The 56878-nt window shown below is 70.4% G+C and carries 52 protein-coding genes (2 of these 52 only partly in view); 25 read left to right on the forward strand and 27 right to left on the reverse strand.

Annotated elements, in window-relative coordinates:
* Both ABEA39_RS05280 and ABEA39_RS05285 read left to right on the forward strand, forming a co-directional pair.
* Positions 1-504, forward strand: partial view of a M50 family metallopeptidase gene (locus tag ABEA39_RS05280; protein WP_345374083.1) — the 3' portion only. 222 nt of this gene lie to the left of the window's left edge; only the last 504 of its 726 coding nucleotides appear in the window; the start codon falls outside the window, past its left edge; the stop codon is at positions 502-504.
* A 183-nt stretch (positions 505-687) separates the two neighbouring features.
* On the forward strand, positions 688-1716 hold the full coding sequence (locus ABEA39_RS05285; protein ID WP_345374085.1) for a glycoside hydrolase family 6 protein: 1029 nt from the start codon (positions 688-690) through the stop codon (positions 1714-1716).
* Positions 1717-1747: 31 nt separating this feature from the next.
* Here ABEA39_RS05285 and ABEA39_RS05290 read toward each other — a convergent pair whose 3' ends face one another.
* The 4 genes from ABEA39_RS05290 to ABEA39_RS05305 form a co-directional block, all read right to left on the reverse strand.
* Positions 1748-2074, reverse strand: a complete 327-nt coding sequence (locus ABEA39_RS05290) for a YybH family protein (protein WP_345374087.1) — start codon at positions 2072-2074, stop codon at positions 1748-1750.
* Positions 2075-2119: 45 nt separating this feature from the next.
* Positions 2120-4429 carry a UvrD-helicase domain-containing protein gene (locus ABEA39_RS05295; RefSeq protein ID WP_345374089.1) on the reverse strand — a complete coding sequence of 770 codons (2310 nt, stop codon included), beginning with the start codon at positions 4427-4429 and terminating at the stop codon, positions 2120-2122.
* Between the two features lie 152 nt (positions 4430-4581).
* Entirely contained in the window at positions 4582-5415 is an 834-nt protein-coding gene (locus ABEA39_RS05300) for an aldo/keto reductase (RefSeq protein WP_425556939.1), read from the reverse strand.
* Positions 5416-5426: 11 nt separating this feature from the next.
* Positions 5427-5801, reverse strand: coding sequence for an FKBP-type peptidyl-prolyl cis-trans isomerase (locus ABEA39_RS05305; RefSeq protein ID WP_345374093.1), 375 nt, complete (start codon positions 5799-5801; stop codon positions 5427-5429).
* A gap of 294 nt (positions 5802-6095) precedes the next feature.
* Here ABEA39_RS05305 and ABEA39_RS05310 point away from each other — a divergent pair, with 294 nt between their 5' ends.
* Entirely contained in the window at positions 6096-7445 is a 1350-nt protein-coding gene (locus tag ABEA39_RS05310; protein ID WP_425556920.1) for an MFS transporter, read from the forward strand.
* A 57-nt stretch (positions 7446-7502) separates the two neighbouring features.
* Here the strand turns inward: ABEA39_RS05310 and ABEA39_RS05315 are convergent, their stop codons facing one another.
* Entirely contained in the window at positions 7503-8612 is a 1110-nt protein-coding gene (locus ABEA39_RS05315) for a PrsW family intramembrane metalloprotease (protein WP_345374097.1), read from the reverse strand.
* A gap of 127 nt (positions 8613-8739) precedes the next feature.
* On the opposite strand from ABEA39_RS05315, the gene ABEA39_RS05320 reads away from it, so the two are divergent.
* The gene (locus ABEA39_RS05320; RefSeq protein ID WP_345374099.1) at positions 8740-10110 is read left to right on the forward strand and encodes a YihY/virulence factor BrkB family protein; all 1371 of its coding nucleotides are present in this window, start codon (positions 8740-8742) and stop codon (positions 10108-10110) included.
* Positions 10111-10448: 338 nt separating this feature from the next.
* On the opposite strand, the gene ABEA39_RS05325 is transcribed toward ABEA39_RS05320, so the two are convergent.
* A complete protein-coding gene (locus ABEA39_RS05325) occupies positions 10449-11945 on the reverse strand; it encodes an aspartate ammonia-lyase (RefSeq protein ID WP_345374101.1) in 1497 nt (498 codons plus the stop codon).
* Positions 11946-12067: 122 nt separating this feature from the next.
* Between ABEA39_RS05325 and ABEA39_RS05330 the strand changes: the two genes are divergently transcribed.
* On the forward strand, positions 12068-13450 hold the full coding sequence (locus tag ABEA39_RS05330; RefSeq protein ID WP_345374103.1) for a family 16 glycoside hydrolase: 1383 nt from the start codon (positions 12068-12070) through the stop codon (positions 13448-13450).
* Positions 13451-13459: 9 nt separating this feature from the next.
* Here the strand turns inward: ABEA39_RS05330 and ABEA39_RS05335 are convergent, their stop codons facing one another.
* Together ABEA39_RS05335 and ABEA39_RS05340 are read right to left on the reverse strand one after the other, a co-directional pair.
* Positions 13460-14485 (reverse strand): alcohol dehydrogenase catalytic domain-containing protein, encoded by a 1026-nt coding sequence (locus ABEA39_RS05335; RefSeq protein ID WP_345374105.1) that lies wholly within the window; start codon positions 14483-14485, stop codon positions 13460-13462.
* Complete coding sequence (locus ABEA39_RS05340) at positions 14482-14952, reverse strand: MarR family winged helix-turn-helix transcriptional regulator (protein ID WP_345374107.1); 471 nt, start codon at positions 14950-14952, stop codon at positions 14482-14484. Before ABEA39_RS05340 ends, ABEA39_RS05335 begins: the two co-directional genes overlap by 4 nt.
* A gap of 75 nt (positions 14953-15027) precedes the next feature.
* On the opposite strand from ABEA39_RS05340, the gene ABEA39_RS05345 reads away from it, so the two are divergent.
* Positions 15028-15864: a phosphotransferase gene (locus tag ABEA39_RS05345; RefSeq protein ID WP_345374110.1), complete on the forward strand. Its 837-nt coding sequence runs from the start codon at positions 15028-15030 to the stop codon at positions 15862-15864.
* A gap of 38 nt (positions 15865-15902) precedes the next feature.
* Here the strand turns inward: ABEA39_RS05345 and ABEA39_RS05350 are convergent, their stop codons facing one another.
* Both ABEA39_RS05350 and ABEA39_RS05355 read right to left on the reverse strand, forming a co-directional pair.
* The gene (locus ABEA39_RS05350; RefSeq protein ID WP_345374112.1) at positions 15903-16424 is read right to left on the reverse strand and encodes a hypothetical protein; all 522 of its coding nucleotides are present in this window, start codon (positions 16422-16424) and stop codon (positions 15903-15905) included.
* Positions 16425-17365: 941 nt separating this feature from the next.
* A complete protein-coding gene (locus ABEA39_RS05355; protein ID WP_345374114.1) occupies positions 17366-19174 on the reverse strand; it encodes a WXG100-like domain-containing protein in 1809 nt (602 codons plus the stop codon).
* Between the two features lie 147 nt (positions 19175-19321).
* On the opposite strand from ABEA39_RS05355, the gene ABEA39_RS05360 reads away from it, so the two are divergent.
* Entirely contained in the window at positions 19322-20284 is a 963-nt protein-coding gene (locus tag ABEA39_RS05360; RefSeq protein ID WP_345374116.1) for an alpha/beta hydrolase, read from the forward strand.
* Positions 20285-20650: 366 nt separating this feature from the next.
* Complete coding sequence (locus ABEA39_RS05365; RefSeq protein WP_345374119.1) at positions 20651-21634, forward strand: aggregation-promoting factor C-terminal-like domain-containing protein; 984 nt, start codon at positions 20651-20653, stop codon at positions 21632-21634.
* On the opposite strand, the gene ABEA39_RS05370 is transcribed toward ABEA39_RS05365, so the two are convergent.
* Genes ABEA39_RS05370 through ABEA39_RS05380 form a run of 3 tightly spaced genes read right to left on the reverse strand, consistent with a single transcriptional unit; the run spans position 21621 to position 24098 of the window.
* Positions 21621-22553, reverse strand: a complete 933-nt coding sequence (locus ABEA39_RS05370; protein ID WP_345374122.1) for a diacylglycerol/lipid kinase family protein — start codon at positions 22551-22553, stop codon at positions 21621-21623. The genes ABEA39_RS05365 and ABEA39_RS05370 overlap by 14 nt on opposite strands.
* Before the next feature lie 40 nt (positions 22554-22593).
* Entirely contained in the window at positions 22594-22809 is a 216-nt protein-coding gene (locus tag ABEA39_RS05375; protein WP_345374125.1) for a hypothetical protein, read from the reverse strand.
* Positions 22806-24098, reverse strand: a complete 1293-nt coding sequence (locus ABEA39_RS05380; protein WP_345374127.1) for an inorganic phosphate transporter — start codon at positions 24096-24098, stop codon at positions 22806-22808. Before ABEA39_RS05380 ends, ABEA39_RS05375 begins: the two co-directional genes overlap by 4 nt.
* Positions 24099-24270: 172 nt before the next feature.
* On the opposite strand from ABEA39_RS05380, the gene ABEA39_RS05385 reads away from it, so the two are divergent.
* Together ABEA39_RS05385 and ABEA39_RS05390 are read left to right on the forward strand one after the other, a co-directional pair.
* Positions 24271-26064 carry a cation:proton antiporter gene (locus ABEA39_RS05385; protein ID WP_345374129.1) on the forward strand — a complete coding sequence of 598 codons (1794 nt, stop codon included), beginning with the start codon at positions 24271-24273 and terminating at the stop codon, positions 26062-26064.
* A gap of 83 nt (positions 26065-26147) precedes the next feature.
* Complete coding sequence (locus ABEA39_RS05390; RefSeq protein WP_345374132.1) at positions 26148-26399, forward strand: hypothetical protein; 252 nt, start codon at positions 26148-26150, stop codon at positions 26397-26399.
* A gap of 30 nt (positions 26400-26429) precedes the next feature.
* Here ABEA39_RS05390 and ABEA39_RS05395 read toward each other — a convergent pair whose 3' ends face one another.
* Both ABEA39_RS05395 and ABEA39_RS05400 read right to left on the reverse strand, forming a co-directional pair.
* A complete protein-coding gene (locus ABEA39_RS05395; protein ID WP_345374134.1) occupies positions 26430-26714 on the reverse strand; it encodes a hypothetical protein in 285 nt (94 codons plus the stop codon).
* 151 nt (positions 26715-26865) lie between these two features.
* On the reverse strand, positions 26866-27354 hold the full coding sequence (locus ABEA39_RS05400; RefSeq protein ID WP_345374136.1) for an 8-oxo-dGTP diphosphatase: 489 nt from the start codon (positions 27352-27354) through the stop codon (positions 26866-26868).
* A gap of 40 nt (positions 27355-27394) precedes the next feature.
* Here ABEA39_RS05400 and ABEA39_RS05405 point away from each other — a divergent pair, with 40 nt between their 5' ends.
* The 5 genes from ABEA39_RS05405 (at position 27395) to ABEA39_RS05425 (ending at position 31407) form a co-directional block, all read left to right on the forward strand.
* A complete protein-coding gene (locus tag ABEA39_RS05405; RefSeq protein WP_345374138.1) occupies positions 27395-27718 on the forward strand; it encodes a hypothetical protein in 324 nt (107 codons plus the stop codon).
* A gap of 32 nt (positions 27719-27750) precedes the next feature.
* A complete protein-coding gene (locus ABEA39_RS05410) occupies positions 27751-28287 on the forward strand; it encodes a hypothetical protein (protein WP_345374140.1) in 537 nt (178 codons plus the stop codon).
* Positions 28288-28308: 21 nt separating this feature from the next.
* Entirely contained in the window at positions 28309-28530 is a 222-nt protein-coding gene (locus tag ABEA39_RS05415; RefSeq protein WP_345374142.1) for a hypothetical protein, read from the forward strand.
* Between the two features lie 41 nt (positions 28531-28571).
* Positions 28572-30710 carry a S9 family peptidase gene (locus ABEA39_RS05420; RefSeq protein ID WP_345374144.1) on the forward strand — a complete coding sequence of 713 codons (2139 nt, stop codon included), beginning with the start codon at positions 28572-28574 and terminating at the stop codon, positions 30708-30710.
* 64 nt (positions 30711-30774) lie between these two features.
* Positions 30775-31407 (forward strand): DUF1697 domain-containing protein, encoded by a 633-nt coding sequence (locus ABEA39_RS05425; protein ID WP_345374146.1) that lies wholly within the window; start codon positions 30775-30777, stop codon positions 31405-31407.
* Between the two features lie 914 nt (positions 31408-32321).
* On the opposite strand, the gene ABEA39_RS05430 is transcribed toward ABEA39_RS05425, so the two are convergent.
* Positions 32322-34022: a CYTH and CHAD domain-containing protein gene (locus tag ABEA39_RS05430; protein ID WP_345374147.1), complete on the reverse strand. Its 1701-nt coding sequence runs from the start codon at positions 34020-34022 to the stop codon at positions 32322-32324.
* A 207-nt stretch (positions 34023-34229) separates the two neighbouring features.
* On the opposite strand from ABEA39_RS05430, the gene ABEA39_RS05435 reads away from it, so the two are divergent.
* Positions 34230-35582, forward strand: a complete 1353-nt coding sequence (locus ABEA39_RS05435; RefSeq protein ID WP_345374149.1) for a maltokinase N-terminal cap-like domain-containing protein — start codon at positions 34230-34232, stop codon at positions 35580-35582.
* A gap of 46 nt (positions 35583-35628) precedes the next feature.
* Complete coding sequence (locus tag ABEA39_RS05440) at positions 35629-35907, forward strand: mycoredoxin (protein ID WP_345374151.1); 279 nt, start codon at positions 35629-35631, stop codon at positions 35905-35907.
* Between the two features lie 38 nt (positions 35908-35945).
* Here ABEA39_RS05440 and ABEA39_RS05445 read toward each other — a convergent pair whose 3' ends face one another.
* Positions 35946-36809 (reverse strand): hypothetical protein, encoded by an 864-nt coding sequence (locus ABEA39_RS05445; protein ID WP_345374153.1) that lies wholly within the window; start codon positions 36807-36809, stop codon positions 35946-35948.
* Between the two features lie 54 nt (positions 36810-36863).
* Positions 36864-37256: a VOC family protein gene (locus ABEA39_RS05450; protein ID WP_345374155.1), complete on the reverse strand. Its 393-nt coding sequence runs from the start codon at positions 37254-37256 to the stop codon at positions 36864-36866.
* Between the two features lie 115 nt (positions 37257-37371).
* Between ABEA39_RS05450 and ABEA39_RS05455 the strand changes: the two genes are divergently transcribed.
* Complete coding sequence (locus tag ABEA39_RS05455; protein WP_345374157.1) at positions 37372-38277, forward strand: hypothetical protein; 906 nt, start codon at positions 37372-37374, stop codon at positions 38275-38277.
* 135 nt (positions 38278-38412) lie between these two features.
* On the opposite strand, the gene ABEA39_RS05460 is transcribed toward ABEA39_RS05455, so the two are convergent.
* The 3 genes from ABEA39_RS05460 to ABEA39_RS05470 all read right to left on the reverse strand — a co-directional run bounded on the left by ABEA39_RS05460 (position 38413) and on the right by ABEA39_RS05470 (position 43694).
* Complete coding sequence (locus ABEA39_RS05460) at positions 38413-40587, reverse strand: DEAD/DEAH box helicase (RefSeq protein WP_425556921.1); 2175 nt, start codon at positions 40585-40587, stop codon at positions 38413-38415.
* A 258-nt stretch (positions 40588-40845) separates the two neighbouring features.
* Positions 40846-42327 (reverse strand): FAD-dependent oxidoreductase, encoded by a 1482-nt coding sequence (locus ABEA39_RS05465; protein WP_345374159.1) that lies wholly within the window; start codon positions 42325-42327, stop codon positions 40846-40848.
* A 59-nt stretch (positions 42328-42386) separates the two neighbouring features.
* A complete protein-coding gene (locus ABEA39_RS05470) occupies positions 42387-43694 on the reverse strand; it encodes a phosphotransferase family protein (RefSeq protein ID WP_345374161.1) in 1308 nt (435 codons plus the stop codon).
* A gap of 66 nt (positions 43695-43760) precedes the next feature.
* On the opposite strand from ABEA39_RS05470, the gene ABEA39_RS05475 reads away from it, so the two are divergent.
* A complete protein-coding gene (locus tag ABEA39_RS05475; RefSeq protein ID WP_345374163.1) occupies positions 43761-44870 on the forward strand; it encodes an FUSC family protein in 1110 nt (369 codons plus the stop codon).
* Positions 44871-45063: 193 nt separating this feature from the next.
* On the opposite strand, the gene ABEA39_RS05480 is transcribed toward ABEA39_RS05475, so the two are convergent.
* Together ABEA39_RS05480 and ABEA39_RS05485 are read right to left on the reverse strand one after the other, a co-directional pair.
* Positions 45064-45744 carry an esterase/lipase family protein gene (locus ABEA39_RS05480; RefSeq protein WP_345374165.1) on the reverse strand — a complete coding sequence of 227 codons (681 nt, stop codon included), beginning with the start codon at positions 45742-45744 and terminating at the stop codon, positions 45064-45066.
* A 37-nt stretch (positions 45745-45781) separates the two neighbouring features.
* Positions 45782-46207: a hypothetical protein gene (locus ABEA39_RS05485; RefSeq protein ID WP_345374167.1), complete on the reverse strand. Its 426-nt coding sequence runs from the start codon at positions 46205-46207 to the stop codon at positions 45782-45784.
* A gap of 185 nt (positions 46208-46392) precedes the next feature.
* Here ABEA39_RS05485 and ABEA39_RS05490 point away from each other — a divergent pair, with 185 nt between their 5' ends.
* Together ABEA39_RS05490 and ABEA39_RS05495 are read left to right on the forward strand one after the other, a co-directional pair.
* Positions 46393-46935, forward strand: coding sequence for a Dps family protein (locus tag ABEA39_RS05490; RefSeq protein WP_345374168.1), 543 nt, complete (start codon positions 46393-46395; stop codon positions 46933-46935).
* Between the two features lie 12 nt (positions 46936-46947).
* Positions 46948-48129, forward strand: a complete 1182-nt coding sequence (locus ABEA39_RS05495) for an NAD(P)/FAD-dependent oxidoreductase (RefSeq protein ID WP_345374171.1) — start codon at positions 46948-46950, stop codon at positions 48127-48129.
* Here the strand turns inward: ABEA39_RS05495 and ABEA39_RS18820 are convergent.
* A complete protein-coding gene (locus ABEA39_RS18820) occupies positions 48126-48374 on the reverse strand; it encodes a Cys-every-fifth RiPP peptide CefA (protein WP_425556922.1) in 249 nt (82 codons plus the stop codon). The two genes, ABEA39_RS05495 and ABEA39_RS18820, sit on opposite strands and share 4 nt — an antisense overlap.
* Positions 48316-49170: an SMP-30/gluconolactonase/LRE family protein gene (locus tag ABEA39_RS05500; RefSeq protein ID WP_345374173.1), complete on the reverse strand. Its 855-nt coding sequence runs from the start codon at positions 49168-49170 to the stop codon at positions 48316-48318. Before ABEA39_RS05500 ends, ABEA39_RS18820 begins: the two co-directional genes overlap by 59 nt.
* A 123-nt stretch (positions 49171-49293) precedes the next feature.
* Here ABEA39_RS05500 and ABEA39_RS05505 point away from each other — a divergent pair, with 123 nt between their 5' ends.
* Positions 49294-51240 carry a glycoside hydrolase family 15 protein gene (locus ABEA39_RS05505; RefSeq protein WP_345375268.1) on the forward strand — a complete coding sequence of 649 codons (1947 nt, stop codon included), beginning with the start codon at positions 49294-49296 and terminating at the stop codon, positions 51238-51240.
* 10 nt (positions 51241-51250) lie between these two features.
* Positions 51251-51541, forward strand: coding sequence for a DUF7218 family protein (locus ABEA39_RS05510; RefSeq protein WP_345374175.1), 291 nt, complete (start codon positions 51251-51253; stop codon positions 51539-51541).
* A gap of 6 nt (positions 51542-51547) precedes the next feature.
* On the opposite strand, the gene ku is transcribed toward ABEA39_RS05510, so the two are convergent.
* Complete coding sequence (ku, locus tag ABEA39_RS05515; protein ID WP_345374177.1) at positions 51548-52477, reverse strand: non-homologous end joining protein Ku; 930 nt, start codon at positions 52475-52477, stop codon at positions 51548-51550.
* Positions 52478-52653: 176 nt separating this feature from the next.
* On the opposite strand from ku, the gene ABEA39_RS05520 reads away from it, so the two are divergent.
* Together ABEA39_RS05520 and ABEA39_RS05525 are read left to right on the forward strand one after the other, a co-directional pair.
* Complete coding sequence (locus ABEA39_RS05520; protein WP_425556923.1) at positions 52654-55233, forward strand: ATP-dependent DNA ligase; 2580 nt, start codon at positions 52654-52656, stop codon at positions 55231-55233.
* A gap of 52 nt (positions 55234-55285) precedes the next feature.
* Positions 55286-56743: an MFS transporter gene (locus tag ABEA39_RS05525; protein ID WP_345374181.1), complete on the forward strand. Its 1458-nt coding sequence runs from the start codon at positions 55286-55288 to the stop codon at positions 56741-56743.
* A gap of 81 nt (positions 56744-56824) precedes the next feature.
* Here the strand turns inward: ABEA39_RS05525 and ABEA39_RS05530 are convergent, their stop codons facing one another.
* Positions 56825-56878: the 3' portion of a hypothetical protein gene (locus ABEA39_RS05530; RefSeq protein ID WP_345374183.1), read on the reverse strand. 84 nt of this gene lie beyond the right edge of the window; the window shows 54 of its 138 coding nt (coding positions 85-138); its start codon lies beyond the right edge, outside the window; the stop codon is at positions 56825-56827.

A 56878-nucleotide genomic window follows, 5' to 3' on the forward strand; every position in this document is an offset into this window, starting at 1 on the left:
ACGTCGGGGCTGACCGTGTCGCGCGGTCCGCAGCGCGGCTTCGGCATGGTGATCACCCTGCTGGCTGGCTACACGGCACCCGCTCTCGCAGCCCTCGGCGCCTCGTGGATGCTCAGCCGCGGCTACTCCGCCGGCCTGCTCTGGGCGCTCCTGGTGGTCCTCGCGCTGATGCTCGTCCAGATCCGCAACTGGTACGGCCTCTGGGTCATCCTGGTCGGAGCCGCGATCGTCTTCTCCGTCACCTGGTTCGCCCCGGTCGACTGGCAGCTCTTCTTCGGGCACGTCGTCACCGTCGTCCTGGCCCTCGGCGCCCTCCGTGCGAGCCTCGAGCTCCAGTCGAGTCGGCGCCGCACCCGCAACGGTCAGTCCGACGCCGATCAGCTGGCCCGGCTCACGCATCTGCCCGGGCTGTTCTGGGTCTTCGTGTACGTGCTGGTGGCACTGGCGTGCGCGATAGCCGACGCGTGGATGCTCGTGCCGCAGGGGCTCCTGACGACGGTGTGACCGAGCCGGGCGCCGTCGGGCCCCGGCCCGGGCATCCCCCGTTCTCGGCCTGACCCCAGCACTGGGGCCGCTGCGTCCCCCCAATGGGTCCTGCCGTTCAGTCGACGGGCCTGGTGCACTGGAGGGACGGCGAGAACGACTGCATCAGGGCAGTCGATCGGCCGCAGTCCAGGGGAACCCGCCATGCCACGCCGTCGCCTCCGGCCCATCGTCACGACCGTTCTCGTCGTGGCCGCGATGGCCGCCGTCACCGGCGTGATCGCCCATTCCGTCGTTCCCTCCGCGAGCGCCGCGCCCGCCGCACCGCTGCTCGACAGTGCCCAGATCGATTCCGCGCCCGCGGCCAGCCTGTTCCGGGGCGGCCTGTCCGTCCCGACGCAGAGCCAGGCGGCGACCGCCGTCGCCGGCCTCACCCGGGAGGGCAAGCGCGCCGAGGCCGCGACCGTCGCGCAGATCGCCGCGCAGCCCGTGTCGCTCTGGCTGGGCGACTGGTATTCCGATGACGAGCTCGTCTCCGTGATCCGAGGATCCCTGGCCGATGCCGCGAAGCAGGGCGCGACCCCGTCCTTCGTGCTCTACGCCATCCCCAACCGCGACTGCGGCGACTACTCGAGCGGCGGTTTCACGGCGTCCGAGTACGAGCACTTCGTCGGCCTGGTCGCGAAGACGCTTCAAGGGCGCCGTGCCGTGGTGCTGGACGAGCCGGACGCGCTCGCGATGCTGAGCAACTGCCCTTCGGAGGCCTCCACTCGCATCCCCCTGATTAAGGAATCGGTTCGGACCCTGGCCCGGGCGGGCGTCGCCACCTACCTCGACGGCGGCAACTCGCACTGGGTCGACCCGGCCACGATGGCCGCTCGACTGACGGCGGCGCGCGTCGACCAGGCCCGCGGCTTCTTCAGCAACGTCTCGAACTTCTACCCGACGGCCGACGAGACGGCCTACGACGACACGCTCTCCGGGTTGACGGGCGGCGCGCACTACGTGATCGACACGTCGCGGAACGGTCAGGGGTGGAAGGGCACCTGGTGCAATCCGAGCGGCGCCGGGCTCGGCCTGCCGCCCGCCGTGGCCGACGGCACGACGAAGCTCGACGCCACCCTCTGGGTCAAGACGCCCGGAGCGAGCGACGGCACCTGCAACGGCGGGCCCGCGGCGGGGTCGTGGTGGACGAGCTACGCCCTCGCGCTGGTGAAGAACCGGGCGAAATAGGACCGGTCGCGCGCCCTGTGGGTCGGACGCCTCAGGTGATGACCAGCGACGTGACCCGTTCGCCCGCGACCGTGAAGGTCAGCGTGCCCAGGCCGTTGTAGCCCTCGCCGCTGACGTCGATCGTGACGACGAACTGGTCGGGTGTCGTGCCGACGACGATCTCGACCAGGTCGAAGCGGGAGTGCTTGCCGATGTTGTCGCTGTCGTTCCAGCTCGCGATGCCGTCGCGGCCCGTGAAGACGCGCCCCCAGTCGTCGAGGACGGCGTCGTCGGAGAACGACGCGAGGAAGGCATCGGTGTCTTCGCGGTTGGTCGCTTCGATGAAGGTGTGGATGGCGAGGGGCGTCTCGACGGGCATGACCTCATCGAACCACGGAACGCGGTCGGCATGGTGGGAGATCGCTTACGAGACCACGGTCAGACGCTGGGTGGGGCGGGTCATCGCCACGTAGAGGCTCGCGTTGCCGCGAATCGAGAGATCGAGGATGCGCGTGGGCGCCGTCACGACGACGGCGTCGAACTCGAGACCCTTGCTCGTGGCGGGGCTGAGCACCGAGATCGGCGCGGTCAACGACGCCGTGCCGGGGGCGGCCTCGCCCGGGAAGCGCTCGAGCAGGGCCGCGAGAAGAGCGGGCACGAGCTCGTCGGGGGCGATGACGGCGAGGGTGCCGGTGGAGTCGATCGCGCGATCGACCGCCACGGCCTCGACGGTGGCAGCGACGACGTCGGAGCCGGCCGCCACCTCGCGGACGGGCCATTCGCTGCTGCGGACCGATCGGCTGGGCGTGATGTCGAGTCCGTTGGCGCGGGCGGCCCGCTCGGCGTACTCGACGATCTGCGTCGGGGTGCGGTAGTTGACCGTCAACTCTTCGAGGCGCCAGGAGCCGCCGAGCGTCGCTCCCCCGCGACGACGGCCGAGAAGACTCTGCAGCGCGCGGTCCCAGGATGTCGCGGCCGCCGGTGACGACGCCTGCGCGATGTCGCCGACGACCGTGAACGACCGCAGGGGGCAGCGGCGGGCGAGCAGGCGCCATTGCATCGGCGACAGCTCTTGCGCCTCGTCGACGACCACGTGCCCATAGGCCCAGGTCCGATCGCCGGAGGCGCGCTCGGCGGTCGTCATGCTGGCGGCCCGCTCGGCGAAGTTGCCGGCGATGTCGCTCGCCGTGACCATTCCTTCGACCTGCATGTTCTCGATGGCGCGCTCGGCGTTCTCGATGTCGCGCTTCTGCTGCGCCTTGCGGGCGCGCTTGTCGGCGTCCACGGCCGTGTCGAACTCGCCCAGCAGCTCCGCCGCCTCGTCGAGCAGCGGGACGTCGCTGATGGTCATCTCGGCGCCGCGCTCGCGCCGGAGCAGGGCGCGCTCGGCAGGGCTCCACTGCGCCGTGATGCTGGCGAGCCAGTTGGGGCGGGCGTAGAGGTCTTCGAGCAGCTTCTGCGGGGTCAGCGGCAGCCAGGCCGTGTTGAGCAGCACCCGGACGTCGTAGGACTGCCGGATGTCTTCGCGGAGGACGGCTTCGTCGGAGTCGTCGACCGTCGTGCCGCGATCGCGGAGCTGGTGGACGAGCTGCCGGGTGAGGGCCGCCAGAGCGTTCTTGTTGAAGGTGACGCGGCCCTCGTTGTGCGGCTTGCCCCGCTCCTGGGCACGGCGCATTGCCTCGGCCACCAGCGACGGCTGCACGAGCATCCGTTCGCCGTCGACGTCGATCTCGCTCGGCTCGGTCGGCACGATCTGGCGCGATCGCACGGCCCGCTTGAGCAGGTCGCCCATGCGCGAGGAGCCCTTGAGCGCCGCGACGTCGGGGACGTCGTCGCGCGTGGCTTCGAGACCCGGGTAGAGCCCGCCGAGGCTCGACAGGACGACGCCCGACTCGCCGAGGGAGGGCAGCACCTGCTCGATGTAGCGAAGGAAGGAGCGGGACGGCCCGACGACGAGCACGCCGGAGCCGCGAAGGCGCTCTCGGTGCGAGTAGAGCAGGTATGCAGCGCGGTGCAGGGCCACGGCCGTCTTGCCGGTGCCGGGGCCGCCCTGGACGACCAGGACGCCGTCGAGAGCCGAGCGGATGATGCGGTCCTGTTCGCCCTGGATGGTCGCGACGATGTCGGTCATGCGCCCGGTGCGCTGGGCCGTCAGGGCCGCCATCAGGGCGCCCTCGCCCTGCAGCTGGACGTCGTCGCGGTCGAGCAGAGTCGGGTCGAACACCTCGTCTTCGATGCGGGTGACGCGGCGGCCCTCCAGCGTCAGATGCCGGCGGGCGCGCGCGCCCATCGGCGTGGCCGCGGTGGCCTGGTAGAAGGCGCTGGCGCCCGGAACGCGCCAGTCGAGGAGGATCGGGTGGTGCTCGGTGTCGCGCAGGCCGATCCGCCCGATGTAGCGATAGGCGCCGTCGTCGTGTCGGCTGCCGTCGCCGACCGCTGTGAGCGCGGCCGGACTCGTGGTCTCGTCGTGCTCTTCGAGCTCGAGTCGACCGAAGGCCAGGCGGTCGTCGACCTCGCCGAGTTGAGCCAGCGTGTCTTCGTAGAGGCGGGCGTAGGCGTCGCGCTCGCTGCGGCTCTGGTGGTTGCCGCCGACGGTCTCGCGCCGAACGGCCGTGAGACGCTCGCGTGCCTCGGCTTTCAAGGCGTCGAGACGCTCGTACAGGGCGCTGACGTAGACGCGTTCACGGTCGAGTTCGGATGACAACAGGCGGGTACCCCTCGGGAAAGTCGGCATACGATTCTATGCACTTCGGAGCATGACGAAACTGCATGCGAACACATGTGAAGGCGAGGCACAGCCGGGGGATGCACGGACCGCACACGCCCGAGCGGCCGGCTCCTGGGGAACCGGCCGCTCGGGACGAGGCTGCGAGGACTGCCAGCGGGTCAGAACTCTTCGTGGGTCTCCGGATCGCCGTCCCAGAGCCGTCCGCGCTCGAGGCCGGAGATGCGTGCGACCTCCTCGTCGGTCAGTTCGAAGCCGAACACGTCGAGGTTCTCGCGCTGCCGCCCGGCGTCGCCCGACTTGGGCAGCGGGATCGCACCGATCTGCACGTGCCAGCGGACGACGACCTGCGTCGGGCTGACCTCGTGCGCCTTCGCCACCTCGAGGATGACGTCTTCGGTCAGGAGCTCGGACTGCTTGCCGATCGGGCTCCAGCTCTCGGTGACGATGCCGAGATCGGCATGGACGGCCCGGAGCGCCGCCTGCGGGAAGTACGGGTGCAACTCGACCTGGTTGACGGCCGGCACGATCCCGGTCTCGTCGCGGACCCGCTCGAGGTGCTCCTTGGTGAAGTTGGAGACGCCGATCGACGTGACCAGCCCCTCCTCGCGCAGCTTCGCGAACGCCTTGAACGACTCGACGTACTTGTCGATCCGCGGCAGGGGCCAGTGGATCAGGTACAGGTCGACGTGCTCGAGCCCGAGGTTCGTGCGAGTCTCCTCGAACGCCTTCAGGGTCTCGTCGTAGCCGTGGAAGCGGCCCGGCAGCTTCGAGGTGACGATGATCTCGTCGCGCGGCACGTCGGTCTCGCGCACGGCGCGCCCGACGGCGTCCTCATTCTTGTAGTTGAGTGCCGTGTCGAGAAGGCGGTAGCCGGTGGCGAGTGCCGACTTCACCGCCTCGGTGCCCTCGTCGCCGTCGAGCTTGTAGGTGCCGAGGCCGACGGCGGGCAGCGAATGGCCGTCGTTGAGAGCGAGGGTCGGGATGCCGGTGATGGCCTCCGCCATCAGCTGACGCCCAAGAGGTCGATCACGAAGATCAGGGTCTTGCCGCTGAGCGGGTGACCCGAGCCGGCCGGGCCGTAGGCGAGGTGCGGCGGGAGCACGAGCTTGCGGCGACCGCCGACCTTCATGCCGGGGATGCCCTCCTGCCAGCCGCGGACGAGCGCCGCGAGGGGGAAGTTGATCGCTTCGCCGCGACCCCAGGAGGAGTCGAACTCTTCGCCGGAGTCGTACTCGACGCCGAGGTAGTGCACGTTGACGGTGGAGCCGGCCTGCGCCTCGGCGCCGTCGCCGACCGTGATGTCGGTGATCTCGAGTTCGGCGGGCGCGGGGCCCTCCGGCGCGTCGATCTCGGGCTTGGTGGATGAGTCGTGAGTCATGCCACCCAGTCAAGCGTGTTTGGTCGGATCGGGCCAACCCGTTCGCCAGGAGAGCAACGGGGGCGACGGATGTCGGCCTGGCCTGACGACGAGGGCCCCCTGTCGATCGGCCCCACATCGATGGGCCGGCCGCTCGCGTCCTCCCTGCGAGAATTCGAGTGGCCGGCCCATCGGGGTCCGCACCGAGAGTCGAGGTCATCGATGCGAACGTATGGAGGCTACGCCCGCAGGTGAACGCGGCGCAAACGCGGTGGGACCGCTCCCTGAACGTGGCCAGCCGAAAGCTCGCCGGGGATGCACGGAATCCGACAGACTGGACCCTTGACCACTCAGAAGAGCGAGCGCCGCGGGCTGCTCGTCGACCTCACTCCGCTCCGCTCCAGTCCGCCGTTCGCGCGCCTCTGGTTCGGCTCGTCCATCTCGGGCATCGGCTCGCAGCTGACCCTCGTCGCCGTGGGCCTCCAGATCTACGACATCACGCACTCGACCTTCGCCGTCGCGCTGGTGGGCGTGGTCTCGCTCCTGCCGATGATCGTGGCAGGCCTCTATGGCGGGATGCTCGCCGACGCGTTCGACCGGAGGCTCGTCGCCATCCTCGCCGCCGTCGTGGCCTGGCTCGCGACCGCCGCCATCGTGACGCAGGCGTTCCTCGGCCTCGAGAACACCGTGCTGCTCTACGCCCTGTCGACGATCAGCGCCGTCGCCGCCACGATCATCGCGACGTCGCGGGCCGCGATCATCCCCCGATTGCTGCCGACGGAGCTCCTCCCGGCCGCGTCCGCCCTGAACGGCATCTCGATCGGCATCCAGCTCACCCTGGGGCCGGCGCTCGCCGGCGTCCTCGTCGCAGCGGTCGGCTTCCCCGCCACGTACACCGTCGACCTGGTGCTCTTCGCGGCCGCGTTCCTCGGCATCTTCTCGCTGCCCGCGATCAAGCCGGAGGGCGAGACCCAGCGCCCCGGCCTCGAGTCGCTCCTGTTCGGCATGCGTTTCTTGAAGAAGTCCCCGAACATCCGGATGACCTTCATCGTCGACATCATCGCGATGACGTTCGGCCAGCCCCGCGTGCTCTATCCGGTGGTCGGAGCGGTCCTGATCGGCGGAGGAGCCGTCACGGTCGGTGTGCTCACGGCGTCGTTCGCGGTCGGGGCCCTGCTGTGCAGCCTCGTCTCCGGCAGGCTCGGGCACGTCAGGCGGCAGGGGGCAGCGGTGTCGATCGCGATCGGGGCGTACGGGGCGTGCATCCTCGGATTCGGCGTGGTCCTCCTCGTCGCTCAACTGGGCGGGCACCGGGGCGTCGGCAGCCTGACGGCCGGCTTCACCTCGGCGAACCTCGTCGCGCTGCTGTTCGCGGCGATCGCACTCGCCGGCGCCGGAGCGGCCGACAACGTCTCGTCCATCTTCCGGTCGACGATCCTCCAGTCGGCGGCGCCCGACGCGATGCGCGGACGGCTGCAGGGCGTCTTCACCGTGGTCGTGACCGGCGGACCCCGGGTCGGCGACCTGTTCGTCGGCCTGCTGGCCGCCGCCGGGACGGTCTGGCCGCCCCTGCTCGGCGGGGCGCTGATCATCGCCCTCATCGGGCTGCTGGCGCGATTCCAGCCGTCGTTCCGGAACTACGACGCCGCGCATCCCACGCCCTGACGTCGTCCCGATCCTGAAGTCGTCAGGGGCCCGGGGTCGTCAGGAGCCGCGATGTCGTCAGGACCCGCGGAGCGCCTCTCGGCCCGCGGCGACGGCGGCGAGCAGCTCCTGCTCGTCGTGGCGAGCGGCCCGAAGGGCTCGCTCGGAGCGCTTCGTCGAGAGGAGCCGCTGCCGGGTGGAGGCGAGCCGAGTGGCGTCGGAGATGAACCGGCGCATGACCTGGGCGCGCCCGTTGCGCGCGGCCCACTTCTGGGCTCGGCGCCTCGACGAACCGCGGCTGAGCATCCTCACCTCGTCGTCGTCGAACCAGCCGCCGGCCGCGTACTCGCCGAGCCGCAGCCGGGTGACCCGCCGTTCGAGGTAGCGCAGGACGATCACGAGAGCGACGCAGGCCAGGAAGATCGGCACCTGCACGAGCACGTAGTAGCTGACGAAGCGGTCGCCGACGACGACGAGCGCTCCGTTCCAGAGGGCGTGCATCAGGATCGCCGGGACGAGTCCGACCGCGAAGAAGAGCAGCGTGCGAGGGCCGAACGAACGCCGGGCGGCCAGGCCGAGGGCGAAGCCGGTGCAGGCCGTGTAGATGATGTGGCCGAACGGGGCCATGAGGGCGCGGATCAGGAAGACTCCGCCCAGGTCGGTGCCGCCGAAGGCCTGGTCGACGACCTGGACCGAGAAGTACTGGACGTTCTCGACGAAGGCGAAGCCCGCCGCGACGGTCGCCGCGTAGACGATCCCGTCGACCGGTCCGTCGAAGTGCTTACGGAAGAGCCAGAGCACCAGCAGCACGCCGAGTCCCTTCGCGATCTCCTCGACGATCGGCGCCTGGATCACGGCCCCCACGACGTCCGAGCCGAGTGCCGGACCGCCGAGGGCGCTCTGGATGCTCTGCAGCGCGAAGTCGAAGGCGAGAGCCGCGCCGACGGAGACCCCGGCCCCCCAGAAGAAGGCGAAGACGAGAGCCACCGGCGGCTCGGGTTCCCAGCGATCGACCAAGCGGATGCCGATGAGCACGATCACGAGCGGCACCACCGCGAGGGTCAGCCCCTCCCCCAGGACCCGGGCCGGGAGGACGGCGAGGAAGTAGACCACGACGGCGACCGCGAAGCTCGCGATGACGACGAAGCCGGCGGCGAGCGCCGCGAAGTTGCCGGTGAGGCGGCGCACGTCAGGCCGGGTTCGGGTGCGTCGCGGCCTGCATGCGGATCAGCCTAGGGGCGCGGTGACGGGCCGGCGTCCGCCGGGCGGGAGCGACCGACCGACCGGGCCCGTGCATCCCCGGTATCCTGGGCCCATGCCTGGAACCGTTGCGGAGGCGACGGCCCGCGTGAATCGGCTCCTCACGCCCATCGCCACGACGACGCTCCGCCTGGTGCGGCCGGTCTGGGCCGTGATCCTGGTGATCTGGTGGCCGATCTGGCGGTTCTTCCGCTGGGTGGCCCGTCTGTCCACGCGGTTCGCGCTCGCGGTGGGGTGGCCGTGGATGAAGCCGTTGGGGCTCCTCGTCGCCCGCCCGTTCGTCTGGGCGTGGAACGCGTATCTGGTGGTGGGCGCGCGCGACCCGATCCCGTGGCGGTACGCTCTGCGACGCACGTATCACGGGTTCCTCCGGCACCGGACCATCGACGCCGCCGCCTCGCTGGCGTTCTTCTCGACCCTCGCGCTCTTCCCCGGTGCCCTGAGCGTCGTGTCGGCGGTCGCGCTGGGCCAGGACGGCGGCGACGCCGTGAGCGACATCCTCGACATCGCTCGCATCGCCATCGGCCCGAGCGCGGCCGACGTGCTGCAGAAGCCTCTGGTCGCCCTGCTCGGGCTGCAGGCCCCCGGGGTGTCGCTCGGCATCGGCCTGACGCTGACGATCTGGTCCATGTCGGGCTACTCCTCCGCGTTCGGGCGGGCGATGAACGCGATCTACGGGGTGCAGGAGGGCCGTCGCTTCTACAAGCTGCGCTGGTTCATGATCGTGCTCGGATCGGTGCTGACCGTGCTGTTCGCGGCCATCGCCGCGATCCTCCTGATCACTCCGAGCATCGCCCAGGGCATCGGCGACCAGTTCCGGTTCGGCGAGTTCTTCGTCGTGATCTGGAACGTCTTCAAGTGGCCCGTGCTGGTCGGGCTCGTCGTGCTGGCCGTCGGGCTCCTCTACTACTTCACGCCGAACATCAAGCACCCGGAGGTGCGGTGGGTCTCGTACGGCGCGCTTCTGGCGATCGCGGGGTGGGCGCTGGCGACGGCCGGCTTCGCGGTCTACGTCGTGACGTTCTCCAACTACGACCACCTGTACGGCTTCCTGGGCGGGGCCGTGGTGCTTCTGATCTACGCCTTCATCAGCAATCTCGTGCTCGTCCTCGGCGGCGAGCTGGACGCCGAGATCATCCGGGTGCGCTATCTGCAGTCCGGGGTCGAGGCCGAGGGTCTCATCCCCCTGCCGTTGCGCGACAGCAAGCGCAACCTCGCCCTCGCCCGGCACCTGTCGCTCGACCTCGTCGACGGGCGCACCATGCGGCTCAAGGCCGTGCGCCTCTACGGTCCGCCCACGCTCGACGAGGACGGCCAACCGCACGTGCGGCCGCGGTTCCAGACCATGAGCGGCATGGCGACCCCGAAGTCGATCGCCGACCCCGCGGAGGACGAGACGCCGCTGTCGTCGCAGGACGACGACTAGCCGGCGGCTGATCGGGCGACTCCAGAACACGCTGCTCACTTTCGACAAGGGCAGCACCTTCTGGAGTCGCCGACGGGCCCGCGCGCGGGGCACTCCAGAACACGCCGCTGCAGCTCGAACCTGAGCGGCGTGTTCTGGAGTCGGCGGGAGCGCGAGGCCGGACCCCCTGCGCCGTCAGGGCGACTCCAGAACACGCTGCTCACTTTCCATGAGGGCTGCACATTCTGGAGTCGGCGGCGGACAGTCGGCGGCGGGCGGCGGGCAGCGGGCAGCGGACGGCGGGCAGCGGGCAGCGGGCAGCGGACGACTGTGCGAGCGACCCACGACACGGACGACGACTAGCCGGCGGTCTCCTCCGAGTGGGGCGCGTCGAGGGTCGCCAGGTGCGCGGAGATCTGCTCGGCCGTGGCGACGGGGATGCTCGTGGTGATCGCCTCGAGCCCCGAGAGGCGCGCCGGCGACAGCACCTTCTGCACGTGCTCGGCGTCCATCAGGCCGGCCGCGACGACCAGGGTCGCGATCGACGTATTGGTCGCGAGCGCCGTGTGCGCGATGGACGCCGCCGCCGCATAGCCGATGAACGGGGTGAGGGCCGTGACGACGCCGATGTTCGTCTCGACCTGCTGCGCCAGCCGGTCGGTGTTGGCCTGGACGCCGTCGACGCTGTTCACCCGGAGGGTCTCGCAGGCGTGGCGCAGCCAGACGATGCTCTGCAGCACCGAATGCGCGATGACGGGCTCGAACGCGTTGAGCTGGAGCTGGCCCGCCTCGGCGGCCATCGTGACCGTGACGTCGGCCCCGGCGATGGCGAAGGCGACCTGGTTGACGACCTCCGGGATCACCGGATTGACCTTGCCCGGCATGATCGACGAGCCGGCCTGACGGGGCGGAAGAGTGATCTCCCCCAGACCGGCCTGCGGCCCGGACGAGAGCAGGCGGAGGTCGTTGCAGATCTTCGAGAGCTTGATGGCGCTGCGCTTCACCGCTCCGGAGACGGTCATGTAGACGCCGGCGTCGCTGGTGGCTTCGATCAGGTCGGGGGCCGTGACCATCTCGATGCCCGAGAGGTCGCTGAGGTGGCGCCGGACCGCCTCCGCGTAGTTCGGGTCGGCCGTGATGCCCGTGCCGATGGCCGTCGCCCCGAGGTTGATCTCGGCGAGGAGCGGCAGGGTGTCGCGGAGCCGCTGCTGGTCTTCGCCCAGGGTGTGCGAGAAGCCGGTGAACTCCTGGCCGAGCGTCATCGGCACGGCGTCCTGCAGCTGGGTCCGCCCGACCTTGAGGACGTCGCGGAATTCGTGCCCCTTGGCCGCGAAGGCCGAGGCGAGGAGCCCGAGCTCGTCGACCAGCTTGGCCAGCGTGAACGACATCGCCAGTTTGATGGCCGTCGGGTAGGTGTCGTTGGTCGACTGCGACCGGTTGACGTCGTCGATCGGGTGCAGGTACTCGTACTGCCCCCGCTCGTGGCCGAGGATCTCGAGCGCGCGGTTCGCGATGACCTCGTTGCTGTTCATGTTGGTCGAGGTGCCGGCACCGCCCTGGATCACGTCGACGCGGAACTGGTCGTGCAGCGCCCCCGCGCGGATCTCCTCGCAGGCCTGCTCGATCGCCCGCGCCTTGCGCTGATCGAGGACGCCGATCTCGACGTTGGCCCGGGCGGCCGCCTGCTTGACCACCGCGAGCGCCTCGACGAGCTCCGGGTACACCGAGATCGGCCGGCCGCTGATCGGGAAGTTCTCGAGAGCACGAAGGGTGTGGATCCCCCAGTAGGCGGCCTGCGGCACCTCTTTCGATCCGAGGGAATCGGTCTCGACGCGGGTGTCTTTCTCGGTGGGCACAACAAGCTCCTTCGATCGTGTACCCGCGAGCCTAGCCAGAACGGGGGTGCGTCTTCCGCAGCCGCCTCGGCTACAGTGATCGCAACCTGGTTGGAATCACCAACCGCCCAGGAGAGGCCCACGTGTCGGATCAGGACACGGTGTCGCACGACGGCACCCGACGACTCCACCTCCGGCGCGCCCGCGACTTCCTCTTCGGCCGGCGAGGGCTCTTCTCCGGCAGGAAGGCCGTCGCAGCCGTGGGCGTCCTCCTTCTCGCGGCCCTCTGGCTCACCGCGCAGTACGCCCCCTTCACGCAGTCGGGCTTCACGGCGAGCGTGAGCGGCTCGACGAACACGCTCGGCACGAACGCGAACTTCAGCCCCAGCGGCGGGGTGCTGCCCTACAGCGACGCCTGGCCGGGCGGCGACCTCGGCTGGAACACCTACAACGGCAGCTGGGCGACGTCGGGCGGGGTGTACTCCGACACCCTCGGCGGGGGCGGCGGCAACAAGGCCGTCAGCGGCCAACCAACCTGGACCGACTACACGGTGCAGGGCGACGTGCGGGTGAACACGTCCGGCCAGGGGGGCCTCCTTTTCAGGGTGCAGAACCCGAAGAACGGCACGGATGCCCTGCAGGGCTACTACCTCGGCGTCTACACCCTGAACGGCCTGGTCCTCGGCCGGCAGAACAACAACTACACGCAGCTCGCATCGACCACGCTCTTCGTGCCGACGGTCGGCACCTGGTACCACGTGACGGCGCAAGTCACCGGCTGCACCATCGTCGCGTCGATCGTGCAGGTGGGCTCGACGGCGAGCCCCGCCTCGTTCGCCTACACCGATCCCGCCGCCACCTGTCTCACGGCCGGCGCCATCGGCGTGCGCGACTTCAACAGCACCGCGTCGTTCCGGAACGTCACCGCGACCGTCGGGGGCACGACCTCGACGACGGTCGCCACCTACAACGCGCCCTTCGCCTCGAGCACCAGTGGCTGGACGACGTACGGCACGGGCAGCACGTGGACCAACACGACGGCGGCGGAGACCTACAACAACACTTCCGGCGGACAGGGCGAGAAGTCGATCGCCGGAGTCGCCTCGTGGAAGAACTACACCCTCACCGGCGACGTGCAACTCGTCGGCACGTCGTCGCCGTCGGTCAGCGCGGGTTTTCTCGTGAGAGTCTCGAGCCCCGCCTCGGGGGTGAACGCGTTCAAGGGCTACTACGCCGGGCTGTCGTCGTCGACGCTCGTCGTGCAGGAGAGCGACGGCACCACCCTGAGCACCCTCGCGACCGCCAACCTGCCCGCAGCTCTCGGCACCGGCACCTGGTATCACCTGACGGTCGAAGCGGTGGGATGCACGATCACCGCCACTGCGCAGTCGAAGACCGGCAGCGTGCTCACCGTGGCCGCGGCCACCGACGCGAACTGCTCGACGACGACCACGGGCCAGGTCGGGGTGCGGACCGTCGGCACGACGGCGTCGTGGCGCGACGTGGCGGTGACGCCGCGAGCGTGACGCCACGGGTCATGTCGTGACGACGAGCTTGCCGCTGCCGTGCCCCGCGAGCATCGTCTCGTGCGCCAGGACGATCTCGTCCATGGGGAAGACGCGCTGGATCGGCACGACCGCGTCGCCTGCCGCGACGGCGTCCAGGAACGCCTGCAGCACCGCCGCCGGCAGATCGGACGCGTCGCCGCCGTAGCCCGTCAGCCAGACGCCGCGGGGGATGTCGCCGGTCGGGTAGAAGTCGGGCAGGGTCCAGGAGTTGGAGAGCATCCCCGTCATGCACGCCAGGCCGTGGTAGCCGACGGCCTGCATCGTGTCGACGAGGGTCGGGGCGCCGACGAGTTCGAGCGCGGTGTCGACCCCGTCGGGCACGATCGCCCGGACCGCCGCCGCCACGTGCCCGTCGTCGACGATCACGTGGTCGACGCCGATGGCCGTCAGGGAGTCGGCTTTGGCCGGGTTGCGCGTCGTGGCGAACACGGTCATGCCGCGCTGCTTGGCGAGGACGGCGGTGGCCATGCCGATCGAGGAGGTGCCGCCGCGGATGAGGATCGACTCCCCCGGCCTGACGTCGAGCCCCACGACCATGGAGCCATTGGCCGTCTGCAGCATCTCGCCGACGGCGCCGAGAGTCGACCAGGGCAGGTCGGAGGCGAACGGGATCACCTGCGAGGCCGGCACCGCGGTGTACTCGGCGTAGCCTCCGTCGAACGTCCGCCCCATGCCGCCCATCATCGCGACGACCTGCTGGCCGACCTCGAACTCGCCTCCGGGCGCCGCTGCCACGACACCGGTCGCCTCGATCCCGAGAACGCGCGGGAATGTCACGCCGTCGGCCAAACCCTCGCGGGTGTGCAGCTCGGACCGGTTGAGGCCGAACGCCTTGACCTCGATCAGCACCCAGCCGGCCTCGGGGGTCGGCACCAGGAGGGTTCGGATGGCCAGCGCCCCGGGCTCCGCCTCGGTGCCGGGGGCGTCGAGCACGACGGCTCGCATGGTGCGCGGGATGCTCGGGTCGGCGTGGATCGTGTCGGTGGCGGTCATGCGGGTGCTCCTTCGGGGGTGGGCGCGGCAGGGGTGCCGGCGTGACGGGTGGAGGCGCGCAGCGCCGACAGCGTGTCGGCGAAACGGTCGAGGTCGGCGACGGTGAGGGGGGAGCCGAGCCGCTTCTGCAACTCGTCCTCGACGGTCCGACGCGCGGCGTGGAGGGCTCTCTCACCGGCGGGTGTGACGGACACGATCGACGAGCGGCGGTCGTCGGGGTTCGGACGGCGTGCACAGAGCCCCTGCGCTTCGAGCCGATCGACGATCTTGCTGGCGCCGCCCACGGTGATCACCAGCTCGTCGGCGACGTCGAGCACTCGGCAGGTGTCGCGGGAGTCGATGGCGCGGAGGGTCTCGTAGTTCGCGAGGGAGAAGTCGAGGTCGGTCTTGAGGCGCACGTCGACTGCGTTCCAGAGCGTGATCTGGTAGCGGACGAGGTCGCTGAAGACGGTCGCGAGGTCGGTCATGGCTCAGCCCTTCGATTTTCTATTCCATGGATGTAACTTCCATGGAAGCTAAATGGACGGTAGCAGAATGATGCGATGGAAGGCAATTGGATCGAGTCCGACGCGGGCCTGCCGGAGGTCCCTCTCGAGGGCGGCGACGTGACCGAGGGGCTGGTGCGGGTGGGCGACACGGTGCGCCGCCCGCGACTGCCGTCGTCGAACGGGGTGCGGCTGTTGCTGGAGCACCTCGAACGAGTCGGGTTCGACGGCGCCCCGAGGCACCTCGGCGTCGATGCCCGGGAGCGGGACGTGCTGAGCTACGTCGACGGAGAGGTCGCGACACGGCCGTGGCCCGAGTGGGTGGCCGACGAGGGGCGGCTCGTGAGCCTGGCCCGACTGGTGCGGCGCTACGACGACGCCGCGGTGCTGGCGGGGCTGCCGGAGTGGGCCGAGGAGCTGCGGCCCGTGCATCCCCCGGGCTCGCCGTCGTCGACTGCGCCTGCAGCGAGGTTCTTGGCCCACCTCGACATCACTCCGGAGAACGTGGTGTTCCGCGACGGCACCGCGCAGTCGCTGATCGACTTCGACCTCGCGCGACCGGCGACCCGGGTCGAGGAGATGGCGAACCTGCTGCTCTGGTGGGCGCCGTGGATGCCCGTCGAGGATCGGCAGGACGCCCTGCGGGAGGCGGACCCGTTCCGCCGCGCTCGGCTCGCCGTCGAGGCGTACGGTCTGTCGGCCGAGGATCGAGCGCTGCTCGTGCCGGTCAGCCGGAACATCGCCGACCGGTCGTGGTTCTCGATGCGGCACCGCGCCGAGACGCTCGGTGGTGGCTGGCGGCGGATGTGGGACGAGGGGGTCGGCGACGTGATCCTGCGCCGACGGGAGTGGCTGGCGGCGCATGCTCGGGAGTTGGACGCCTCGGTGCGGTGACTCGGCACGGTGAGTCGGCGGCAGCTGCGTCGGCGGTCTCAGCCGAGGTGCGACTCGACGACTCCTTCCATGCGGGCGACGAGAGCGGCCCGATACGGGAACTTTCGCGCCAAATCGAGAGGGCTGAAGCCCCAGGCGTTCTTCGTGGTGACGTCGAGACCGGGCTGGGCGAACCACAGGTCGTACAGCGGCGACAGGGCCTCGTCGTCGAACTTCAGGTTCACGATGGCCTGAAGCGGCAGACGCTGTTTCGAGTCGAGGGCGTTGACGTCGGCACCCGCGTCGATGAGGCGGGCGGCCAGGGCTACCTCGGCGGGGAGGTCGTGCTTGACCTGCCCGAAGAGGACATGGAGGGCGTTCTCGCCCTCGTCGTTGGTCTCGGACGCATCCGCGCCGTCGTCGAGGAGGATGCCGCTCACCTCGTACCGCGACGGCAGATCCTTCCGGCCGACCGCATTCAGGAGCAGAAGGGGAATCGTCGTCGCGTCGGCCGGACGGTAGGCGGCCGTGAAATCACCGATCGATCCGCGACGGGTGAGGAAGGGCAGGTCGGTATCCACAGTCGAGTGTCTCAGGCGGCGAGTGTCTACGGCCCCTGGAACGGCGGGCGGCGTGTCCTGGGCTGGCGGAGCCGGGGATCAGCGCCCCTGCTAGGCCGGAGAGAGACTCCCCGGCCCGGGTACCTGCGGCGGAACCGCCTGAACGGGCGGAGCCGGCAAAAGCCGCCCCTGTTCGAGAAGACTCCCTCGGACAGCAGCGACTGCCTCCGCCGACGACGAGGCCGTCCCGGGTGCACCGACGGTGAGGATCGCTCCCTCTCCGAACGCTTCGAGGGTCGCCCCCTCGAGGGATGAAGGGAGATTCGCGACCACGGGTGAGAACCACGACACCGCTCCGACATCGGGCAGTCGACTCGGCCCTCCGCGCTGAGCTCGAAGCATCGGTTTCGTCAGAAGGGCGGCAGTGTCGGGTTTCCAGAGGGAGACGAGGCCCCGCAGGAGTTCCCCGGCGATGGGAACGATCTCCTCGTCCAACGGATAGTCGGAACTCGATCCCGTCGATGGCTCTCCGAACTTCAGGAGGAACCGGTTCGACGGAACACTCAGAACCCCTTCGGCTTCACCCGCACTGACGGTGAATTTGGCCCTGGAGAAACCGTCTGACGACTCGCTGACGATGCTGACGGCGTGTCCGCTCAAGGGATCGGGGCGACCGTGATCGTCCCGGATCACGGAGCGTCGGACGAAATCGCGCCACCCGCCGAGGTCGTCGGGGACGAGCCGAGGGCTCTCAGTGAACTCGAGCCATGGGCGAGCGAGCCGGCCGCCGAAACTCCGGAGGAGTTCTGTCGTGGATGCCATTCGTGCGGCGAGCTCGTCGACGGAATCGGATCGGCCTCCCCAGAAGCCGCGCAGAATGACGTCCTCACGGTTCCACGAAGAGGCTTGGTCAACGAATGCAGTCATGGTCTTCTCACCCTATCGGCGGCGTGTGCAACGCCCTAGGGCGCGAGAGGGACATAGAGAACGCGGATATCGCCAAGGCCCGCCTCCTCGAACGCGTCTTGAAGTGGTTCGATCAGCTCAGGGTTCCGCGTCAGGATCCATTCTTTGATGCTCCCCTCGGGGATGACTCTGGCCTGACGTTGAGCCTGCTCCACCCACTGGCCGATCTCCAGTTCGACCGCATCGGCCGGCTTGAACGGCATGTAAAGGATGTCGTAATTACCCTTGACCTCCTGATACACGGAGAGGGGAGGGTCTCCCCTCCAGTGGAATCCGTCGATTTCCACATCGCGCCTGCCGGGGCCGCCGGAAATGACGTATTCCATCGTCTCGCCATCAGGCGTGAGTTCCACACCAGTCGCGTGGATCTGATCGGGCCGTCCCCTCGGAGAACGGCTCACGTGCTTCCAGACACCGGGCCCACCCTCGGAGCTTCCGAGCACGGGCGGATCGTCGAGCGACCGCGCGACATCGGCGCGAGGCGTGATCACCACGCCCTCGGCCGTCAGCGCCGGCTCGCCGCGGACCTCAGACCCGAGTTCTTTGCCCGGTCCGGGCACGAGGCCGTGTTCAGGCGCGAGCCCCGAGTCGGCTGAATCGACCAAGGCCCTGTTTACCGGCATGTCAGCCGCGAATCTCCCGGCAGCCCTCGCGGCCACGCGGGACGAAACGGCCCTCACTCCGATGACGGCTCCTTCCCCGAGCATTCCGAACGCCGCACCACCGACGAAGCCGCTCACCGCAGCATCCGCCAGATTCGCCTTCGGGTCGACGATCGCGGTGACGGCGACGTTGCCGGCCGCACCGCCGAGGCCGTACTTGGCGCTCTTCCCGGCGAAGACCGCGACCTTCACGCCGATCTTCTCCGACAGCGACGCGGCCTTGACGAACGAGCTGCCCGCCGCCACCGCCTCGTCGGCGATCTTCAACGCAGCGGAGGCGAGGCGCGCGATGAAGGCAAGGATCCGGCTGACCGATGCGGCGACCTCGGCCGCCGCTCCTGCCGCGGCGGCCGCGTCCGACAGTCCCGCCGTCACGAACGTGAGGACGAGCCCGCCGGCGGCCGTCAGCTCGACCTGCAGAAGCAGGCTCTGCAGCTCGCGCTCGGTGTCGGTGTGCACCTGGTCGATGTGCGACGCGAACGACACGCAGGCACCGCCGAGCACGCCCGCCTGGCTCGCCAGGTCCGAGACGTGCCCCTGCACCGTGGTCACCGTCGACCGGATCGAGTCCATCTCGGGCGTCTGCGACGACGACAGGGCGTCCAGGATGCGCGTGCACCCGGAGACGGCCGAGTCCAGGTCGGAACCCAGCGCCTTCCACGCCGCGCCGGCGCTCTTCAGCTTGCCCGTGTCGCCGTCCGGCCACAGATCTCCGATGAAGTTCGCTACGAGGTCGAATCCCGCGGCGCCGAACGATCGCGAGCCGCCGGACGCGGTCGGGGGCGGCGACGTCCGCTCGGCCACCGGCGTCGACGGGGCGGTGGTGCCGGGCGCCTGGCCGGCGTGCCCGGCCGACAGCCAGTCCGCCGTCGCGTAGTTGAGGCCGGTCACAGCCAGACCCGCCGAGACCTGCTCGAGGGCCAGGACCAGACCGTCGAGCCCCGTGAACGCATCCTTCGCGGCACCGTCGTACGACGACGCCCAGGTCACCCCGGACGGGTCGGAGCCCGCCATGCGGGAGAGTCCGGCGAGGGATGCCCGCGCCGCATCCCGCGCCGCCCTCACGCTCGCGGCAGCGGACGACGCGGCGGACGCGGCGACGACGAAGTCGTCCGTCTCGACGTCGATCACGGTTCCGGCCATCGTCACCCCTCAGGACTCAGCACGCGTGTCGAGAGGCCCTGCACCCCTCCCCGGCGAGCGTACAACTCGTTCTACCGGACGTAAAGCCGACCCCGTGGCGCAGGATGGACGGGCCACAGTGCCGTGGCCGAGACGAAGGAGTTTCCCATGACCGCTTCCGTGCATCCCGCGCCCCCGTTCGATCCGGAGGTCGCGCCCGTCCTCGAAGCGCTCCGCGGCCAGATGCCGCCGACGCTCTCCCCCGAGCTGATCCCCCTGATGAGGCAGGCACCCGCCGTGCCCATCGAGGATCTCATCGCCGACCGGCCCATCCGCCACGAGGAGCGCACGATCCCCGTCGAGGGCGGCGAGGTGACCGTGTCGATCTTCACTCGCACCGACCACGCGCCCGGCTCCCCCGGGATCTTCCACACCCACGGCGGCGGCATGATCATCGGCGACCGATTCACCGGTGCGCCCGAATACCTCGCCTGGGTCGACACCCTCGACGTCGTGGTCGTCTCGATCGAATACCGGCTCGCCCCCGAGCACCCCGACCCGACCCCGATCGACGACTGCTACGCGGGCCTCGTGCGGACCGCCGAGCACGCCGACGAGCTCGGCTTCGACCCGGCCCGCCTCGTGATCGCGGGCGCCAGCGCCGGCGGAGGCCTCGCCGCAGGAGTCTCCCTCAAGGCGCGCGACGAGGGCGGACCGGCGCTCGCCGCGTCGCTCCTGATCTACCCCATGCTCGACGACCGCAACGAGACCGTGTCGAGCCACCAGATCGACGGGATCGGCGTCTGGGACCGCGGCAGCATCGACACCGGGTGGGATGCCCTGCTCGGCGATCGACGCAAGACCGACGCCGTCTCGCCCTACGCCGCACCGGCCCGTGCAACCGACTTCTCGGGCCTCCCGCCGACCTTCGTCGACTGCGCCACCGCCGAGGTGTTCCGCGACGAGGACGTCGCCTACGCCTCGGCGATCTGGGCCCAGGGCGGGATCGCCGAGCTGCACGTCTGGCCGGGCGGGTTCCACGGCTTCGACCTGTTCGTGCCGAACGCGCGGATCTCGATCGAGGCCACAGCGGCCCGGGTGGCCTGGCTGCGGCGCGTGCTCGATCTGTGACCCGCACCTGAGGCGGAACCGGGGTCTCCCGCGCTGTCGCGGAGCACGTCGATCCATGCAAATGCATCGGTGGACAGAGGATTCTGCCAGGTGTTTCGGCGCACCTGTCCAGAAACGGCTTGCATACTCGCCACTTCGCCTCCGCCGGCCCCTGCAGTGCAGTCGGCCCGGAGCGCGTGAGGCCGAAAGCCTCGAGACCCCGCCACCGATCCACCACTGGCCCACGTCACCACGGAACCCGCGCATCGCCGGGCGACCGTCCGGCGTGCGGCATGGCTCTGCTCCGCGACCACCGGGAGCCAAGGCTTCGACGTTGCCCTGTCCTCGTTCGACGTGGTGTGCACTCGGTCGATCCATTGGACCCACTTGCGCCTCGTCACGCCCCGCTCCACCCCGACCACCGCCTCTTCCGCGCTCGACGCCAGCACGCCGGCCACGCGCCGCGACCTCGCCGCCGCTCGCCGCGCCTCGACCCGCCGACGCAACCGGCCGAAGATCGTCGCCCTCTCCGCCGTCGCCGCGTGCGCCCTCGTCGCCGGCACCGGCTTCGTCACGACCGGCGGCGGCTCGGCCTTCGGCGCCGCCGCCGCTGCTGCCACCGGAGTGGCCACCGGTGCCGCGTCGTCGGTCGGCCTCGACATCGGCCCGACCCTCGGAACGCCCACGCCGACCGTCACCGCCACGACCGACGGCCGCGTCTCCGTGCACGCCGGCTCCGCCGTGAGCGAGGCCACCGCGGACATGACCGCGGCCCAGGCGATCGCGACGGCGAAGCAGGTCGCGCAGGCAGCGGCGGGCAAGGCCGACGCCACCGCGCTGACCGCGAACGTGACCGAGCTCGCCGACTACAAGAAGCTCGCGCCCGACACGATCCTCGCTCGCGTCCAGGTGACGCAGACCGCCGCCCAGACCGTCGCTGCGGCCACCGACGCCGCGAACCAGCAGATCGCCGCTCAGCAGGCCGCTGACGCCGCCGCTGCGGCCGCAGCCGCTCAGGCTCAGGCCGACGCCGCCGCTGCCTCCGCCAAGCTCGCCGCGGGCAACACCGTCGCCGGAGCCCAGGCGACCGCCGCCGCCCTCGCCAGCTCGCAGTACGGCTGGGGAGCCAGCCAGTTCACCTGCCTCGTCTCGCTGTGGAGCAAGGAGTCGGGCTGGCGGTACACGGCGCACAACTCGAGCGGAGCCACGGGCATCCCCCAGGCCCTGCCCGGAAGCAAGATGGCCTCGGCCGGCACCGACTGGGCCTCGAACGCCACCACCCAGATCATCTGGGGGCTCGGCTACATCAAGGGCTCGTACGGCTCGCCGTGCGCCGCGTGGGCGCACTCGCAGTCGGTCAACTGGTACTGATCGAGCCGCCCCCGCCCGGGGCCCTCGGCGGCGCGAACACGCGAAGAGCGCCGGGCACGATCTCGACGTCGACCGGCAGCGGGCCGATGCGTTCGCCGTCGCCGTAGGCCGCGACACCCGGGGCGTCGATGGTGACGCGGGTCGCCCGGGAGACGTTGACCCGGGCATCCCCCGTGTGCGTGCCTTTCGCGACGCGCGGGAAGAGGCGCACGAACGTCGCCCGGGACAGCCGGTCGACGACCAGCACGTCGGCCAGCCCGTCGTCGATCACGGCGTCGGGCAGCAGGCGGATGCCGCCGCCGACCGACGGCGCGTTGCCGACGGTGACGAGAATGCCGGGGACCGACTGCTCGCGGCCGTCGATCGTGATCTCGTAGTCGACCCGCCGCAGCCGCAGCAGCTCGAGCACGAGGGCGATGTCGTAGCGGATCCGCCCCCGGGGCCGCCGCATCCGGTTGGCGCGCTCGTTCACGAAGGCGTCGAACCCGGCCGAGACGCCTCCCGCGACCCAGGTGGTGCCGCCGTCGGTACGCCGCACGCGCAAGGCGTCGACCGAGAGCGGGGGATGCCCCAGCCACCCCTCGAGGAGGTGCAGGGCCTCGAGCGGCTCCTCGTAGGGGATCCCGAGCGCACGGGCGAAGTCGTTGCCCGTCCCGGTCGGGACGATGCCGAGGGGGATGCCCGACTGCGCCAGGAGCCCGGTGCCGAGCGAGACCATTCCGTCGCCGCCGACGACCACCAGCGCGTCGGGGCGCGACTCGACGGCCGACCGGGTGGCGGCCAGGAGGTCGTCGTAGCTGGATCGGTCGAGCGCCACGACGTCGTGCCCCGCCGCCCCCAGCCGCTCGACCACCACGGGGCCGAGGGGTTTGCGCCGCCCGAACGACGCCGACGGGTTGACCGCGACGACGATCCTCATCGGGCGCGCCTCGTCGCGCGCCGGCCGTGCTCGATCATCGTCAGCCGGCGTGCAACGACGGGATGATGAGGTAGATGCCGTAGAGCACGCCCAGGGCGCACACCACGAAACAGGCGTAGGCGCCGAACGAGGCGATCGCCGGGCGCGGCTCGACCGCGAGCAGGCGGAGTCCGGTGGCGTACACGGCGACGAGCGCGCCGGCCGACACCAGCGACACCAGGGCCACGGTGATGAAGGCTCCCCAGTCGATGGTCATCGCTTCTCTCCCGTCGGGGTCGTGCCGGAACTCGCACCCGCGGCGACCGGTGCAGGCTCTCCGAGGTCGAACAGGGACGACTCGTCGCTCATCCGCCGACGCGCGAGCAGCATCTCGTCGCTGTGCTTCTTCGCGAGGGCACGGCGCTCCTTCCTGGTGAACACGGAGTTGGCCGCCTGGTCGACTTCGAGGGCGTTGCCGGTCTCGGCCGGCTTGCGCCGGGAGAGCACGAAGATGAGCACGATGACGCCGAAGCCGAGGACCGCGTCGACGATCAGACCGACCGTGCCGAGCCGCGCGATGAGCTCGCACAGGGCGCCGACCGCGGCCGCGGCGGGCAGGGTGATGAACCAGGCGATGACGATCTTGCCGGCGGTGCCCCACTGGATCGTGGAGCCGCGTCGGCCGAGGCCCGCACCGATGATCGACCCCGACGACACCTGCGTCGTCGAGAGCGCGAAGCCGAGGTGGCTCGAGGCGAGCACGGTCGCCGCGGTGGAGGCCTCGGCAGAGAAGCCCTGCGTGGCCTTGATGTCGGTGAGCCCGCCGCCGAGGGTCTGGATGATGCGCCAGCCGCCGGTGTAGGTGCCTGCGGCGATGGCGCAGGCGCAGACCAGGATCACCCAGAAGGGCGGGTTGGCGCCGCTCGAGAGGAATCCGCCGGCGATCAGCGTGAGGGTGATGACGCCCATCGTCTTCTGCGCGTCGTTGGTGCCGTGCGCCAGGGCCACCAGCGAAGAGGTGAACATCTGGCCCACGCGGAAGCCGCCGCGCTGGTTCTTGCCGTTGGCCCGGCGAGTGATCGTGTAGGCGAGCTTCGTGGCCACGAAGGCGACGAGCCCCGCCACGAGCGGTGCGAGGAACGCCGGGAACACGACCTTCGAGAGGACGACGCCGAAGTCGACCGAGCCGGTGCCCGCGCCGACGAGAGCCGCGCCGATCAGGCCGCCGAACAGCGCGTGCGACGACGAGGAGGGCAGACCGCGCAGCCAGGTGACCATGTTCCAGATCACGGCGCCGATCAGGCCCGCGAAGATCATCGTCGGGGTGATGTCCACGCCGCCGGGGCCCTCGCGGATGATGCCGCCGGAGATGGTCTTCGCGACCTCGGTCGACAGGAACGCGCCGATCAGGTTCAGGAGCGCGGCGACGGTGACCGCGACCTTGGGCCTCAGTGCCCCTGTCGCGATCGGTGTCGCCATCGCGTTGGCGGTGTCGTGAAAGCCGTTCGTGAAATCGAAGAAAATGGCCAGCGCGATGACCAGGACGACGACGAGTGTGAGATCCACCGGCGCAACACTACCCAGGTGCAGGGCCCCGCGTCTCGCCGGACCCGCCGCCGCCTTCCGGCAGGACCGGACCCAGGCGCCACCTCGGCGACACCTGGCAGACTGGGGAGCCCCCGCACGGACCGCCCCCGAAGTGGTCGAGTGCCCGCCGAAACACGACGGACGGTACGCCATGGAACTCCTCGAACTCCTGCTCCTTCTCGCGGGATCCCTCGCGATCACGGCGTTCGCGCGCTGGCGCGGCCTGCCGGCCCCCCTCCTCGTCGTGGCGGTCGCCCTCGCCGTGTCGTTCATCCCCGGGCTCCCGTCGATCCACATCGACTCGGACGTGATCCTCACCGTCATCCTGCCGCCGCTGCTCTACTCGGCCTCGCTCGACGTCTCGTTCCAGAACTTCCGGCAGTCGCTCGTGCAGATCCGTCGGCTCGGCATCTTCCTCGTGATCATCACGGCGCTCGTCGTCGGCTTCGTCGCGTACATGCTCATCCCCGACATGACTCTCCCCGCAGCCTTCCTGATCGGTGCGGTGGTCGCTCCGCCCGACGCCGTCTCCGCGGCCTCGATCGGCCGCAAACTGGGCCTCCCGCGCAAGGTGATGGCGGTCATCTCGGGCGAGAGCCTCATCAACGACGCCGCGTCACTGACCCTGGTGAAGGTGTTCCTCCTCATCATCGGCGGCGCCACGCTCACGGTCTGGAACGACCTCGGCATCTTCGGTCTCGCCATCGGGGTCGGCGTCGCCGTCGGCCTCGTCCTCGGAGTCCTGGCGCACACTCTGCGCATGCGCGTCAAAGACCCGGTCGTCGAGATCGTCATCGGCCTGCTGCTGCCGTTCCTGGCCTACATCGTGGCCGAAGAGCTGAGCGGGTCGGGCGTGCTGGCCGTGGTCGCGGCAGGCCTGTACGTCGGCTACAACTCGCCGAAGTCCGGCTATGCATCCCGCCTGCAGGAACGCCCCATCTGGGCCGCCGCCGACATCACCCTCGAGGGCTTCGTCTTCGCGCTCATCGGCCTGCAACTCAAGACCGTCGTCAACGACGTCGCGGCCAGCTCGCGCGGCCTCGCCGAAGGAGTGGGGGTCGCCTTCGTGGTGCTCGGGGTCGTGATCGTGGTCAGACCGCTGTTCGTCTTCGGCAGCTACTACTGGTCCCGCCTGATCCGGCGCATCGTCTACTCCCGTTTCCGACGGTTCCGCAAGGCCCGGGCCGCGCGCATGATCTGGGGTCGATCGGATCCGAAGCTCAGCTGGCAGCAGCTGACGGTCGTCTCCTGGACGGGGATGCGCGGGGTGGTGACCCTCGCGGCCGCCGTCTCGATCCCCCTCGTCACCGACACGGGAGAAAGCGTCCCGGCACGCGACACCATGTTCCTCATCGCGTTCGTCGTTACCGTCGGCACCCTTCTCCTCCAAGGCCTCACGCTGCCGTTCGTCATCCGCCGCCTCGGCGTGCAAGACCTCGAGCAGGCCGACCGCGACGTCCAGGCCGAGCTCCGCCTCGTCTCCAACAGCACCGAGGAGGCCGTCGGCTACCTCGACAAGCGCCGCGACGCCTGGGCGGAGGAGTGGGGCGCCGAGCCCGTCGACCGCGGAATCACGATCATGAAGGAGCGCCTCTCCCGCCAAGACCAGGCCTTCCGCCAGGGTCTCCGCGACGAGGCCGAAGACGGCAGCGGGGTCGAGCAGACCGAGATCCCCGAGCCCGGCCGCGCCACGGACATGCGCTCGACGCCCGACGTCGCGGTGCCCGACATCACGCCCGACCCGCGGCTCGTGCGCCCGGCCCGCTCCAACGCCCGAGCGCTGGCGAGCATCCGACGCGAACTGCTCGAGAAGCGCCGCGAGGTCGTCCTCCGCGAGCGCGACGCGGGCAACCTCGACGAGGAGGTCATGCGGCGGGTGCTGCAAGGGCTCGATGCCGAAGAACTGGCCATGGACACCTCGGCGGTGTCGCGGACGCGGTCGTAGGGCGGCGGGACGCAGGCGGGAGAGCCCTTCCGGCGCACGGCCTACCGTCGGTCGGTATTCGACGACCGGCGTATCCTCGACGAGTGACCCGCCTTCAACTCCACCGCCTCTTCCTCGGCCTCGTCGTGCTCTTCATCGTCGCGGCCGTGGTCTTCTACGTCCTCTCCATCGCCCTCGCGTCGCACGGGGGCGATACGGCACGACTCTGGGACAGCTACGCGATCTTCGCGTTCATGGGCGCCGTGCTGTTCGGCATCATCGACTTCTTCGTCCGGCCCGTCATGCGGGCGACGAAAGACGGAACCCGCGACGTCGAGCACCCGCTCAACGGCTGAGGGGAGCGTCGGCAGCGTCCGTAGGGAGCGTCAGCGGCGGCCGTAGGGAGCGTCGTCGACGACGGCAGCGGCAGTGCGCACCTTCTTTGCGACGACGAGGGCGACCTGGCGGCCGGCCAGCACGAGCACGCCGAAAACACCGATCAGGGTCAACAGCAGCTGTCCGGTGAGGACGCCGGCGAGGACGGCCACTCCGACCGCGGGCCATCCGAAGGCGGCGACCCAGCCGATCCGACGCCCGACGGGCTGGGACTCGCGCGATCGGTCCCCCAACAGGGCGACGGAGTCACTCGTCCGGGTGTCGAAGACGGTCATGGTGCTCCCTCGGCGAAACGGCTTTTGTCACCCGGCTGGATGACCACGAATCGAACCTATCGATCCGCTGCGAACGACGCGCCCCCCTCTCGTGGTGGCACCCGTTAGGGGCGTCGCCGCGTGTCGTCGCGCCTCCCGACCTCGCGGTCGTTTAGGAGCCCGTGGGATGCACGACCGTGGCCAGGTCGTCGGCGAACACGAATTCCCGTTCCACCTGTCCCCCGGCGAGCACTCCCGGCAGCCAGAAGCGGGCGTCGTCCCACATGTCCCCCAGCGGCAGGTCGGCCAGATCGAACCACTCGGGGTCGAGCTCGTCGCTCCCCCGCGGCTCCCCCGCCCAGTCGCGGACGACGAACACCGTCGACCGCTGACTCCACGACGGACGGGACGGGAACAGGTACCGGAGATCGCCGCGGCGGTCGAGGGCCGACGGTCGGACCGAGAGACCGGACTCCTCCTCGATCTCCCGGACCATGGCATCCCCCTCGGTCTCGCCCTCTTCGAACTTGCCGCCGAGGCCGACGTAGTAGCCGACGCCGAGGCCGCGTTTCTTACGGCCCAGGAGCACCTGGGTCGTGCCGCCGTGGTCGCGGAGGAGGTAGGCGACGCAGACGCGGCGCAGGGGTTCGGGCTCGGCCATGCTCCGATCCTGTCAGAGCGGCAGGCGTAGCATTTTTCGGATGATCGAGTTCCACGGCGCCGGACGCAGCCTCGAGGTGCTGCGCGCAGAGGCGCACGACGAGCTGCGCACGCTGATCGAACTCCGCTGTCGAGCGGGAGAGGATCCGTGGGAGGTGATCCCCGGGCTGCCCACGGTCGACGAGCAGGTCGTGATCTCGGTGCGGGCGGATGCGCTCGGACACGCCGGGGCCGGAGCCGCGAGCGGGCTGGCTCTCGACGACGAGCTGGAGTTCCTCCGAAGCGTCGCGCTCTGGCATCCCGAGCTCTCGCGGGCCGTCTGGTCGCTCATGGGCCGCCTCGAGGATGTCGGCGGTCGCTTCTAGTCTCGAGGCATGCACTCGAACGGGACACACTGATGCAGCCGCTCTGGGCGACCCTCGTCACGGCGGCGGTCGGCGCCTTCCTCGGCTCCGGCGCCGCCTTCGCCAGCAACCTCCTCGCCGGTCGGATCGGCGACCGGAAGCGCGAGGCCGCGGCCCTCAACGAGCTGGTGCACGAGATCCACTTCCGGCGGGTCCTACGCCGCATCGAGCCGCGCTCGAGCCCGCGGGCCGATGTGCTCGATCCCGCGTACGAGCGGGCGAGGCACTCCGTCTCGACCCTCCGCGGGGCCATCCGAGTCGCCCGACAGGCCCTCGTCCCCGGGTCGCGCTCTCTCGGGCCGCTCGACGCGATGACCCTGGCCTGCAACACGTTCCTCGACGACAGCGAGGCCGAGCCCTCCCGCTACGAGCTCCATCTGATGCAGCTCCAGGCCCGGCTCAACGCCGCCGTCCACACCATCGCCGCCTCGTCGCCGCGCATCGACGATCTCGAGCCGGGCCAGGCGCGTCTCGGGCCGAGCGTTCGAGGGCTCGAGGTGCCGACCGAGATCGGCGAGCCGCTGCTCTGAGCCACCCGGTAGCCTCGGCTCATGACGGAGCGCGAAGAGACCCCGGCCGAAGCCCGTGCCAAGGGCAAAGACGTCGACGGGCTGAAGACGCTGCCGGGCGTGCACTCCCCCTCGGGCGAGGAGAAGGCCGGCACCGGCGAAGACCTGGGCGACGAGGGCGACGATCCCGAGCAAGCCCACGCGGCGAGCGACACGTACCCCCGACACCGCCCGGTGGGCGGGCCGCCCGACCGGGTCCACTGAGCGGGGGATCCACTGACAGGGGCCGTCAGTAGGCTTTCTCCATGGCACTCCCCTCCGGGCTCCCTTCGGCCCCGCACGCTCCCCAGAAACCGATCACCCGCTCCCACCACGGCCACGACTTCGTCGACGACTACGAATGGCTCCGCGAGAAGGAGAACCCGGAGGTCGTCTCCCACCTCGAGGCCGAGAACGCCTTCACCGAGCTGGAGAACCGCCACCTCGAAGGGCTGCGCGAGACGATCTTCGAAGAGATCAAGAGCCGCGTTCAAGAGACCGATCTCGGCACCCCCACACGTGAGGGCGGCTACTGGTACTACTCCCGCACCGCCGAGGGCAAGCAGTACGGCATCCAGTGCCGTCTGCCCATCCGCGACTCGTCCGACTGGACCCCTCCCACCATCGAGGTCGGCGTCCCGGCCGACGGCGAAGAGGTGCTCTTCGACGGCAACGTCGAGGCCGAGGGGCACGACTTCTTCTCGCTCGGCAGCTTCGACGTCTCACCCGACGGCAGCCGCCTCGTCTACGCGACCGACCTCGAGGGCGACGAGCGCTACACCCTCCGCATCCGCGACCTCTCGACGGGCGTCGACCTGCCCGACGTGGTCGCCCAGACGGCGCCAGGCGCCACCTTCGACGCCTCCGGGCGCTACGTCTTCTACCCGACGGTCGACGACTCCTGGCGGCCCGACACCATCTGGCGCCACGAGGTCGGCGGCTCCTCCGACGACGTCAAGGTCTTCGAAGAGCCCGACGACCGCTACTGGGTCGGAGTGGGTCTCACGCGGAGCCGGCAGTACCTGGCGATCGAGATCGGCTCGAAGATCACCAGCGAGACGCTCCTGCTCGACTCGGGCGACCCGACCGGCGAGTTCCGGGTCGTGTGGCCCCGCCGCGAAGGCGTCGAATACGAGATCGAGCACGCCATCGTGCAGGGCAGCGACCGTCTGCTCGTCCTCCACAACGACGGCGCCGAGGGCTTCGAGCTGGTCGACGTGCCGGCGGACGACCCGCAGTCCACCAGCGACCGCCGGGTGGTCATCCCCCATCTCGCCTCTCGCCGTCTCGAGTCGGTCGACGCCTTCGCGGAACACCTCCTTGTCGACTTCCGCGCCGACGGCCTCTCGCAGATCGGCACCATCGCCCTGAGCGACGCCGGGTACGGCCCGCTCGAGCCGCTCGCCTTCGACGAGGCCCTGTTCTCGGCGGGGTGGAGCAGCAACCCGGAGTTCACGCAACCCACCGCGCGTTTCGTCGCCACGTCGTTCGTGACGCCGTCCACGGTCTTCGACTACACCGTAGGCGACGGCACGCGGCGGGTGCTGAAGCAGCAGGTGGTGCTGGGCGACTACGACCCCGCCGACTACGAGCAGAGCAGGGAGTGGGCCACGGCGAGCGACGGCACGCGGATCCCCATCTCCCTCGTCTGGCGTCGCGACGCCGTGCCCGCCGGCACACCGGCTCCGCTGCACCTCTACGGGTACGGCTCGTACGAACACAGCATCGACCCGGGCTTCAGCGTGGCCCGGCTGTCGCTGCTCGATCGCGGCGTCGTCTTCGCCGTGGCCCACGTGCGCGGCGGCGGCGAGATGGGGCGGGCCTGGTATGAGAACGGCAAGACCCTCACCAAGCGCAACACCTTCACCGACTTCGTCGCGGTGGCCGACCACCTCATCGCGACGGGCCGGACGACGCCTGACACCCTCGTGGCCGAGGGCGGCAGCGCCGGCGGCCTGCTCATGGGCGCCGTCGCGAACCTCGCTCCCGACCGCTTCGCCGGCATTCTGGCGGCGGTCCCGTTCGTCGATGCCCTGACGAGCATCCTCGATCCCGACCTGCCCCTCACGGTCATCGAGTGGGACGAGTGGGGCGACCCCCTGCACGACCCCGAGGTGTACGACTACATGCGCACGTACAGCCCCTACGAGAACGTCGCCGACGACGCCTCCGACTACCCGCGGATCCTCGCCGTCACGTCGTTCAACGACACGCGCGTGCTCTACGTCGAGCCGGCGAAGTGGGTGGCGCGTCTGCGCGAAGCCGGGGCGCCCGTGTCGCTCAAGATCGAGATGACTGCCGGGCACGGCGGGGTCAGCGGCCGGTACGAGTCGTGGCGCGAGCGAGCCTTCGAGATCGCCTGGCTGCTCGAGGTGCTCGGGCGGGCCGAGGCGCCTGCGGCATGATGGCGGGTCGGTCGTGACGGCGGGGCGGTCGTGACGGGGCTCCGGTCGTCACCGGGCGTCGAGCGTGACGGGGCTCCGTTCGTCGCCGGGCGTCGAGCGTGACGGGGCATCGAGCGTGACACCTTCGGCCGGGTCGGGCGGGTCGGCCGTTCCTGTCGGGTCGGGCGGCTCGAGTCGGTGGGTCGCCCTGCTGCGGGGCATCAACGTGGGTACCGCGAAGCGCGTACCGATGGCCGAACTCCGCGCCGTCGTCGAGGCTTCTGGCGCCTCCCTCGTTCGCACGGTGCTGAACTCGGGCAACGTCGTGTTCGACCGGTCGACCGAACTGTCTGCTGCCGACCTGCGCGCGGCGGTCCTGGCGGCGACCGGTGTCGATGCCGAGGTGGTCGTGCTCTCGGCCGAACGCTTCGCCGCCCTCGCTGACGCCAATCCGCTACGCATCGACGACCGGGAGCCCAATCGGCTCGGAGTCGCGTTCGCCGCAGCACCGCTCGACGTCGAGGCGGGCTCCGCTGCCGCCCCTCCGGCCGCCGACCTCCTGCCCGAAGAGCTCGTCGTGACTCCCGAGGCCGTCTACCAGTGGCTGCCGAACGGGGTGCTCGCAAGCCCCGTGCCGCCGGCGTTCTGGAAGGCGCTCGGAGCCACCGTCACAGCCCGGAACGACGCCACCGTGCAGAAGATCCAGGCTCTGCTCTGACGGCCCTGCCGCACATCGACCGCTCGCCTCGGTCCAGTGTCGGCGTTCCATTGCGCTCGCACGCCGCCTGCGCCCGCACCCGCTTTCTTCGGGCAGCGCCCGCTTTCTCCGGACCGCGTCCCGGTTCGGCGGGGCCGCTTCGGCTCGGCGGGGCCGCTTCGGTTCGGCGGGGCCGCTTCGGTTCGGCGGGCCCGCTTTTGTTCGGCGGGCCCGCACCCCCGTTCCGATTACCCGCACCCCGTCGGCGGCGCTCAGCCCCGCACCCGAACCCCGTGCCCGCAGACCCGCACCCCTACCCCGCGGGGCCGCACCCTCACTCCCGCCCGCGACCCTCGGTCGACCGGGGTGCGCCGCGGATTAGCAGGGTGCAGTTCACTTGGCGGCGGCCACCGGGGTACGCCTCAACGTCCGGGCACGCATCCCGTCGCGCGGAATCTCACCCTCAGCATGCGGACCCGCACCCCCCTCCCACGTACGCGCACCCCGGTTCCGCGGGGCCGCACCCTCACTCCCGCCCGCGACCCTCGGTCGACCGGGGTGCGCCGCGGATTAGCAGGGTGCAGTTCACTTGGCGGCGGCCACCGGGGTACGGCTCAGCGTCCGGGCACGCATCCCGTCGCGCGGAATCCCACCCTCAGCAAACGGACCCGCACCCCTCCCGCGGACGCGCACCCCGGCTCCGCGGACCCCCACCCCGACTCCCGCCCGCGACCTCGCACCTGCACCCCCGTTCCGCAGACCCGCACCCCTGCCCCGCGGACCGGCACCCCCGTTCCGCAGACCCGCACCCCTGCCCCGCGGACCCGCACCCTCACTCCCGCACGCGACCCTCCGTCGACCGGGGTGCGCGGCGGCTTACAAGGGTGCGGCTCCCGAGGCCCAGACCACCGGGGTGCGGCTCCCACAAACCGAGCTCAGAACTCCTTCGCCAGCTTGGGCAGCTTCTTCGCCGCCTTGACTGCCGGAGCTGCCGCGATCTCCGCCAGCACCCCGAACCCGAAGGTGTCCTCCTCCGCCCGGCGCGCAGCCGCGGCCGCCTCGAGATAGAGCCTCACAGCGGCACGGTCTTCGAGCACCTCGCCCAGAGCGTCCTGCAGCCCTTCGGCCTTCTTCGGCGAGCCGCCGCCCTTGAGGCCATCCTTTCGGGCGGCCTCCTGCGCGTACCGGAACCGCCGCACGGCTTTGCGCGCGCGGTGCAGCTCGGCAGTCGAGTCCGCTGAGCCCGTCGGGGCAGACGCAGAAGCAGACAATGACGCAGCGCCAGCGGCAGCGGCAGCGCCAGCGGCAGCGGCAGCGCCAGCGGCAGCGGCAGCGGCAGCGCCAGCGGCAGCGGCAGCGGCAGCGGCAGCGCCCAGGCCGGAGCCCGAGCCCGCCGCAGCAGACGCCTCGACCCCGTGCAGCAGGCGCTTGCGGGCGCGACCACGCTCGCGAGCCAGCGATTCCGTCACGAAGTCGACCCGCGGATCCCCCGCTCTCTCGCCGGTGGGCTCGGTCACGACGAGCGCGTCGAGACGGTCGAGGAGCTCGAAGTACTCCGGTGCGCCGAGCAGTCGATCGAGGTCGGCGGAGGCGTCGCGCTGGGCCTCGCCGATGCGAGCCCGGAGTCGGAGGAGCACCTCTTGCGCCACGAAGCCCTCGGGGGCCGCGGCCGCGTGGTCGTCGACCGATTCGAGGGCCGCGTCGAGATCGCGGGCCGGGCCGGCTGCCCGGCCCGCGGATCGCAGCAGGTCGCCGAGGCGAGAGGCCGTGTCGTCGTCGAGGACTCCGCGGAAGACGCCGACGACCGCCCGCAGCCGACGAAGAGTCGTGCGGAACCGATGCAGTGCGTCTTCGGCCCGGTCGCGGACCTCGGGGTCGACCGCCAGAAGCTCGTCGCGAAGCCGAGAGAGCGAGCCGACCACGAATGCGGCAGCAGTGCGCTCGTCGAGGCGGACTGGCTCGGGCGCGATCGCCCCGGCACCGGCACCGGCACCTGCACCTCCTGCGGCGAGGCCGGGCACGTCGCCCAACCCTCGCGCCAACTTCGACTTCGACGCGGATGCCGAGGCTCCGGCCCGCTCGAACGCGTCGCCGACCGCCGCGAACAGCGCCTCGCCGTCGGCCTTCGTCACGTCGGCTGCCAATTCGACCTCCCACTCGCGCCAGGCCCTCACCGACGTGGTCGCCGGATTGGTGGCCGTGACCTCGTCGTCGGCGACCTCGGCCAGGGCGTCTCCGTCGGCGTCGACGAGATTCGTGATCGTGCGGGTCGTGTCGAGAACGAGCGTGGGATGCACGGGCCGGCCCCTCAGGAGCACCTCCACCAAGTCGCGCACCGCCGCCGGCACGGGCTCGTCGGCGTCGGTGCCGAGCGGGGCGTGCACCTCTCGACGCGACCCCAGGCCTGCCGGCAGTTTCAGGTGCCAGCCCGCGTCGTGCCCGCCCTCGCGCCGCCGCAGGGTGATCCTGTTGGCCAGGAGCAGATGCTCGGCCGTGTCGAAGTAGACGGCTCGCAGCGAGACGGCCTCTTCGGTCGTCGCGGCGGAGACGGGCCCGACACCCGCGAGGTCGGGGACTCGCGCCGTCTCGTCGACGTCGTACTTGCGCTCGATCTCGATCTGCTCAGTTCGGCTCATGCCTCCTTTGTAGTGGTGCTCGCCTGCGAGGAGTCGCCCCGGGTGACGATTGTGGAGAAGTCACCGCCATCGTGACGAGTGTGGAGAAGTCGCCGCCCTCGTGACGAGTGTGGAGAAGTCACCGCCTGAGGAGAACGTGCCGGAGACCGGGGTGCGTCCTGGGGACCGGTCAGCCCCGCTCGGAGGCACCGGGCGTACAGTGCAGAAATGAGCAACGTCGCCCCGAGTCTGGCCGGTTGGATGGCGCGTCAGCGCTGGTATGCGACGAAGGGGCGCACTCCCGCCATCCGCGTGATCGGCTCCCTCGAGACCATGGTCAACGAAGTCCTCGTCATGACCCTCCTGGTCATCGACGAGGCCCCCGACGTGCCCGTGCTCTATCAGGTCCCGATCACCGCGCGTCCCACGCCCCTCCCGGGCGGCGACCACGCCTTCATCGGCTCCAGCGACGGCCTCTACCTCTACGACGGACCGCACGACCCGATCTACGCGCACGGTCTGCTCAACACCATGGCGACCGAGAAGCACGTCGACGGATCCGACGCCCAGGCCGACGGCCACACCCTGGCGGCACCCGGACGCGTCGTCTCCTCGCGCGTCCTCAAGGGCGAGCAGTCGAACACCTCGATCATCTACGACGTCGAGGGCGAGACGCCCCAGGTCATTGCCAAAGTCTTCCGCGTGCTGCACCACGGCGACAACCCCGACGTCACCACGCAGGCGGCCCTGACGGAGGGCGGGTCGGGTCGCGTTCCGGCCAGCTTCGGGTCGCTCACGGCCACCTGGACCGACCCCGGCCGTGACGAGGGTCTGGCGCACGGCCACCTCGCCTTCTCGCAGGAGTTCCTGCCCGGCCTCGAGGACGCCTGGCGCGTCGCGCTCGACGCCGCGCGGGCCGGTACCGACTTCACGCAGGCCGCCTTCGACCTCGGTGTCGCGACGGCCGAGGTCCACGCGACTCTGGCCGCTGAGCTGCCGACCGTCGAGGCCGGACCCGACGAGGTGGCCGCGGCGCTCGTCAGCATGCGCCGCCGGCTCACGACGGCCGCCCGCGAAGTTCCCGAGATCGCCGAGTTCAAGGAGGCGATCGATCGCGTCTACGGAGTGGCCGAGTCGCGCCCGTGGCCTCGACTCCAGCGCATCCACGGCGACCTCCACCTCGGTCAGGCTCTGCAGTCGCCCGAGCGCGGCTGGGTCCTCCTCGACTTCGAGGGCGAGCCGCTCCGCCCGATGCCCGAGCGATCGCGCCCCGACGTGCCGCTGCGCGACGTCGCAGGCATGCTCCGGTCGTTCGACTACGTCTCCGGATCTCTGGCGCAGGAGAAGCCCTCAGTCGACGCGTCGGCTTGGGCGGGTGCCGCGAGGCGCAGCTTCGTCGACGGCTACATCGCCTCCTCCGGGGTCGACGTCCGAGCCGAGCGGGCGCTCCTCGACGCCTTCGAGATCGACAAAGCGGTCTACGAGGCCATCTACGAGTCCCGGAACCGGCCCGACTGGCTCGGGATCCCGGTCGCCGCCATCGCCCGACTGGTGGAGCGCAGCGCCCCTCGGGTGTCCTAGCTCGGGGTCACTGGCTCTTGTCGGGGGTCGGACGTATTCTGAAGCAATGACCGACATCGCCACCGCCTCCGCCTACGTTCCCGAAGCCGGCACCATCACCATGTTCTCCACGGGTTGGTGCGGCTACTGCGCTCGCCTGAAGCAGCAGCTCACCAAAGACGGCATCAGCTACACCGACGTCAACATCGAAGAGGTCGCCGGCACCGCCGAGATCGTCGAGAGCGTCAACGGCGGCAACCAGACCGTGCCGACCGTCATCTTCCCCGACGGCTCCTCCGCGACCAACCCGTCGCTGGCCGAGGTCAAGGCCCGCCTCGCGGTCTGAGCCGCCTCACGGCTCGACAGGATCAGCGTGTATCGCTGTCAGTCGTAGTCGCTGAAGTCCGTCCCGAGGACCTTGCGGGGCCGTCGATCCGGCTTCTTCCGACCGTCGGGCTCGAGGTGCTCGGGCACCGCGGTCGGGGCCGTCTCGATGTCGGCACGGGTGCGGCCCAGGGAGTGCAGGCCTACTCCCAGGCCTCCCGCCTGCAGCAGGAAATAGCACGGTACGATCCCGAGCGACGGCGCGAATCCCGTCGCTGCCCAGATGCCGAGACCGGCGATCCAGACCGGCACGAACGCCAGCCCCGTCGTCGTCAACCGTGGCACCACCGCGCGCGTCCTGCGCGCCGCCTCCGCAGCCGCAAGGCGAACGGCGACGTCGAGATCGGGCTCGAGACCTGCCGCCCAGGCAGCGCGGATGGCGGCACGGGCCGCAGGGGTGACCTCGACCTGACGGGGCGGGCGCCGCCACCGGCGATCGGGGGATGCACGGGGTGACGCGGGCGGGTCGAAGGTGTCGTCGGGCCGCGCATCTCCCGCTCTCGCCGTCGCTCCCGCCGACACTGCGGCGACCGACCCCGCGGCGACCGAACCGGTGGCGACCGACCCCGCCGAGGCCGCCCCGCGCTCGAACCGTCGAATGCGAAGGAAGACGAGGACGATCGCCAGGATCGCGGCGATTCCGACACCGGACGAGGCCGCCAAGACCGCCCCGGCGACGTCGTCGGCCGCTCCCGCGATCGGACCGTCATGAATGACAGCGGGGACGAATGTGGCGACCACCCCCGCGGAGACGACCCCGACGACCGCGGTGAAGGCGAGGACGCGGAGGCGCCACCGACGGAGCAGCACCGGCCGCGCCCACTCGGAGACGAGGCGCCATCCGGCACCGATGCCGTCCTTCACGCGTCCCCTCCCCCGACGGCCGACGTCCCCGCCGGCCGCCTTCGTGCGACCAGGTCAGGCGGTCTCGGCCGAGAAGAATTCGAGGGCGTTGCCGTCGGGGTCCTTGATGTTGAGGACGGTTCCGTAGGGCACCTCGCTGAGGTCGCCGCTGATGCCGACGCCCTCGAGACGGTCCTTCAGGGCGAGGACGTCAGCGCGGGTGGCGACGGCGAAGCTGACGTGGTCGAGGCCCGGAACGAGGTAGTCGAACCGACCGCCCTTGCCGTCGGGGTACTGCGTGACGCCGAAGACCTGGCCGGCGCCGACCGGGAAGATCTTGCGGTCGAGGTCGTCGGTGACGAGCTCGCCCACGGGGGCGGTCTCGAACACCTTCTCGTAGAACGGCAGGCTGGCGGAGTGATCCGTCACGGTGAGCGCGACGTGGGCGTATCCGGTGAATTCGGGCATGAGGTCATGTAACTCCCCGGCGTCCTGTTCTCCCCAGGCTCGTTCTGGTCTCGAGCCGTCCACACTCTCGGTCGGTGCCGTTCGCCGGGCGGCCGGCTCCGTGCATCCTCGTGCCGTGGATCCGCACCTGTCGCTCGTCGTCCGATCGTCCTTCGACGACACTGCCGTCCGTCGCGCCTGCATGCGCGGCGAACTGGTTCGACTCGTGAGCGGTCGCTACGTCCGCGCCGAGCACTGGCAGGAATTCGACGAAGCCCAGCAGCACGGGATGCGGGCCGTCGCGGCCGTCTCGCTGCTCGACCACGAAGTCGTCGTGTCGCACGCCTCGGCCGCGGCGCTGTGGGGCCTGCCGCGGCTCGGCCACCGGCCCGAGCGCGTGCAGGTGACGGATCCGACGGTCGCTCGTTCGACGAGCAAGCAGACGACCTATCGACATGCCGGGAGCGTTCCGCACGAAGATGTCCGAGAGGTCGGTGGTGTGCTCGTGACGTCGCCCGTACGCACGGCCGTCGATCTGAGCCTGCGTGTTCCGTTGCGCCAGGCTGTCGTCGCACTGGACCACGGTCTCCGCGTGGGCCTTTTCTCCAAAGACGATCTCTCCGACCACCTCGATAGGCGGACGGAACGGCGGGGCCGGGTGATGGCAGGCAAGGCCATAGCCTTCGCCGACGGCCGGGCGGATCGTCCCGGCGAATCCCTCAGCCGCGTCGTCATGCACGAGAGTCGACTGACCCCTCCCGAGCTGCAATACGAATTCCGTCTTCCAGGAGGGCGGAGGGCTTTCGTCGACTCCTTCTGGCCGCAATGGGGCATCGTCGGTGAGTTCGACGGCTTCGTGAAGTATCGGGACGCAGGTCTGCGGCGGGGACTCTCGGCCGAGGACGTCGTCGTCGCCGAGAAGCTCCGCGAGGACCTCGTCCGGCGGCACCCCGAGGTCAAGGCATTCGTCCGTTGGGTCTGGCGCGACGCCATGAGGCCGGGGAATCTGGGACGCCTCCTCGCCGATGCAGGCGTCCGCTGAGCAGACTCGGCTTTCGTCGTACGCAAGTCGCCCCGTTTTACGTATGTCGCCCCGGCACGGCAGGGCGACTTACGTAAAACGGGGCGACTTAGCGGGGCGCAGCGGGCGGGCGCAGCGGGCGCGCAGCGCGCGGCGCTAGCGGCGGCGTTGCGGCGCAGCCTTGCGCGCGGCAGGCGACGCGGCCAGCGCGTCGGTCAGCAGCGCCACGAGCGCGCCGAGCTGCACGTCCGCCGACGACACGATCTCCTCGTCCGAACCGTCGAGCGCCCGAGCCGCCAGCCCGGCCTTCGAGTCGATCAGCTCGGCGATCTTCGTGTCGATGGTCTGCGCGGCGATGACACGCCAGGCGGTGACGGGCTCCTCCTGGCCGATGCGGTGCACGCGGTCGATGGCCTGCGTCTGCTCGGCGTCGGTCCACGAGAGCTCGGCGAGCACGACGTTGGAGGCGACCTGCAGGTTGAGGCCGACACCGGCGGCGGTGAGCGAACAGACGACGACCTGCACCGACGGGTCGTTCACGAACGCGTCGATGTTCTTCTGACGGACGGTCGGGGTCTGGTCGCCACGGATGGAGGCGAAGCTGATCCCCCGCTTCTCGAACACGGCCGAAGCGGTGTCCATCACGTCGATGTGCTTGGCGAAGAACACGACCTTGCCGGCGGTGCGAGCGAGCTGCGCGGTGTAGTCGGCGGCGAGCCCGGCCTTGGCCTGACCGATGCGGCGGACCATGCTGAACACGTTCTCGCCGGTCGACGGGCCGTCGCCGTCTTCGAGCTCCCACTTGGCGACCTGGCGCACGAGGTCGTGGTCGATGCCCTCGACGACGACACCCGAGGTGCGGGTCGCGAGAGCGGTCTGGTAGCGGGCGACCAGGCGACCGGCGAGCACGCGCTCGGCCTCGCGGATCGAGCGGCCCACCTCGTCGTCGAGCTCGACAGGCAGGTCGGCGATGCGGCGGGCGGGGATGTCGGCGGCGACGTCGACCTTGCGGCGGCGGACGATGCCGAGGTCGATGACCGAGGCACGGGCGGAGGCGAAGAAGCCGGGCTCGGCCGGGGTCAGGCCGGTCTCCTCCAGGGCTTCCATCAGCTCGGGCCCGGGCTTCTTCTCGTCGATCCAGCCGAGGAACTGCCAGATCGCTCGGAAGTCCTCGATGTCGTTGATCAGCGGCGTCCCGGTGAGAGCCATGAGCAGGGGATGCGCGGTGCGGGCCCGGATCCGCTCCGAGAGCTGCAGCACGTGCTTCGACCGCTGCGACTCCTTGTTCTTGATGAAGTGCGCCTCGTCGACGACCATGCCGCGGAACCCCAGGTCGCCGAGCCAGCCGACGTGGCGGTCGAGCACCTCGTAGTTGACGATGACGATGTCGGCGAAGCCGTCGATGGTGTCGCCGTCGCCGTGGATCACCGTGGCGGGGTGGTTCGGGGTCCAGAGCCCGACCTCGCGCGCCCAGTTCGTCTTGACGACGTTGGGGACGACGACGAGCAGCGGGTAGGCGTTCGCGGCCTGCGCGGCGAGCAGGGACTGCGCCGTCTTGCCGAGACCCGGCTCGTCGGCGAGCAGGAACGTGCGGTGGCCTTCGGCTGCGGCCTCGACGACCTGTGCCTGGTGCCGCATCATCTCGGCGCCGCCGGGCGCGCGGAGGGTCGTGGGCTCGGGGAGCTCCATGCAGGCCGAGACCCCGCCCGACCCGTATTCGAACGACTTGAAGAGGGGCCCGAAGAGTTCCCAGTTCGCGAGGCGCCGGGGATGCACGTCCTTGTGTTCGGCGAGGGCGAAGTCCGGCGCCAGGAACGGGTTCGCGAGTTGGCGCGACAGGACCGACTGCGGGACGACCTGACGCTCGGTCGCCACCGGTGCGGCCACGGGCTCGGTCGTGATGATGAGGTCGTCCGGGCTGAGCTCGATGCCGGCCTGGATGAGCATGTCGCGCTTCAGGGACTTGGCGGTGTCGGAGACGACGGCCTCTTCGGCGAGGAGCGCGATCAGCGAGGTGTCGCGCGCGGCAGCCTTCGCGAGGATGGTCGCGACACCGTCGAGGCGCTTCATCTGCTCGGCGCGGTCCGCGTCGGTGATGGTCTTGTCGGCCTTGACCCGGGCGCGCTCTTCGCGCATCAGGAGCGCGACGACCTGGAACTTCGTGCGGCCGGAGGGCTTCACCGGACCGCGCTGGGCCCCGGCTTCGACCTCGCGCACGGCGCGGGCGAGGACGGGGATGATGCCGTCGTTGTCGAGGTCGCGGACACGACGGTGGTTGTTGCGGGGGGCGGTTCGAGTACCGCCGGACTGGCGCTGGCCTGGTCGAGCCAAGGCTCCTCCTAGAAAATGCCCGAAGGCGCTGCGCCGACGGCGGATGGCCGACGGCGGAAGGTCAGGACTGTCGAGACCGACCTCCCCCAGGAAGACGTGCGTCTCGTGTCTCGCATCACCGTCACTCGCGGCCGGGACGGAACAGACACCGTACGGCAAGAGATCGGGTGGTGATGCTTCGCACAGTTTACGCCCGCGCGCGACCCGGTCGCCACCACGGTAGACGGCGCGCCGCACCCCCAGAGCGGGCGGGAGGCGTCAGTCGGTCAGACCGTGCATCCCCCGCTTCGCCGGCCCTTCGATCACACGGCCGGTGGCGTCGAAGCGGGAGCCGTGGAGGGGGCAGTCCCAGGAGAGTTCCTGGTCGTTCCAGGCGACGATGCCGCCGAGGTGCGGGCAGACGGCCGACAGGGCGCAGGTCTCTCCCGCGACGGTCGAGCGGGCAACGGGTCGGAAGCCCTCGCGGCCGACGCGACCCCGGCCCTCCGGCGGCGTCTCGCCCTCGACGAGCGGGTTGGTCAGAGCGCGGGTCCAGCCCCGGGCGAAGTGCCACGCGACGGCCGCGTTCTCCCCCAGACCCACGGCCATGGCAGCCGGAAGGGTGGCGCGATGGTGGATGGCCTTCATCCACGACGAGTTGTCGCCGAGGACGTCGGAGACGAGCATCCTCGCCGCCGAGACGGCACCCGTCATGCCCCAGGAGTCGTAGCCCGTGGCGATGTAGATGCGGCCGTGCCCGCGAGGCATGTACCCGACGAAGGGCACGCCGTGCGGGGTGGCGTAGTCCTGACCGCTCCAGACGCGCGACCGCTCGGCGCCCGGCCAGTGGGCTTCGGCCCACGAGGCCAGGTCGTCGGCGAGCGCCGCCTCGGAGGAGGCGCGGCCGACGCCGTGCTCGTTGCCGCCGACGAGAAGGAGGTCGCGGTGGCGACGGAACGAGCGGTTCGGGTGGTCGGCCGACTCGTACATCGCGGTCGGCAGGTCGTCGCCGGGCACGGAGCGCAGGGCGACGCCGAACGAGCGCCTCGGCTTCAGCTTGGCGAAGTAGAGGCCGCGGTCGAGGATCGGCGTGCCGGTCGTGAGGTGCACCCGCTCGGAGCGGATGTCACCCAGGGAGGTGTGCGTGGTCGCGGGTTCGCCGGCGTCGACTCCGGACACGTGCGCGTTCTCGATCACGAGGCCGCCGAGGGCTCGGATGTCGCTCACGAGGGCGGCGACGAGGTCGAGCGGATCGAACTGCGCCTGGTCGCGGAGCCGGACCGCGCCGAGAGTCGCGAACGGGACCTCGACGTCGAAGGTCTTGGCGAGGTCGAGACCGGCCTTCCGCCCGACCTGGTACTCGGCGTCGACGCGAGCCAGTCCGCTGCGGCTGGTGGCATAGCTGTAGGCGTCACGGCGCTGGAGGTCGACCCCGGCCTCGTCGGCGTAGGCGATCACCCAGTCGAAGGCCTCCCGATTGCCCTGGACGTAGGCGTCGACGATGCCCTGGTACGTGCGGCGCTTGATCTTCTGCAGCTGCACGCCCTGCAGCTGGCTCAGGACCGCGCTCGAGGACCCGGTGGCGAGGGATCCGACGGTGCGGGCCTCGACGACGGCGACCGTGTGGCCGCGGCGGGCGAACAGGAGGGCGGTGACGAGGCCGGTGAGACCGCCGCCGACGATGACGTCGTCGTAGGTCGCCTCCGGTTCGAACTCGTCGGTCGGGATCGTGCGGATCGTGTCGAGCCAGAGCGACGTCAACGGAACCTCCTGGAACGGGCCGGTCGGGAGCACCGGCGGTGGCGGATCGGACGGACCGATCAGACGGGCGGGGTGAACGTCACGGTAGGCGCCGATGCTGGGTCGCGGTCGCTGAGGGGGCGTTCGGCGGCCGCAGGCTCGAAGCGTCGGGGCCACAGCGTCCCCTCGGCGGCCTCGATGAGCTGCTCCGCCTTCGTGCGGCCGATCTCGGTGCCGAGGGTCGCCTGGCCGCCCGCGTGGGCGAGGAGCTGCGAGGCGATCGTGGGAGCCAGCCGATCGGCGATCGCAGGGTTCCGCGTGGTCCACGCGACCACGACGTCGTCGGCGATGCGCTCGCAGGCCCGCGCGGCGGCGAGGTCTCCGTTGCCGCGGTGCCACTGAGCGGTCACGACGAGGTGGGCGATCAGAGCGCCGGCGTCGCGCGCGGGATGCCCCAGGCCCGCCGTGTCGATGTCGAGCATCCCCGTGATGCGACCCGGGTCCTCCGGATCGACGAAGAGCTGCTCGAGGTGCAGGTCGCCGTGGACCACCTGCAGTTCGTCGGGCGACCAGGTGGCTCGTCGACGATCGATTTCGTCGTAGACCCGGTCGATGCGGTCCTGCGCATCCGGCAGGGACTCCGCGAGGCTCCGCCGATGCCAGTCGCCGTTGTCCAGCGCGTCCGACTGGGCCCGCTGCGGGAGCTCCACTCCGGCGATCGCCTGCGCCAGCGTCACCAGATTGTCGACGAACCCGGTGCCCTCGGCGATCTCGGTCACGCGTGTGCCCGCCGGGACCCCACTGGCGCATGCGAGCACGAGCAGGCCGTCGGGCTGGACCGCGAGCACGGGCGGAACGGGCAGGCCCCGCTCGGCGAAAGCCCGGTGCTGCGCGGCGATCGGCTCGGCGCGAGCCGGGCGCACCACCTTCAAGAACACGGTCGTCCCGCCCACGTCGGCCCGGACCACGGCTCGTTTGCCGGGGCGGTACGCGGCCACCGACAACACGGGCGGAGCGGTCGGCGACACGGGCCCCGAGGCGCTCCCGCCGGGAAGACCGAGGCGGGCGAGGATGCTCGTCACCGACTCCGGGTACGTCACCGTCTGCAGCGCCGGCAGTGCGGGATCGGCCGGGTAGGCCCAGACGACCACCCGGTCGCCCGAGGCGGGATCCACGACCGTCCTGCTGGAGCGCTCGACCGAGGCGGGGTCGGTGTCGACGAAGGTCAGGACGGTGGCGACCACGCCCGCCTCGTCGCGGGTGTCCACCTCGTAGCCGTAGAGGTAGCCGCCGCCGGACGGCTCCACCGAGTGCTGCCGGAACGACACCACGTCGACTCCCGTGCCGTCGAACGCGGCAGGGAGGATCGCAGCTGAGTTGGGCCACACAGGACCATCCAACCGGTTCGTCGACGATTTATCAGCAGTGCCGCGCCGCCCCGTACCCTGGAGGGCGTGCTCCGCCCCGTGTCCGCCCTGGTCTCCCGCCTCCGTCAACCGTCGCGCGTTCCGCTCCTCCAGGTGGGCAAGACTTCGCTCGCGGTCGTCGCCGCCTGGGTCGCCTCGGTGCTCCTGGTCCATCAGTCGCTGCCGATCTTCGCGGCGATCGCGGCCCTGCTCGTCGTGCAGCCGAGCATCAACCAGTCGTTCGGCCGGGGCCTCGAGCGCAGCGCCGGCGTCGTCATGGGCGTGGCGCTCGCCTACGTGATCGCCGCCCTCCTCGGGCACGCCCACACCTGGATCGTGCTGATCGCCGTGATCCTCGCCCTCCTGATCGCCTGGGCTGCGAAGCTGACGCCGACCTCCACGACGCAGGTGCCGATCTCGGCGATGCTCGTCCTGTCGGTCGGTCTCGTGACGCCCGGCTACGCCTTCGACCGGATCGTCGAGACCGTGATCGGTGCGATCATCGCGCTGCTCGTCAATGCCCTGATCGCCCCGCCCGTGCTTCTCGGGCCGGTGCATCTGGCCGTGGGGCGCCTGGCCCGCGACTCGGCCAGCGCCCTCGACGACCTCGCGGCCGCCCTCTCCTCCCCGACGAGCGGGCCCGAACTCGACGCCATGCTCACCCGGGCCCGAGCTCTCCGCGGCCTGCAGGCGAAGGCCGCGGCCGCGGTCAAGGCGGGCGAGGAGAGCCTGACGCTCAACCCGCGGGCCAGCAGGCAGCGGCGGATCCTCGAGGCCGACCGCCGACTCCTCGGTCCGCTCTCGAACCTCGTGCACCGGATCGTCGCGATGACCCGCACCCTGCGCGACAATTACGACCCCGAGCTCGTCGGCGAGCCCGTCGTCCGAGACATCGCCGATCAGCTCCAGCGGGCGGCCCACGACGTGCGGCTCCTCGTGCACGACACCGAGGAGGCGGCGGCGGCGGACGAGGTGCCGGCGGGCGAGGTGCCGCCCGGCGCCGACGGCGTGCGGCACGGGGCGCGAGTTCGGGACGAGCCCGCGCTGACGGCTCCCCTCGAGGTGGTGCGGCCCGACCCCGAGCACTGGATCCTGATCGGATCATTGCTCGAAGATCTGCGGCGGATGCGGGAGGAGATCGTCGGCGAGTCGGCCTGACGCGGCCGTGGGGCCCGTGCATCCCGCCCTCTCGCCCCGTGCCGTGTCGCAATTCGCGAGCGAACTGCGCCCCGCCCTTGCTGCGGCAGCAACCCGAGTGGTCGACGCCCCGGATCACTCGCGAATTCGGCAGGTGGGATGCACGGCGCGCGGCACCCGATCCCGGCGCGGCATCCAGCCCGGGGAACTACAGCTACGCCTCGACGGCAGCGAGGATCGCGGCCCGGCCGGCGGGATGCCCGAGCGGCCGGAAGTGCCCGTCGAGCGGCAGCGACACGTTCTTCGCACCGGGCAGGAAGCTGCCCTCGGGCACGTGCGCGTCGAATCCGGCCGCGACTGAGGTGATCCGCGCGTTGACCTCGAGCTCGGATGCCAGGCGCAGCAGGGCCGGGTCACGGGGCGAGAACACCCGGAACCCGGGGTTCGGAGCGAAGCGCGCCCACCGCGATCCCGAGAAGGGGCTGTTCACGGCGACGAGACGGTCGATGCGGCCCGCTCCGTCGGTGTCGAGCATCATCGTCTTGCCGATGATGCCGCCCTTGCTGTGTCCGAGCACGATCACCCCGTGGAGATCGAAGGCGTCGAGGACGCGCTGGGCGGCCTCCGCCGTCGCGGCGATCGGTCGACGGTTGTGCGCCATTCCCGGCACGACGACCACCGGGTGGCCGGCCTCGTTCAGACGATCGGCGAACCAGCGGAGGTAGCGCCACGACTCGTAGACGCCGGGCAGCAGGAGGATCGGCGCGCGATCGCCCTCGCGGTAGCGCCGCGGGACGGACTGGCCGACGAACGACCGGAGGTGCACCCGCCACACGAAGCCGTAGTCGAACGCGAGGACGCGCAGGTGGTGCCGGACACCGCCGCGACGGCTCACGCCGCACCGCCGCATGCCGTGCCGCCGCACGCGCGGGTCAAGCCACGTCGCCCTCGGACCACACGTCCTCCAAGAACACGGGTGCCGATTCGATCGCCTCGTACGACGCCGCGATCAGGCCGTCCCACCGCGTGCAGATGGTCGACCAGGCCGGTCGCCGGGTCGCGGCCGAACGCACCACCCTGCTCGCCCAGGGGCCGTGACCGGCCCGCGCCGCGGCGCTCGCCGCGTCGGGGACGGCGCTGGTCAGCTCGTCGACGACTCGGACCCGGTGCTCCCACGACATCGCCTCGATGTCGTCGAACGCGTGATACGCCGTCGCCAGCTGGCACTCGAGAGCCCGGATCGTCGCCGGCAGGGACGGATCGAAGCGGACTTCCGAGCACGGATCGGCAGCGCCGACAGACGACTCGACCTGGGCGATCCGAGCCCCGTCGAAATTTCCGACCGCAAATGCGGTCACAGCCGTCGATTCGTTCGCGAATGAGTCTGGTTCAGTGGTCCGGTCGATCATGGGCGCCCCCCTCAAGGCCATGGGTATCGGAAGTCTACACACCGTTTGGGGGACCCGATGGGGGACAGCGCACACGCCATCGAGATGGCTCCGGCGTACGGTCGAAAAGAACGCACACGAGCAAGGGAGAACACATGTTCCAGGGCAGCGAAAAGCTCCACGACAGTCTGCAGAAGGTCCTCGTCGACCTCATCGAACTCCACGTCCAGGGCAAGCAGGCGCACTGGAACCTGCTGGGCTCGAACTTCCGCGACCTCCACCTGCAGCTCGACGAGATCGTCGACGCCGCGCGTGGCTTCTCCGACGAGGTCGCCGAGCGCATGCGCGCCGTCTACCTCGTGCCCGACGGCCGTTCCAGCACCGTGACCAAGACCACGAGCCTCCCCGAGTTCCCCGAGGGCCCCGTCGAGACGACCGACGTGGTCGACCTCATCGTCGAGCGGATGTACGCCGCCACCGACACGATGCGCGCCGTCCACGACGACGTCGACGACGAGGACCCCACCACTGCCGACGTCCTGCACAGCGTCCTCGAGCGCCTCGAGCAGCTCGCCTGGATGACCGGCGCGGAGAACCGCCACCCCGAGAAGGACCAGAAGAACAAGGCGACGCGGGATCGCGACGACAAGGCCGAAGAGGCCGGTCTCGACCGCGTCGGCGCCGTCGCCAACAGCTGAGGAGGCTCGCCCATGGCAGACACCTACGACTACGTCGTGATCGGCGGCGGCATGGTCGCCGACGCTGCGGCTCGCGGCATCCGCGAGCGCGACTCGAGCGGCAGCATCCTGATCCTGAGCGAGGACGTCGACCAGCCGTACACCCGGCCGGCGCTCTCCAAAAAGCTCTGGACGGACCCCGACTTCACTCCGGCCGACAACGACCTGAACACAGCGGCCGACACCGGCGCCGAGATCCGGCTCGAGACGCACGTCGAGGGCTTCGACCGCGCCGCGAAGACGATCTCGATCGACGGCGGCGAGACGATCGGTTACGGGCGCCTTCTCCTCGCGACCGGCGGCCACCCGAAGACCCTGGATCTCCCGCAGGACGACCGGGTCATCTATTTCCGCACCGCGGCCGACTACCGCCACCTCCGCGCCCTCTCCGGCAGCGGCAGGCACGTCGCCGTCGTGGGCGGCGGCTACATCGGCTCCGAGATCGCCGCGGCGCTCGCCCAGAACGACACGCGCGTGACGGTGATCTTCCCGGACGCCGATCTGGGTGCCGCGACCTTCCCCGAGTCCGTCGACAAGGTCTTCGAGAAGCGGTTCATCGACCACGGCGTGGCGCTCGTGCCCGGTCGACGCCTCGACGGTGCCACGCCTGACGGCGACGGCTTCGTCCTCACCCTCGACGACGGCTCGACCCTGAAAGCCGACGGCATCGTCGTGGGCCTCGGCATCGAACCCAACACCGGCCTGGCCGAGGCCGCTGGCCTCGAGGTCGACGACGGCATCGTGGTGGATGCACGGCTCACCACGAGCGACCCGGCCGTCTTCTCGGCCGGCGACGTCGCCAACTACCCCGACCCGATCCTCGGTCGGCGCCGCGTCGAGCACGTCGACAACGCCAAGGAGCAGGGAGCCGCGGTCGGCCGCATCATGGCCGGCTCCGACGAGAAGTACTCGCACACGCCGATGTACTACTCGGACGTCTTCGACCTCGGCTACGAGGCCGTCGGCAAGCTCGATGCCTCCCTGAAGACCGTCGAGGACTGGAAGGACGACGACTCGGTCGTCGTCTACTACCTCGACGATGGGCAGCCGGTGGGGGTCCTGCTGTGGAACGTGTGGGACTCGACCGAGAAGGCCCGCAAGGTACTGGCGGAGGCGCACGCGCTGACGGCGGACGACCTCGTGGGGCAGATCTAGGGCCGCAGCCACCGGAGCACGTCGAAGCCGCTCACCCCGACGGGTGGGCGGCTTCGTGCATCCCCCGCCCGCCCGTCGGCGTCGGCCGAACAGGCGTCAGCCGAACAGGCGTCAGCCGGGCAGGCGTCAGCCGAACAGGCGTCAGCCGGGCAGGCGTCAGCCGAACAGGCGTCAACCGAACAGGCGTCAACCGAACAAGAACGACTGCCGACCAGCCCTGTCGAGCTCGACCGCGAAGATCCCACCCGAGGCGGGGTGCTCCTCCAACTGCTGCTCGGTCAGGTTCTCGCGGGCCGAGCAGACGAAGAGGGTGCGCAGGTCGTCGCCGCCGAACGCGATGCCGGTGAGGTTCGGCGCATCGAACGCGATCGTGTCGATCAGGTCGCCGTCGGCCGACAGGTGGGTGACGAGGCCCTCGCCGTAGAGGCAGCCCCAGAACTCGCCCCGCTCGTCGCGCACCAGGCCGTCGTGCATGCCGCCCACCGACCAGGGAATCAGCTCGCCGAGAACCCCGTCGGGGCCCCAGGATGCTCGGAACACCGTCTCGACGGAGGTGTCGGTCACCCACATCACACTGCCGTCGTCGTTCCACTCGAACCCGTTCGCCGTGCCGAAGCCGCCCTGCAGCACGGTCACGTCGCCCGCCGGGGTCACTCGGTAGAGCGCGGCATCGGGTTCGCCCGCCACGAAGTCCATCCCGCCGACGACGAAGTTGCCGAACGGGTCGCACTTGCCCTCGTTGAAGCGGATGCCGTCGTTCAGGTGCGGGATCTCGACCAGCGTCTCCGGTGACGCCCCCTCGTCGTCGGTGAGCACGACACTGTCCTTCAGAGCGACCACGAGCCCTCCCCCGCGGCGGCGCTGGAACGAGGCCACCGGCGGCGGCAGCGGCGTCGAGCGGTCGTCGGAACCGTCGGCCGCGGTGCGATGGAGGAGGCCCGAGGTGATGTCCGTCCAGACGAGTTCCCGAGCCTCGGGATCCCAGACGGGACTCTCGGCGAGGATCGCTTTCGCATCGAGGAACAGGCGGGGTTCGGGCATGCGGATTCTCCTTGCGGGGGACGATTCGGAGCGTTCACGGCCCCGAGGGAGCAGCGTAGACGGGTGACCGACACTCTCGACCAGACTTCCCTGTCCCCCGACGACGCCCCCGACGCCTCGGGGATCGCCTGGACGAAGCCCGCGCCCCGCGAGGACGGCTACGTCGCGCTGCGGTCGTACGGCGCCATCGGCGACGGCCGAACCGTGGCCTTGATCGCCGAGGACGGCCAGATCGACTGGCTGCCGATGCCCGACCTGTACACGGAGCCCGTCTTCGCCGGTCTGCTCGACGCCGGCAAGGGCGGCCGCTTCGAGTTGCGCCCCGTGGCCGACGACTTCGAGGTCGACCGCGCGTACATCGAGGGCACCAACGTGCTGACGACCCGCTTCCGCACCGAGACCGGAACGGTCGAGATCACGGATGCACTGGTCACCGGCGTCGCCGGACGCCTGCCCTGGTCGGAACTGGTCCGGCGCATCGAAGGCATCGAGGGCTCGGTGGACCTCGCCTGGGCCGTCGTCCCCGGCAACACGTTCGGCACGAATCCGATCCAGCGCATCGACACCGTGCACGGGCCACTGCTCCGCGCCGGCGACATCAACCTCATCCTGATCGGCTCCGACCACGGACGCACCGACCCCACCGAGTCGGGCGACGGCGAGGCCGACGGGCCGCTCGATTTCCGCGGCGCCTTCACCACGAGCCCCGGTTCACGCCACATCCTCTGCCTCTGCGGCACCGACGACGAACCGATCCATCTGCCGAACGCCCCCATCGTCGACGAGGGCGTCGACCGGACGATCGACAACTGGCGCACCTGGTCCAAGGCGTTCAACTGGGACGGGCCGTGGTCGGAAGCCGTGCAGCGCTCGACGCTGGCCCTGAAACTGCTGCTCTTCAGCCCCACGGGTGCCATCGCCGCAGCCGCGACCTCGGGCCTCCCGGAGAACTTCACCGGCGGCAAGAACTGGGACTACCGCTTCGCGTGGGTCCGCGACCTCGCGTACACCGTGCAGGCGCTGTTGAACTTCGGCCTCCGCGAGGAGCCGCACGCGGCCGTCTCGTGGATCCTCAAGTCGTTGAAGGAGAACGGCCGAGAGATGCACATCTTCTTCGAGCTCGACGGGTCGCTGCCCGGCGACGTCGTGCCGACGGGGTCGGAGGGCTGGCGCGGAATCGGCCCCGTGTATTCGGGGAACCCCGCCTCCGGCCAACTTCAGCTCGGCGTCTACGCCGACATCCTCGCGATCATGAGCCAGTACGCCTCCGGCGGCAACATCATCGACGCCTCCACCGACTCGCTGCTGTGCTCGTTCGCCGACGACGCCTGCCAGCGGTGGCAGGAGAAGGACGCCGGCATGTGGGAGCTGGAGGAGCAACAGCACTACGTCTCCAGCAAGATGGGCTGCTGGCAGGCCATCGACGCCGCTCTCCACCTGGCGGAAATCGGGCAGCTGCACCCCGACCCCGACGACCTCGAGCACTGGACGAAGAACAAGCAGCTCATCGAGGAGTGGGTCGACGAGAACGGGTGGTCCGACGAGCTCGGCGCCTACGTGATGTACCCCGGCTCGGACAAGCTGGACGCCTCGGTGCTGCTCCACGCCCCGACGGGATTCGACCGCGGCGAGCGCATGTCGCGGACGATCGACGCGATCCGCGCATCCCTCGCTCGCGGCCCCCTGGTCTATCGCTACACGGGCATGGACGAAGAGGAGGGAACGTTCGTCGCCTGCGCCTTCTGGATGGCCGCGGCCCTCGCGTGCGTCGGCCGCCTCGACGAAGCGCATGCGCTAATGGACGAGCTGGTCGAGCAGCCCAACGACGTCGGGATCATGGCGGAGATGATCGCGGAGAACGGAGAGTTCCTCGGCAACCTCCCCCAGGGGCTGTCGCACCTGGCCCTCGTCAACGCGGCCATCACCATCGACGCGCTGGAGAAGAAGGCCCGCGGCGAGGACCCGGAAGACAACGCCGACGACTTCGGCCGTGACGGTTCGGGCGCCGACTCCGGCTCGGACGGCTCCACCGACGACGCCGGCACGGACAGCTCGGGCGACGCGGCGTAGGTTCTCGGGCATGGCAGCCAAGGCAACGAAAGCGGAGAAGGACAACCCGTCTCTGAAAGACCCCGACCTGTACGCCGAACTCCGGCAGGAGGGCAATTCGGAGGAGAAGTCGGCGCGCATCTCGAACGCCGCGGCCCAAAAGGGCAACAGCCGTTCGAAGGTCGGGGCCAAGGGCGGAAAGAGTGGTTCGTACGACGACTGGACCGTCGCCGACCTCAAGAAGCGCGCCAAAGAGCTCGGCCTCACCGGGTACTCGTCGAAGAAGAAGGCCGATCTCGTCGAAGAGCTCCGCGACCGCTGACCCCGGCTAGCTCGCCTTCTTCGGGGCGGCTCTCTTCTTGGCCGGGGCCTTCTTCGAAACGGTGGGATGCGCATCCCCCGTCTTCGCGGCCGGTTTCCGCTTCGACGCAGCGGGCTTCGCGGCCGTCGCACCCTTCTTCGAGGCGCGGTTCCGCTCGACGCTCCTCCGCAGCGCCTCCATCAGGTCGACGACTTCGCCGCCCTTGTCGTCGTTGCCGTCGCCGTCTTCTTCGCCGAAGGTGGCGGCGGTGTCGAGGGCCTCGCCCTCCTTCAGCTTCGCGTCGATGAGCTTCTGCAGCTCGATCTGGTAGTCGTCGCTGAAGTCGGCGGGCTCGAAGTCGTCCTCCAGGCTGTCGACGAGACTCGCCGACATGTCGAGTTCTTTGTCGCTGATCTTGACGGATTTGGCCAACGCCGGGAAGTCGGCCTGGCGCACCTCGTCGTCCCAGAGCAGCGACTGGAGCATCAGCACCTTGCCGCGCACTCGCAGCGCCCCGAGCCGCGTCTTCTGCCGGAGCGAGAAGTGGACGATGGCGGTCCGCTCGGTCTCTTCCAGAGCGCGCCTCAGCAGGACATACGCCTTCGGTGAGGTGCCGTCGGGCTCGAGGAAGTAGGACCGGTCGAACATGATCGGATCGAGCTGGTCGCTCGGCACGAACTCGAGCACGTCGATCTCGCGGCTCTTCTCCTCGGGCAGCGACTTGAGGTCGTCGTCGGTGAGCACCACGGTCTGGTCGCCGTCGTCGTAGGCCTTGTCGATGTGCTCGTAGTCGACCTTCTCGCCACAGATCTCGCAGTGCCGCTCGTAGCGGATCCGGCCGCCGTCCTTGTCGTGCACCTGATGCAGCGTGATGTCGTGGTCCTCGGTCGCCGAGTACACCTTGACGGGCACGTTGACGAGGCCGAACGTGATGGCGCCTCTCCAGATCGATCGCATGCCTGCAGTGTGGCCCGGCACCGGGCTGTGCGCCCAGCAGAGGCCACGGTCCCGCCGGTCGCCGGGGTCACCGCCCGCGGTGCGCCGGGGTACAACCTCCGTGGGCGCCGACCGACGGCGGGAGCAGCATGGGGGCATGCGAGTCGTGACCTGAGAACCGACACCGAGAGCGAGGGATGCACGTGGCATCGAGCAGAGAACGCGGCGAAAAGGTCACCATCGACGGCCACACCCTGCAACTGACCAATCTCGACAAGGTGCTCTACCCCGCCACCGGCACGACCAAGGGCGACGTGCTCGCGTATTACGCCGCCGTCGCCGAGTGGATGATCCCGCACACGGAGGGCCGCCCGGCGACCCGCAAGCGGTGGGTGAACGGTGTCGACGGCCCGGTCTTCTTCGAGAAGAACCTGGCCGACTCGACTCCCGACTGGGTGGCCCGTCACACGGTCCAGCACTCCGATCACGCCAACGACTACCCGATGGTGAACGACCTGGCCACGCTCACCTGGCTCGGGCAGATCGCCGCCCTCGAGATCCATGTGCCGCAATGGAAGTTCGGCCCGCGCGGTGCCCAACGGAACCCCGATCGGCTCGTGCTCGACCTCGACCCCGGCGAAGGCACGGGCCTGATCGAGTGCGTCGTCGTCGCCCAGGAGTTGCGGGGCATCCTCGACGGGATGGGCCTCGAGCTCGTGCCCGTCACGAGCGGGAGCAAGGGCATCCACCTGTACGCCGCTCTCGACGGGAAGCAGACCTCCGACCAGGTCAGCGAGGTCGCTCACGAGCTGGCCCGCTCGATGGAGGCCGATCACCCCGACCTGGTGCTGAGCACGATGGGCAAGCAGGATCGCCGGGGCAAGGTGTTCCTGGACTGGTCGCAGAACAGTCGGAACAAGACCACGGTGGCGCCCTACTCGCTGCGGGGGCGCGAGCATCCCACCGTCGCCGCCCCGCGCACCTGGCGCGAGCTGGCCTCGAAGTCGCTCGCGCAGCTCGACTACTCCGAGGTGCTCGCCCGTCTCAAGCGGCGCGGGGATCCTCTCGAGGGGGTCTCGGCGGGCACGCCCGTGCCGCCGGGCGAACTCGGCGCCGACATGAAGAACACCGCGCATCCCGTCGAGGCGGCGAGCGCCGCAGACACCGGAGCGCGGGATGCCCGACCCGACCGCCTCGCGAAGTACCGCTCCATGCGCGACCCCGCCAAGACGCGCGAGCCCGTTCCGGCCGAGGCTCCCCCGGCGACCGACGGCACCTCCTTCGTCATTCAGGAGCACCACGCCCGGCGCCTGCACTGGGACTTCCGGCTGGAGCACGACGGCGTGCTCGTCAGTTGGGCGCTGCCGAAGGGCGAGCCCGTCGACCCGGGCAAGAACCACCTCGCGGTGCAGACCGAGGACCACCCGCTCGAGTACGGCACCTTCGAGGGCACCATCGCCGCCGGGGAGTACGGCGCGGGCGAGGTCACGATCTGGGACTCGGGCACCTTCGAGCTGGAGAAGTGGCGCGACGGCAAGGAGGTGATCGCCGTTCTGCACGGCGAACAGCGCGGCAGTCGGCGGATCGCGCTCATCCACACCGGCCACGGCGAGGGCAAGGCGGCGCAGAACTGGCTGATCCACCGCATGGCCGACGACTACGTGAATCCGCACGAGCATCACGACTCCCGGCCTGTTCCCGCCTCTCGCGCGAGTGCGAAAAGCGTTTCCGCCCCTCCAGTGAGTGCAAAAAGTGCGGTCTCGGGGCGCTCGGGGCCACGAGAAGTGCACGCAGTCGACGATCCGATCGCGCCAATGCTCGCGACGGGCGGTTCGTCGAAGGAGACGGAGCGGGCCATCGGGGGCCCGGACGACTGGGCCTACGAGATGAAGTGGGACGGGGTGCGCGCCATCGCCACCGTGCGCGACGGGAAGACGACCCTGACGAGCCGCAACGGGAACGACATGACCGCCTCCTACCCCGAGTTCGTGCAGCTCGCGGAACGGCTGGACCTGGCCGACGGCGCGGGCGCCGTCCTCGACGGCGAGATCGTCGCCGTCGACCAGCAGGGCCGCCCCGACTTCGGACTGTTGCAGACGCGGATGAAGCTGACCCGCCCGCGCGACATCGAGCGGGTGAAGAAGGAGGCGCCGGTCCGGTTCCTCCTGTTCGACCTCCTCCGCCGAGGCGACGACGACCTGCTCGACGAGCCGTACACCGCCCGCCGAGAAGCCCTGGAGGCGCTCGTCGACGTCACGACCGAGATCGACGTGCCGCCGGCCTTCGAAGGCGACCTCGACGAGGCGATGGCCTTCTCGAAGAAACTGCGACTCGAGGGTGTCGTGGCGAAGCGCCGCGACTCGACCTACTCCCCCGGTCGCCGGTCGAAAGCGTGGATCAAACTCAAGCACCACGCCACTCAGGAGGTCGTGATCGCGGGCTGGCGGCCGGGTGCCGGTCGCCGGGCCGACGGCGTCGGGTCGTTGCTGATGGGGATCCCGGACGACGACGGCCTCCGCTACGTGGGCCGCGTCGGCACCGGCTTCAGCGACCGCGAGCTCGACGACCTCCTGGCGCAGTTCGAGCAGGTGTCCAGGAAGACGAGCCCGCTCCACGACGTCCCGAAGGCGGACGCCCGCGACGCGCACTGGATCACCCCGTCGCTGGTGGGCGAGGTCGAGTTCGCCGAGTGGACGGCGACCGGCCGCTTGCGCCAGCCGTCGTGGCGGGGCTGGCGGCCGGACAAGCGACCGGACCAGGTCGTCGTCGAGAGCTGACCGCGCAGGCCACGTAGGGTGGGGGCGGCGAGACAGCCCGCGAAGGAGATCCATGGCCGAGGCCCGCACCACCGCCGAAGGCCAGACCGCAAGCAGGGGCCCCCGGCTGGTCCTCGTGGTCGCGATTTTGGCCTCGTTCGTCGCCTTCCTCGACGGTTCCATCGTCAACGTGGCCCTGCCCGCCATCCAGCACGACCTCCGCGGCGGAGTCACCCTGCAGCAGTGGGTCGTCGACGCCTACCTCCTCACCCTCGGTTCGCTCATGCTCGTGGCCGGCTCGCTGTCCGACACGTTCGGCCGGGTCGCCATCCTCCGAGCGGGCCTGATCGGCTTCGCGGCCATGTCGCTCCTGGCCGCCTTCGCCCCGAGCGCAGGGCTCCTCATCACGGCTCGGGCGCTCCAGGGCGTCGCCGCGGCCCTCCTGGTCCCGTCGAGCCTCGCCCTGATCACCGCCACCTTCAAGGGCGCCGCGATGGCCAAGGCGATCGGCACCTGGACCGCCTGGACCGGCGTCGCGTTCCTGATCGGGCCGCTCGCGGGCGGCGCTCTCGTCGACGCGCTCTCCTGGCGCTGGGTGTTCGGCCTCGTCGTCCTGCCCGTCCTGGTCACCCTCGTGCTGATGGCGAGACTCCCGCGGGATGCACATCGCGGCTCCGACTCGCAGGCCGCCCACATCGACGTGCCGGGCGCCGTCCTGGCGGCACTCGGGCTCGCCGGGCCGGTCTACGCCCTGATCGAAGGCCAACGGGTGGGCTTCGGCGACCCGTTCGTGCTGGTGGCACTGATCGGCGGGCTGCTGTGCCTCGCGGCGTTCGTCGTCTTCGAGCGTCGGGCCGTGCATCCCATGCTGCCCCTCCGGCTCTTCTCGGTGCGGTCCTTCACCGTCGGCAATCTCGCGACGATCGGCATCTACGCGGCCACCGGGCTCGGCACCCTGCTGATCCCGCTGGTCGTGCAGGAGATCGGGCACCTGCCCGCAACCGTCTCGGGGCTGGTCACGCTGCCGGTGACGATCGTCTCGCTGCTCCTGGCGAGCTTCGTCGGAGGTCTGGCAGGACGATATGGGCCACGGCCGTTCATGTCGGCCGGGCCGTTCGTCACCGCGGCCGGGTTCCTCTGGATGCTCACGACGCGCGAGCCGCTCGACGTCTGGTGGCAGATCCTCCCCGGAGTCGTGCTGTTCGGGTTGGGCATGACGTTGACCGTCACGCCGCTGACCTCGACGGTGCTGTCGGAGATCGCGTCGACCGAGGCGGGCATCGCGTCGGCCGTCAACAACGCGATCTCGCGAGTGGCCGGACTGATCGCGGTCGCCTTCATCGGGGTCATCACCGGCGGCGTGCTCGACATCGCGGGGTTCCACCGGGTGCTGATCGTGGTCGCCGCCCTGCTGGTCGTGAGCGGGATCGTGTCGTTCGTCGGGTTGCCGAAGGGGCGACCCGCGGGCACGAGTTCCGCCACGCGGGATCAGATCGCGGGCGGAACTCGTCCTGGACCCCCGGTCAAGTGATCCGGCATCGGGGGCAGTCCGTTCACCGACCCGGGCGGCGACGAGTAGGGGTCGTCGCCGCGCCGAGCCGCGCCAGATGAGTCAGTCGGAGCCCATGGTCCGCACGTGCTCCTCGAGCCAGCCCTCCGTGACGAA

Origin of the sequence: Frondihabitans cladoniiphilus (assembly GCF_039544345.1) — a bacterium.
Classification (GTDB): domain Bacteria; phylum Actinomycetota; class Actinomycetes; order Actinomycetales; family Microbacteriaceae; genus Frondihabitans; species Frondihabitans cladoniiphilus.

Coding starts and splice junctions, on each gene's coding strand:
- ABEA39_RS05285 (WP_345374085.1), top strand. CDS start 688: ATGCCACGCCGTCGCCTCCGGCCCATCGTCACGACCGTTCTCGTCGTG.
- ABEA39_RS05290 (WP_345374087.1), bottom strand. CDS start 2,074: ATGCCCGTCGAGACGCCCCTCGCCATCCACACCTTCATCGAAGCGACC.
- ABEA39_RS05295 (WP_345374089.1), bottom strand. CDS start 4,429: ATGCCGACTTTCCCGAGGGGTACCCGCCTGTTGTCATCCGAACTCGAC.
- ABEA39_RS05305 (WP_345374093.1), bottom strand. CDS start 5,801: ATGACTCACGACTCATCCACCAAGCCCGAGATCGACGCGCCGGAGGGC.
- ABEA39_RS05310 (WP_425556920.1), top strand. CDS start 6,096: ATGCACGGAATCCGACAGACTGGACCCTTGACCACTCAGAAGAGCGAG.
- ABEA39_RS05320 (WP_345374099.1), top strand. CDS start 8,740: ATGCCTGGAACCGTTGCGGAGGCGACGGCCCGCGTGAATCGGCTCCTC.
- ABEA39_RS05335 (WP_345374105.1), bottom strand. CDS start 14,485: ATGACCGCCACCGACACGATCCACGCCGACCCGAGCATCCCGCGCACC.
- ABEA39_RS05340 (WP_345374107.1), bottom strand. CDS start 14,952: ATGACCGACCTCGCGACCGTCTTCAGCGACCTCGTCCGCTACCAGATC.
- ABEA39_RS05345 (WP_345374110.1), top strand. CDS start 15,028: ATGGAAGGCAATTGGATCGAGTCCGACGCGGGCCTGCCGGAGGTCCCT.
- ABEA39_RS05355 (WP_345374114.1), bottom strand. CDS start 19,174: ATGGCCGGAACCGTGATCGACGTCGAGACGGACGACTTCGTCGTCGCC.
- ABEA39_RS05360 (WP_345374116.1), top strand. CDS start 19,322: ATGACCGCTTCCGTGCATCCCGCGCCCCCGTTCGATCCGGAGGTCGCG.
- ABEA39_RS05370 (WP_345374122.1), bottom strand. CDS start 22,553: ATGAGGATCGTCGTCGCGGTCAACCCGTCGGCGTCGTTCGGGCGGCGC.
- ABEA39_RS05375 (WP_345374125.1), bottom strand. CDS start 22,809: ATGACCATCGACTGGGGAGCCTTCATCACCGTGGCCCTGGTGTCGCTG.
- ABEA39_RS05385 (WP_345374129.1), top strand. CDS start 24,271: ATGGAACTCCTCGAACTCCTGCTCCTTCTCGCGGGATCCCTCGCGATC.
- ABEA39_RS05395 (WP_345374134.1), bottom strand. CDS start 26,714: ATGACCGTCTTCGACACCCGGACGAGTGACTCCGTCGCCCTGTTGGGG.
- ABEA39_RS05400 (WP_345374136.1), bottom strand. CDS start 27,354: ATGGCCGAGCCCGAACCCCTGCGCCGCGTCTGCGTCGCCTACCTCCTC.
- ABEA39_RS05405 (WP_345374138.1), top strand. CDS start 27,395: ATGATCGAGTTCCACGGCGCCGGACGCAGCCTCGAGGTGCTGCGCGCA.
- ABEA39_RS05410 (WP_345374140.1), top strand. CDS start 27,751: ATGCAGCCGCTCTGGGCGACCCTCGTCACGGCGGCGGTCGGCGCCTTC.
- ABEA39_RS05415 (WP_345374142.1), top strand. CDS start 28,309: ATGACGGAGCGCGAAGAGACCCCGGCCGAAGCCCGTGCCAAGGGCAAA.
- ABEA39_RS05420 (WP_345374144.1), top strand. CDS start 28,572: ATGGCACTCCCCTCCGGGCTCCCTTCGGCCCCGCACGCTCCCCAGAAA.
- ABEA39_RS05430 (WP_345374147.1), bottom strand. CDS start 34,022: ATGAGCCGAACTGAGCAGATCGAGATCGAGCGCAAGTACGACGTCGAC.
- ABEA39_RS05435 (WP_345374149.1), top strand. CDS start 34,230: ATGAGCAACGTCGCCCCGAGTCTGGCCGGTTGGATGGCGCGTCAGCGC.
- ABEA39_RS05440 (WP_345374151.1), top strand. CDS start 35,629: ATGACCGACATCGCCACCGCCTCCGCCTACGTTCCCGAAGCCGGCACC.
- ABEA39_RS05450 (WP_345374155.1), bottom strand. CDS start 37,256: ATGCCCGAATTCACCGGATACGCCCACGTCGCGCTCACCGTGACGGAT.
- ABEA39_RS05490 (WP_345374168.1), top strand. CDS start 46,393: ATGTTCCAGGGCAGCGAAAAGCTCCACGACAGTCTGCAGAAGGTCCTC.
- ABEA39_RS05495 (WP_345374171.1), top strand. CDS start 46,948: ATGGCAGACACCTACGACTACGTCGTGATCGGCGGCGGCATGGTCGCC.
- ABEA39_RS05500 (WP_345374173.1), bottom strand. CDS start 49,170: ATGCCCGAACCCCGCCTGTTCCTCGATGCGAAAGCGATCCTCGCCGAG.
- ABEA39_RS05510 (WP_345374175.1), top strand. CDS start 51,251: ATGGCAGCCAAGGCAACGAAAGCGGAGAAGGACAACCCGTCTCTGAAA.
- ku (WP_345374177.1), bottom strand. CDS start 52,477: ATGCGATCGATCTGGAGAGGCGCCATCACGTTCGGCCTCGTCAACGTG.
- ABEA39_RS05520 (WP_425556923.1), top strand. CDS start 52,654: ATGCACGTGGCATCGAGCAGAGAACGCGGCGAAAAGGTCACCATCGAC.
- ABEA39_RS05525 (WP_345374181.1), top strand. CDS start 55,286: ATGGCCGAGGCCCGCACCACCGCCGAAGGCCAGACCGCAAGCAGGGGC.